The sequence below is a fragment of the Streptomyces gardneri genome, assembly GCF_006539185.1.
In the GTDB taxonomy this organism is placed as follows: domain Bacteria; phylum Actinomycetota; class Actinomycetes; order Streptomycetales; family Streptomycetaceae; genus Streptomyces; species Streptomyces gardneri.
In genome coordinates this window covers 1-57472 of sequence record NZ_BJMN01000020.1, presented here as the reverse complement: position 1 = coordinate 57472, position 57472 = coordinate 1, and the positions used below count along the sequence as shown (strand labels likewise).

Annotated in this window: 47 protein-coding genes (1 of these 47 cut by a window edge); 21 read left to right on the top strand and 26 right to left on the bottom strand. The window is 72.6% G+C overall.

The genetic code is table 11. The annotated features are described in order from the left end of the window. Positions 1-634 carry the 5' portion of a hypothetical protein gene (locus tag SGA01_RS15990; RefSeq protein WP_141297174.1) on the bottom strand. The gene continues 134 nt to the left of window position 1, outside the view, so only the first 634 of its 768 coding nucleotides appear in the window; the start codon lies at positions 632-634; the stop codon falls past the left edge of the window. A 482-nt stretch (positions 635-1116) separates the two neighbouring features. Between SGA01_RS15990 and SGA01_RS15985 the strand changes: the two genes are divergently transcribed. From SGA01_RS15985 to SGA01_RS15975, 3 genes are all read left to right on the top strand, one after another. Continuing rightward, positions 1117-2097: an alpha/beta fold hydrolase gene (locus tag SGA01_RS15985; RefSeq protein WP_141297173.1), complete on the top strand. Its 981-nt coding sequence runs from the start codon at positions 1117-1119 to the stop codon at positions 2095-2097. Between the two features lie 176 nt (positions 2098-2273). Then, positions 2274-3497 (top strand): FG-GAP-like repeat-containing protein, encoded by a 1224-nt coding sequence (locus tag SGA01_RS15980; RefSeq protein WP_141297172.1) that lies wholly within the window; start codon positions 2274-2276, stop codon positions 3495-3497. Between the two features lie 75 nt (positions 3498-3572). Further along, entirely contained in the window at positions 3573-4799 is a 1227-nt protein-coding gene (locus tag SGA01_RS15975; protein ID WP_141297171.1) for an FG-GAP-like repeat-containing protein, read from the top strand. Between the two features lie 170 nt (positions 4800-4969). On the opposite strand, the gene SGA01_RS15970 is transcribed toward SGA01_RS15975, so the two are convergent. After that, positions 4970-6337 (bottom strand): outer membrane protein assembly factor BamB family protein, encoded by a 1368-nt coding sequence (locus tag SGA01_RS15970; protein WP_141297170.1) that lies wholly within the window; start codon positions 6335-6337, stop codon positions 4970-4972. A gap of 107 nt (positions 6338-6444) precedes the next feature. Continuing rightward, positions 6445-6687, bottom strand: a complete 243-nt coding sequence (locus tag SGA01_RS42080; RefSeq protein ID WP_229918061.1) for a hypothetical protein — start codon at positions 6685-6687, stop codon at positions 6445-6447. Between SGA01_RS42080 and SGA01_RS15965 the strand changes: the two genes are divergently transcribed. Then, entirely contained in the window at positions 6649-7524 is an 876-nt protein-coding gene (locus SGA01_RS15965) for an alpha/beta fold hydrolase (RefSeq protein ID WP_308699059.1), read from the top strand. The two genes, SGA01_RS42080 and SGA01_RS15965, sit on opposite strands and share 39 nt — an antisense overlap. Before the next feature lie 11 nt (positions 7525-7535). On the opposite strand, the gene SGA01_RS41075 is transcribed toward SGA01_RS15965, so the two are convergent. The 7 genes from SGA01_RS41075 to SGA01_RS15930 all read right to left on the bottom strand — a co-directional run bounded on the left by SGA01_RS41075 (position 7536) and on the right by SGA01_RS15930 (position 15278). Next, positions 7536-7922: a VOC family protein gene (locus SGA01_RS41075; protein ID WP_055641997.1), complete on the bottom strand. Its 387-nt coding sequence runs from the start codon at positions 7920-7922 to the stop codon at positions 7536-7538. A 134-nt stretch (positions 7923-8056) separates the two neighbouring features. Next, complete coding sequence (locus tag SGA01_RS15955) at positions 8057-9118, bottom strand: serine hydrolase domain-containing protein (protein ID WP_141297168.1); 1062 nt, start codon at positions 9116-9118, stop codon at positions 8057-8059. Between the two features lie 233 nt (positions 9119-9351). Continuing rightward, positions 9352-11067: an FG-GAP repeat domain-containing protein gene (locus tag SGA01_RS15950; protein WP_141297167.1), complete on the bottom strand. Its 1716-nt coding sequence runs from the start codon at positions 11065-11067 to the stop codon at positions 9352-9354. Between the two features lie 135 nt (positions 11068-11202). After that, entirely contained in the window at positions 11203-11889 is a 687-nt protein-coding gene (locus SGA01_RS15945) for a hypothetical protein (protein ID WP_141297166.1), read from the bottom strand. A gap of 124 nt (positions 11890-12013) precedes the next feature. Beyond that, positions 12014-13666 carry a transporter gene (locus SGA01_RS15940; RefSeq protein ID WP_141297165.1) on the bottom strand — a complete coding sequence of 551 codons (1653 nt, stop codon included), beginning with the start codon at positions 13664-13666 and terminating at the stop codon, positions 12014-12016. Then, complete coding sequence (locus SGA01_RS15935) at positions 13663-14520, bottom strand: ABC transporter ATP-binding protein (RefSeq protein WP_141297164.1); 858 nt, start codon at positions 14518-14520, stop codon at positions 13663-13665. The genes SGA01_RS15940 and SGA01_RS15935 overlap by 4 nt, the downstream gene beginning before the upstream one ends. A gap of 74 nt (positions 14521-14594) precedes the next feature. Continuing rightward, a complete protein-coding gene (locus SGA01_RS15930) occupies positions 14595-15278 on the bottom strand; it encodes a bifunctional DNA primase/polymerase (RefSeq protein ID WP_141297163.1) in 684 nt (227 codons plus the stop codon). Between the two features lie 313 nt (positions 15279-15591). On the opposite strand from SGA01_RS15930, the gene SGA01_RS15925 reads away from it, so the two are divergent. Together SGA01_RS15925 and SGA01_RS15920 are read left to right on the top strand one after the other, a co-directional pair. Then, positions 15592-16974: an NsdA family TPR-like regulatory protein gene (locus SGA01_RS15925; RefSeq protein ID WP_141297162.1), complete on the top strand. Its 1383-nt coding sequence runs from the start codon at positions 15592-15594 to the stop codon at positions 16972-16974. A gap of 122 nt (positions 16975-17096) precedes the next feature. Further along, entirely contained in the window at positions 17097-18593 is a 1497-nt protein-coding gene (locus SGA01_RS15920; RefSeq protein WP_141297161.1) for a hypothetical protein, read from the top strand. 18 nt (positions 18594-18611) lie between these two features. On the opposite strand, the gene SGA01_RS15915 is transcribed toward SGA01_RS15920, so the two are convergent. After that, positions 18612-19889 (bottom strand): ABC transporter substrate-binding protein, encoded by a 1278-nt coding sequence (locus SGA01_RS15915; RefSeq protein ID WP_141297160.1) that lies wholly within the window; start codon positions 19887-19889, stop codon positions 18612-18614. Positions 19890-20092: 203 nt separating this feature from the next. Here SGA01_RS15915 and SGA01_RS15910 point away from each other — a divergent pair, with 203 nt between their 5' ends. Then, positions 20093-20536 carry an SCO4402 family protein gene (locus SGA01_RS15910; protein ID WP_055641987.1) on the top strand — a complete coding sequence of 148 codons (444 nt, stop codon included), beginning with the start codon at positions 20093-20095 and terminating at the stop codon, positions 20534-20536. Between the two features lie 60 nt (positions 20537-20596). After that, positions 20597-21448 (top strand): formyltetrahydrofolate deformylase, encoded by an 852-nt coding sequence (purU, locus tag SGA01_RS15905; protein WP_141297159.1) that lies wholly within the window; start codon positions 20597-20599, stop codon positions 21446-21448. Positions 21449-21491: 43 nt separating this feature from the next. Here purU and SGA01_RS15900 read toward each other — a convergent pair whose 3' ends face one another. Further along, entirely contained in the window at positions 21492-22793 is a 1302-nt protein-coding gene (locus SGA01_RS15900; protein ID WP_141297158.1) for a maleylpyruvate isomerase N-terminal domain-containing protein, read from the bottom strand. Beyond that, a complete protein-coding gene (locus tag SGA01_RS15895) occupies positions 22790-23374 on the bottom strand; it encodes a sigma-70 family RNA polymerase sigma factor (protein ID WP_055641984.1) in 585 nt (194 codons plus the stop codon). The genes SGA01_RS15900 and SGA01_RS15895 overlap by 4 nt, the downstream gene beginning before the upstream one ends. Positions 23375-23575: 201 nt before the next feature. On the opposite strand from SGA01_RS15895, the gene SGA01_RS15890 reads away from it, so the two are divergent. Then, positions 23576-23944, top strand: a complete 369-nt coding sequence (locus SGA01_RS15890) for an STAS domain-containing protein (RefSeq protein ID WP_141297157.1) — start codon at positions 23576-23578, stop codon at positions 23942-23944. Here SGA01_RS15890 and SGA01_RS15885 read toward each other — a convergent pair. Together SGA01_RS15885 and SGA01_RS15880 are read right to left on the bottom strand one after the other, a co-directional pair. After that, entirely contained in the window at positions 23937-25778 is a 1842-nt protein-coding gene (locus tag SGA01_RS15885) for an FG-GAP-like repeat-containing protein (protein WP_167534111.1), read from the bottom strand. The genes SGA01_RS15890 and SGA01_RS15885 overlap by 8 nt on opposite strands. 65 nt (positions 25779-25843) lie before the next feature. Beyond that, positions 25844-27367 carry a class I adenylate-forming enzyme family protein gene (locus tag SGA01_RS15880; RefSeq protein ID WP_141297276.1) on the bottom strand — a complete coding sequence of 508 codons (1524 nt, stop codon included), beginning with the start codon at positions 27365-27367 and terminating at the stop codon, positions 25844-25846. Positions 27368-27525: 158 nt separating this feature from the next. Here SGA01_RS15880 and SGA01_RS15875 point away from each other — a divergent pair, with 158 nt between their 5' ends. The 4 genes from SGA01_RS15875 to SGA01_RS15860 all read left to right on the top strand — a co-directional run bounded on the left by SGA01_RS15875 (position 27526) and on the right by SGA01_RS15860 (position 31556). Beyond that, the gene (locus SGA01_RS15875; RefSeq protein WP_141297156.1) at positions 27526-28737 is read left to right on the top strand and encodes an amidohydrolase family protein; all 1212 of its coding nucleotides are present in this window, start codon (positions 27526-27528) and stop codon (positions 28735-28737) included. After that, the gene (locus tag SGA01_RS15870; protein ID WP_141297155.1) at positions 28737-29870 is read left to right on the top strand and encodes an acyl-CoA dehydrogenase; all 1134 of its coding nucleotides are present in this window, start codon (positions 28737-28739) and stop codon (positions 29868-29870) included. The genes SGA01_RS15875 and SGA01_RS15870 overlap by 1 nt, the downstream gene beginning before the upstream one ends. Before the next feature lie 8 nt (positions 29871-29878). Further along, a complete protein-coding gene (locus SGA01_RS15865; RefSeq protein WP_141297154.1) occupies positions 29879-30760 on the top strand; it encodes an acyl-CoA dehydrogenase family protein in 882 nt (293 codons plus the stop codon). Between the two features lie 352 nt (positions 30761-31112). After that, complete coding sequence (locus tag SGA01_RS15860) at positions 31113-31556, top strand: ATP-binding protein (RefSeq protein WP_141297153.1); 444 nt, start codon at positions 31113-31115, stop codon at positions 31554-31556. A 197-nt stretch (positions 31557-31753) separates the two neighbouring features. On the opposite strand, the gene SGA01_RS15855 is transcribed toward SGA01_RS15860, so the two are convergent. Beyond that, on the bottom strand, positions 31754-32680 hold the full coding sequence (locus SGA01_RS15855; protein ID WP_141297152.1) for a cyclase family protein: 927 nt from the start codon (positions 32678-32680) through the stop codon (positions 31754-31756). 100 nt (positions 32681-32780) lie between these two features. Between SGA01_RS15855 and SGA01_RS15850 the strand changes: the two genes are divergently transcribed. From SGA01_RS15850 to SGA01_RS15840, 3 genes are all read left to right on the top strand, one after another. Continuing rightward, a complete protein-coding gene (locus SGA01_RS15850) occupies positions 32781-33713 on the top strand; it encodes an SDR family oxidoreductase (protein WP_055641979.1) in 933 nt (310 codons plus the stop codon). Then, the gene (locus SGA01_RS15845; RefSeq protein ID WP_141297151.1) at positions 33710-34765 is read left to right on the top strand and encodes a Zn-dependent alcohol dehydrogenase; all 1056 of its coding nucleotides are present in this window, start codon (positions 33710-33712) and stop codon (positions 34763-34765) included. Before SGA01_RS15850 ends, SGA01_RS15845 begins: the two co-directional genes overlap by 4 nt. A gap of 90 nt (positions 34766-34855) precedes the next feature. Next, the gene (locus SGA01_RS15840) at positions 34856-36115 is read left to right on the top strand and encodes an MFS transporter (RefSeq protein ID WP_229918059.1); all 1260 of its coding nucleotides are present in this window, start codon (positions 34856-34858) and stop codon (positions 36113-36115) included. Here SGA01_RS15840 and SGA01_RS15835 read toward each other — a convergent pair. After that, positions 36031-37056 (bottom strand): GlxA family transcriptional regulator, encoded by a 1026-nt coding sequence (locus tag SGA01_RS15835; RefSeq protein ID WP_141297150.1) that lies wholly within the window; start codon positions 37054-37056, stop codon positions 36031-36033. The genes SGA01_RS15840 and SGA01_RS15835 overlap by 85 nt on opposite strands. Before the next feature lie 72 nt (positions 37057-37128). Here SGA01_RS15835 and SGA01_RS15830 point away from each other — a divergent pair, with 72 nt between their 5' ends. Further along, on the top strand, positions 37129-38394 hold the full coding sequence (locus SGA01_RS15830; protein WP_141297149.1) for an MFS transporter: 1266 nt from the start codon (positions 37129-37131) through the stop codon (positions 38392-38394). 3 nt (positions 38395-38397) lie between these two features. Here SGA01_RS15830 and SGA01_RS15825 read toward each other — a convergent pair whose 3' ends face one another. Continuing rightward, complete coding sequence (locus SGA01_RS15825; RefSeq protein WP_141297148.1) at positions 38398-39054, bottom strand: hypothetical protein; 657 nt, start codon at positions 39052-39054, stop codon at positions 38398-38400. Between the two features lie 218 nt (positions 39055-39272). On the opposite strand from SGA01_RS15825, the gene SGA01_RS15820 reads away from it, so the two are divergent. Then, positions 39273-40583, top strand: coding sequence for an MFS transporter (locus SGA01_RS15820; protein WP_141297147.1), 1311 nt, complete (start codon positions 39273-39275; stop codon positions 40581-40583). Positions 40584-40621: 38 nt separating this feature from the next. After that, positions 40622-41107 (top strand): hypothetical protein, encoded by a 486-nt coding sequence (locus tag SGA01_RS15815; protein ID WP_141297146.1) that lies wholly within the window; start codon positions 40622-40624, stop codon positions 41105-41107. Positions 41108-41114: 7 nt separating this feature from the next. Here SGA01_RS15815 and SGA01_RS15810 read toward each other — a convergent pair whose 3' ends face one another. From SGA01_RS15810 to SGA01_RS15785, 6 genes are all read right to left on the bottom strand, one after another. Then, positions 41115-41717, bottom strand: coding sequence for a flavin reductase family protein (locus SGA01_RS15810; protein WP_229918057.1), 603 nt, complete (start codon positions 41715-41717; stop codon positions 41115-41117). Between the two features lie 102 nt (positions 41718-41819). Next, on the bottom strand, positions 41820-45155 hold the full coding sequence (locus tag SGA01_RS41515) for a hypothetical protein (RefSeq protein ID WP_176602603.1): 3336 nt from the start codon (positions 45153-45155) through the stop codon (positions 41820-41822). Positions 45156-45320: 165 nt separating this feature from the next. After that, positions 45321-46109, bottom strand: a complete 789-nt coding sequence (locus SGA01_RS15800) for an enoyl-CoA hydratase/isomerase family protein (protein WP_141297145.1) — start codon at positions 46107-46109, stop codon at positions 45321-45323. A 12-nt stretch (positions 46110-46121) separates the two neighbouring features. After that, positions 46122-48344: an acetate--CoA ligase family protein gene (locus SGA01_RS15795; RefSeq protein ID WP_141297144.1), complete on the bottom strand. Its 2223-nt coding sequence runs from the start codon at positions 48342-48344 to the stop codon at positions 46122-46124. Positions 48345-48451: 107 nt separating this feature from the next. Further along, the gene (locus SGA01_RS15790) at positions 48452-49849 is read right to left on the bottom strand and encodes an MFS transporter (RefSeq protein ID WP_255325204.1); all 1398 of its coding nucleotides are present in this window, start codon (positions 49847-49849) and stop codon (positions 48452-48454) included. Positions 49850-50120: 271 nt separating this feature from the next. Continuing rightward, positions 50121-51284 (bottom strand): flavin-containing monooxygenase, encoded by a 1164-nt coding sequence (locus tag SGA01_RS15785; RefSeq protein ID WP_141297142.1) that lies wholly within the window; start codon positions 51282-51284, stop codon positions 50121-50123. Between the two features lie 169 nt (positions 51285-51453). Between SGA01_RS15785 and SGA01_RS15780 the strand changes: the two genes are divergently transcribed. Both SGA01_RS15780 and SGA01_RS15775 read left to right on the top strand, forming a co-directional pair. After that, positions 51454-51903: a DoxX family membrane protein gene (locus SGA01_RS15780; RefSeq protein ID WP_055641966.1), complete on the top strand. Its 450-nt coding sequence runs from the start codon at positions 51454-51456 to the stop codon at positions 51901-51903. After that, on the top strand, positions 51903-52310 hold the full coding sequence (locus SGA01_RS15775) for a Zn-ribbon domain-containing OB-fold protein (protein ID WP_141297141.1): 408 nt from the start codon (positions 51903-51905) through the stop codon (positions 52308-52310). Before SGA01_RS15780 ends, SGA01_RS15775 begins: the two co-directional genes overlap by 1 nt. Positions 52311-52314: 4 nt before the next feature. Here the strand turns inward: SGA01_RS15775 and SGA01_RS15770 are convergent, their stop codons facing one another. Continuing rightward, positions 52315-55209, bottom strand: coding sequence for a protein kinase domain-containing protein (locus SGA01_RS15770; RefSeq protein ID WP_141297140.1), 2895 nt, complete (start codon positions 55207-55209; stop codon positions 52315-52317). 38 nt (positions 55210-55247) lie between these two features. Continuing rightward, positions 55248-57230 carry a serine/threonine-protein kinase gene (locus SGA01_RS15765; RefSeq protein ID WP_141297139.1) on the bottom strand — a complete coding sequence of 661 codons (1983 nt, stop codon included), beginning with the start codon at positions 57228-57230 and terminating at the stop codon, positions 55248-55250. Positions 57231-57472 lie beyond the last annotated feature (242 nt).

Genomic DNA, 57472 nt, shown 5'->3' with positions numbered 1-57472 from the left:
CGTAGACGACCTGGATGTGCGGCGTCGAGTTGCTGGAGCCCTCCTGGAGGTACTCGTTGCCGTTGGTGTCGGTGAACTTGTAGAACTTCGACCGCTTGCCGTTCGGGTAGTAGTCCGCGGTGGCCTGGACGGTGACGCCGCGCCGGGAGAGTATCCACCGGTCCTGGAGGTTGCTCGCGGTGGCGAGGACGCAGAGCAGGCCGAGGAGCGTCCCGAACCCGGCGAAGAAGGCGACGCCGCCCATCGCGCCGCCGTGGGCGACGGAGGTCCACCAGACGTAGCCGGTGTAGGCGGCCAGGAAGGCCACGCTCCAACCGAGCACCGACCACCAGGGGATCGCTCCCGGCTCGTCCGTGACGGTGACCAGTGAGCTGCCGGCCGGGTCCCGCTCCTCGGGGAGGGCGGCGGTCAGGGCGGTCTGGAACATGGTGGTGGCGGTCGGGTTGCCGCCCGTGATCCAGTGCGGGACGCCGTCGGTCAGGACGACCTTGAGGGACGTCTCGGTGTCCCGCCGGACGTCCTGGATGGCGGCGAGGGGGATCTCCTTGCGCGTGTCGGTCGTCGTGATGACGAGCCGGTCGGCTTCGAGGGCGGCCGAGTCGGCGCCCTTGGTGAGGATCTGGGGTGACAGCACGCCTCGTGGACCGGCGAGGGCCCGATCCGGTTGTACGGATCCGGGTCACGAAGGCGCATCGACTCGGCCCCGCCGGCCCTGATCCATCGCCCAACAACCCCCGCGCGCCCCGGTTTACGCCGGAATGGCCACGCCCGCCCCCTCGGCGTGCCACGCTGGTACGAGCTGGGTGTGGAAGGGGTGTGAGGCCATGAGGGCCACGGACGGCAGGGGTCCCCGAACAGCAGAGGGCCCCGGCGCCTTGTGGCGCCGGGGCCTGTCCTCCCCTGTGCTGACCTGGAGCCCCGAGCTCCCAAGGTCAGTCCCGTCGGACCGTTTTTCCCCGAGCGGTCCGCCTCCCGTTCAAGATCTCCCCTCGGCAGCGGGAGTCAATCCTTGAGCCCTGTCACTCGAACGAGGGGTGTTGGGTGGCAGAAGCGCATTTTCGAATGCGAGTTCGATAGTCTGATGCGGTTCGACGGGAAAGAGGGGGTGCCAGGGACATGGCGCGACGACTCGACGTCACCGGGGCCGGCGGCGTACGCCTGGCCGCCTGGGACTACACGAAGCCGACCGGCGAAGGCGAGGGCCCGAAGGCCGCCCCGAGGCCACCCGCACCCCGGCCCGCGCCGGCACCCGTCGCGCGGCACCCGGAAGGCCTCCTCGTCCCCGCCGCCGCCAGGCCGACGCCGGCCACCACCGCCTCCACCCCTTCCACCCAGGGCGTGTTACTCCTCCACGGCCTCATGGGGCACGCCGCCCACTGGGCCCCCGCCGTCCGCCGTCTCACCGGCCGCCACCGTGTCGTCGCCCTCGACCAGCGGGGCCACGGTCACAGTCAGAAGCCGGCCGCCGGCCCCTTCACGCGCGAGGCGTACGTGGCGGACGCGGCAGCCGCCGTCGAGCAGCTGGGCCTCGGTCCCGTCACCCTCGTCGGCCACTCCATGGGCGCCCTCACCGCCTGGCAGCTCGCCGCCGAGCGCCCCGACCTGGTCCGCGCCCTCGTCATCTGCGACATGCGGGCCTCCGCCCTCGGCGCCGCCTCGCAGCGCGCGTGGCAGGACTGGTTCCGGGGCTGGCCCGCCCCCTTCCCCTCCCTCGACGCCGTCCGCCGCTGGTTCGGCGAGGACGACCCGTGGGTCGAGCGCCCGAACCCGGCCCGGGGCGCCTTCTTCGCCGAGGTGATGGCCGAGCACCCGGACGGCTGGCGCCCGGTCTTCGACCCGGCGCAGATGCTGACCTCCCGCGAGACCTGGGTCCACGACGCCCACTGGGAGTCGCTCGCCCAGGTCCGCTGCCCGACGCTCGTCGTCCGCGGCCTCGACGGGGAGTTGGGCCGCGCGGAGGCCCAGGAGATGGTCAGGGTCCTGCCCCACGGGGCGTACGCGGAGATCCCCGACGCGGGCCACCTCCTCCACTACGAGCACCCGCAGGCCTGGAGCGAGGCGGTCGAGCCCTTCCTGAACGGGGTGCTGACGCCCTGACGCCGGTCGCGCCCCAGGCGCACCGCCCCCCGTCCGCCAGGAGAGCCCCGGAGGGACCACCGGAGACAGGCATTCCGTTTAACGCCACCCCTGCGGAGACGCGCCCAACCCGGCGCGATACGGTCCCCCTCCCGGCGCGTCGAGGACTGCTCCGCGCCACCTCACAAGGGGAAGAATTGCGCATGTCACTGCTGAAGCGCCTGGCCACGGCGGCCACGGCACTGGGCCTCACCTCGGCCGCTCTCCTGGGCGCGGGCGCGGCCCCGGCGCAGGCCGCGATCAGCGACTGCCCGTCGGGCTACTTCTGCGCCTGGAAGACCGACAACGGCACCGGCACGATGTACAAGACGCAGGCGAACGCGTCGACGCTCGGGACCTGGGACAACACGTTCCGCTCGGTCGTCAACCGCACGAACAAGTTCGTCTGCCTGTACGACGACCCGAACCACGGCACCGACGGCGACGTCTACTCCGTGTACCCGGACCCCTCGGGCAGCGAGTGGGGCGGCCCCGGCAGCAACTCCGTCAGCTCGCTCAAGTTCGTCGTCGCCGAGCGCGAGTGCGCCATGGACCCGTACCCGGTCTGGCACGCGGCCGAGGCCCCCAAGGCGGCCGGCTTCGGTGACCTCGACGCCAACCGGACGGCGGACGTCCTCGTCCGCGACAAGGTGGGCCGGCTCTGGTTCCTGCCCGGCAACGGCAGCGGCAAGCTCGTCGGCTCCGGCGGCTGGAACGCCTTCAACGCCCTCGTACGCCACGGCGACTTCAGCCGTGACGGCAAGGAGGACGTCATCGCCCGCGAGGCGTCCACCGGCAAGCTGTGGCTGTACCCGGGCGCGGGTACGGGCTCCCTCGGCGCCCGCAAGCTCATCGGCACCGGCGGCTGGAACGTCATGAGCCGCCTCGTCGGCGTCGGCGACCTGAACGGCGACACCCGCTCCGACCTGGTCGCCGTCGAGAAGTCCTCGGGCAAGCTCTGGCTCTACCCGGGCACCACCACCGGCACCCTCGGCGCCCGCGTGCTCCTCGGCAACGGCGGCTGGAACGGCATGAACGCCTTCGCCGGCACCGGCGACCTGAACGGCGACAGCCGCCCCGACCTGGTCGCCCGCGAGGCTTCCACGGGCAAGCTGTGGACGTACCCGGGCAAGGCCGGCGGCACGTTCGGCACCCGCGTGCTCCTGGGCAGCGGCTGGAACGTCATGGACCAGCTCCTTGCCGTCGGCGACTACGACGGCGACGGCCACCACGACCTGGCGGCCATCACCAACAGCAGCTACTCGTCCAACGTGTTCCGCGGCGACGGCGCCCTGATCCTCTACTCGGGCACGGGCACCGGAAAGTTCCAGGCGGGCTTCCCGGAGACCGACAGCTGGTGGCAGCTGAACGGCGCCTTCTGACCGGGCGAGTGAAGTAATGCGAGACCGCGTGCGAGGGGCGTGCCCCCTCGCACGCGCCCAGGGGAGGGAAGAGTTTTGCGTTCGGTAGTGAAGCGCGGTCTGGCGTCGGTGCTGGGCCTGGCGACGCTGGGGGTTCTCGGCGTGACGACGGCGGCCCCCGCACAGGCGGCCGTCAGCGACTGCCCGTCGGGGTACTTCTGCGCCTGGAAGACGGACAACACCACGGGCACGATGTTCAAGACGAGCGAGTCGAAGGCGACGCTCGGCGAGTGGAACAACGCGTTCCGATCGGTGGTGAACCGCACCTCGCAGATCGCGTGCCTGTACGACAAGGAGGACTACGTCCCCGCCGTCGAGGCCGGCACCGACCACGTGGTGGGTCCGGACACCACCGGCGGCTACCTCGGCTTCGGGACCGCGAACACCGGCTCGCTGAAGTTCGTCGGCACGGCCCGCGAGTGCGACGGCAACGCCTACCCCGCGTGGCAGGCGGAGACGGCCCCCGAGGCCGCCGGCTTCGGCGACCTCGACGGCGACCGCAAGGCCGACGTCCTCGTACGCGACGAGGCGGGCCGCCTGTGGTTCCTGCCGGGCGACCGCACCGGCCGGATGGTCGGCACCGGCTGGAACGACGCCGATGCCCTCACCCGGCACGGCGACGTCAGCGGAGACGGCCGCGAGGACGTCATCGCCCGCGAGAAGGCCACGGGCAAGCTGTGGCTGCACCCCGGCACCGGCACGGGCGACTTCGGCGCCCGCGTGCTGATCGGCACCGGCGGCTGGAACGGCATGGACCGGATCACCGCGTTCGGTGACCTGACCGCCGACGGCCGCTCGGACCTCCTCGCCGTCGAGAAGACCACCGGCAAGCTGTGGCTGTACCCCAGCACCCCCACGGGCACCCTGGGGACCCGCGTGCTGCTCGGCACCGGCGGCTGGAACGCCATGAACGCCCTGGTCGGCGCGGGCGACATGAACGGCGACGGCCACCCCGACCTCATCGCCCGCGAAGCGTCGCCCGCGAAGCTCTGGCTGTACCCGAGCACCGCGACGGGCACGCTCGGCGCGCGCGTCCTGATCGGCTCCGGCGGCTGGAACCGCCTGGGCTCGTTCCTCGCCGTCGGCGACTTCAGCGGCGACGGCCGCGCCGACCTCGCGGCGATCAGCGGCGGCAGCTACGTCATCGACGGAGTCCCGGGCAAGCAGGGCTGGCTGGTCACCTACCAGGGCCTCGGCACGGGCGCCCTGGCGGCGGGCCGGAACGTCGACCCCGACTGGGACGACCTGAACGGCGCGTTCTGACGTACTGACGTACTGACGTGAAGGCCTCCGCCCTTGGGGTGGAGGCCTTCGCTGTGCGGTCGTGGTGCTGTTCTTCTTCGTCGGCGATCCCGACATCGGGAACACGTGCGTGATGTCCCGCGAGGCGGCGTCCGGGCCTGAGGCCTCCTGAACCGGGGGCGGGGCGTCCGTCAGACCGGCTGGGTGGCGAAGACGAAGAGGCCCTCGGAGGTGTGGATGGCGGCGTACCCGTTCGTCGTGAACTGCGGCATCTCCGCGATCTCGGAGGCCAGCAGCTTCTTGTCGTCGGCGTCGAGCGCGGCTCCGACGCCGTCCAGGTACGCGTAGAGGACGCCGTTGCCCGGGAGGTCGCCCGGCCCGATGGTCACCTCGTCCTCCGCCTGGCGCCACAGCTCCTTGCCGGTCTCCGTGTTCCAGGCGACCGCGCCCTTGCCGTACTGCACCACGGCGGTCTTGCCGTCGGGGGAGATGGCGAGGCCGTCGTCGTCGACGGTGCCGTTGGTGTCGATGGCCGGCCCCTCGGCGAGCCGGCGGCCGCTCTTGACGTCGATCAGCGTCATGACCGCTTCGGAATCGCCGTACGAGGACCATTCGAGGAGGGCCTTGTCGCCCCGGAAAGGCATCAGCCGCGCACTGGTCGCCTTGTCCGAGGTGACCAGCTTGGCGATGGCGGCCGGCGGCGTGAGGTCCTTGCTGTTCCACGCCTTGTTGCCCGTGCGGACGTCCTTGGCGGTCAGCCAGTCGGCGGAGGGCTGGTAGGAGATGTCCGGCTGCGAGTAGTAGCCGAGACCGGAGCCGACCGTCCCCTTGAGGTCGAAGGCCGAGACCTCGCTGGTCACGGTCTCCCCGTCACCGATCGGGATGAACGTGGCGCCGCCGCCGATGGAGCTGGCATCCACGAGGTAGCCGTTCCGGACGGGCGTGGACATGTGGGTGTCCTCGTCGAAGGAGGAGCTCCCCAGCTTCTCGCCGGACGGCGCGTACATGGTCAGCACGGTCTGGGTCGAGGCCTTCTTCAGGCCGCTCGCCGGGGTGTCGACGCGGCTGCGGATCAGCAGGGCCGGCGAACCGTCCCGCCACTCGCTCACCTGCGCGAGGGTCACCGCCGAGGAGGACGTGGACCCGCTGCTCTCCGCGTGGAGGGGGAAGTCGAACTTCTTGCGCAGCTTGCCGGTCTCGGCGTCGAGGAGCCGGGCGGTGAAGGTGGTCGTGCCCGCCTGCCCGTTGCTGTTGCCGGTGAGGATGACGGCGTCCCCGACCGTGCAGATGTCGTTCTGCGACGAGTCCTTCACGGACGCGTTGCCCGCGCAGTTCCCCGCCTCGTCCCTCGTCAGGCTCCAGGCCGGCTTCGCGGCCAGGCCGGGCACCGGCTTGCCCTGGAAGACCGGGGTCTTCGGCGCCGCGGACGCGGACTCCGTGACCTTCTCCGTCTCCCCGCCACTGGGCTTGGCATCGGGCTCCGCGCCTCCGGAGCATCCGGTCACGAGAGCCGCGGACAGCACCAGACCAAGCGCCACCGTCGTTCGTATGCGATTCAAGTTCCTTGCCCGTCTTTCCTCTTGAGTGATCAACGGACCAGCTTACTTCGATCATGACCCGTCCCTGTCAGGCCTGCCGGGGGCCTCGGGTTCGGGGTCTGTCGCCGTCAGTCGCCGAGGCGGGTGAGGGCGCTCGGGCCGAGGTGCTCGGCGAGAACCCGCAGCGCGGCCTTGACCTCGTCCAGTCGCTCCGGGTCCTCCAGTACGCGCGTGAGGACGCCGTCGATGTCGGCGGAGCGGACCTCGGCGACGCGGGGGGAGGCCGTCCGGGCGGGGCTGATGAGGGTGCGGCGGCGGTCGGCCGGGTCGGTGTGGGTCTCGACCGCGCCGGCCTCGCGCAGGCGGGCCACGCAGGCCGAGACCTTGCTCTGCGGGAGCTGCCCGTCGACGGCGCGACCCTCTACTTCGAGCAGCGCGGCACCGGCCCGCTCCTCCTCATCTCGCAGAGCGGCGAAGGCGACGCGGGCCGCACCACCGACCTGGTCGACGCCCTGGCCGACGACTTCACCGTCCTGACGTACGACCGGCGCGGCCTGTCCCGCAGCACCCTCGACGCTCCCGGCGGGCCCGTCACCATGGCCGATCACGTCGACGACGCGCACCGCCTCCTCGCGCACGTCGCCGACGGCCCCGCGCTCATGCTCGGATGCAGCTTCGGTGCGGTCATCGGCCTGCACCTGGCCGCCGAGCACGGAGAGCAGCTCGACACCCTCATCGCCCACGAGCCGGTCGCGCCCTGGCTGCTCGACGCGCCCTCCGCGTCCGACGCGCACCGCAGCGAACTCGCGCACCTCCAGGACCTGTTCGCGACGGGCGGCCTGCCGGTCGCCCTCCCGGCCATCGCGGCGTCCCTCGGCATCGACCCGGCGCAGCCCGGCGCGGAACCCGGTCTCACCCCGCAGCCGATGGACGACCGGCGCCTGGCCAACTTCGCCCAATTCATCACCGCCGAGTTCACCGCCCTGCGCACCGACCCCGGCTGCCGCGACCTCCTCCGCGCCACCCCGACCCGCATCGTGCCGGCCACCGGGCGGACCACGCCGGCGACGGTCTTCGACCACCAGGCCGCCCACAGCCTGGGGGCGCTGATCGGCCAGGAGGTCATCCCCTTCCCCGGCGGCCACAACGGCAACACCACTCACCCCCGCGCCTGGGCGGCCCACCTCCGGACCACCCTCCACCCGTGAGCGGGTGAGCCTCAGGAAGACGACATGGCCGCGCGCTCGGCCGCGCTGCGCAGCACGCAGAACTCGTTGCCTTCCGGGTCGGCGAGGACGGCCCAGCCGGCACCATCGGCTTCCCGGCGATCGGCGACGAGGGTGGCGCCGAGGCCCAGCAGCCGCTCGACCTCCTCTTCCCGCGAGGTCTCGGGACGCAGGCACAGGTGAAGCCGGTTCTTGACCGTCTTCGGCTCGGGCACCTGGTTGAAGTACAGCATCGGGCCCTCCGGCAGGGTCACCTCGGCCTCCGCGTCACCCGGCTTGCTCTCCGGATGCAGCGGACACCCGAGGACCTCGCTCCAGAACCGCGCCAGCTCATAGGCATCCACACAGTCGACCGCCACGTTCTGCATCACCGAAACCATGTGCGAGATCCTGCCCGCAGCCCCCACGGCCGACAACTCGCGCCCGGACCGCGCCGACCCTGATCCGCCGGACGGGCGCTGGTCTCCCGTCGGCGTCCGGGGCGCGGAGACGTGATGCGCTGACTGATCGGTGGTCACCGGTCATTGAGGGCTGCTCCTACCAAGGTCTCGACCCGGTCGCGCTGGGCCTTGGGAGCGGCCTCGGCGTCGGGGCGCAGGGTGTAGGCGACGCGGCGCTGGTGGGGGCCGGTGGTCGCGAACACGCCGCTCGTCCAGCCGCCGCTGGAGCCGGTCTTGCCCCAGACCCGGGTGCCGTTCAGGTCGATGCCCATCAGTCCGCCGGCGCTGAAGCAGGCCGTGCCCTTGGGGCAGCTGGTGTTCTCGGGGGCGCCCGGTACCGCGGGTATCTCGAAGAGGTGCCGCTGCTGGGCCGGAGGGAGCAGCCGCCCGTCCAGCAGGGCGCGGAGGAATCTGTCGAGGTCGGCCGCGGTGGACACCAGCCCGCCCTCCGCCCAGGACCAGGCGATGGCCGGCTCCTCGGAGAGCGCGGTGTCGCGCAGCGCGAGCGGGCGCAGGACGCGCCGGTCGAGCTCGTCGGCGAAGGGGCGGCCGGTGAGCCGCTCCACGAGCAGCCCGGCGACGAAGCTGTTGAGCCCGTTGTACTGCTGGACGGTGCCGGGCGCCGGAAGGCGGCCGGGGCGGCCCGCCGCGTCCGCCTCGAAGGACGCGGCCACCACCCCGCGCGGATCGAGCGGCACCTTCGCGGGGCGGGGGAGGTCGCTGGTGTGGTCGAGGAGCTCGCGCACCGTCACGCCGGACCAGGCGGCCGGGATCAGCTCGGGCAGGTGGGGGCGTACGGGATCGTCGATGCCGATCCGGCGCTCGGCGACGAGCTGGAGGAGCACGGCGTCGGTGAACACCTTGGTCACGCTCCCCACCGGGAACCGCGCGTCGGCCGCCACAGGACCGGCCGTCCCGGTGTACGAGGCGCGCACGCCCCGGCCGGCCACTCGCACCAGGGCCGCGTCCGTCACGTCGTCGGGCAGGGTCGCGAGCAGCGCCCGTACCGCGTCGGGGGAGCGGGGGGAGGCGGGCGCGGCCGTCGCCGCGGGCGCGGCGCCGAGTCCGGCGGTGACCGCGGCCAGCGCGAGGCCGCTGACGACGAGACGGCGGACGGAGGTGGGGAGGGCGGTCATCGACGGCTCCTGGGGACGGTGCGGGCGGCTCGGTTCTCGGCGGTGCTGCGACGGGTTCTTCTGGATCAACCATCGCGCCCGCAGCGCCCGTTGCTCATCGGTGATCACCCGGACCCGACCCTGACCGCACCCCGACTCCCCCTCAGGGCCGTACACGCGCGACGGCCCCCGCCCTTCAGGGGCGGAGGCCGTCGTGTGCGGCTGTCCGGGAGCGCCTGCCCCGGGAAGTGCGTCTAGAACAGCAGGTTGTACCGCTGCCAGCCGGAGCCGATCCGCGCGCGCGTGGCGTACGGCTTCGTCGCGACGCCCGTGCCCGCGTAGTACCAGAGCGTGCCCGAGGAGTCCCGGGCCACCAGGTCCGCCTTGCCGTCGGAGTTCAGGTCGCCCGGCGCCACCATGGAGTTGTAGCTCTGCCAGCCGTAGCCGATCTGCTTGCGGTCGCCGAAGGGCTTCGCCGCCGCGCCCGTACCGGCGTACAGCCACTGCTTGCCGGCCGTGTCACGGGCCACCAGGTCGGCCTTGCCGTCGCCGGTCACGTCGGTGCCGCCGACCAGGGAGTTGTACGCGCCCCAGCCCGCGCCGATCCGCACGCGCGTGCCGAACGGCGCCGTGGCGGTGCCGGTGCCCGGGTACAGCCACAGCACACCCGCGGTGTCCCGCGCGAGCAGGTCCGCCTTCTTGTCGCCGGTCAGGTCCGAGGCCCCGGCCAGCAGGTTGAAGGCGTTCCAGCCGCCGCCGACCTTCAGCCGGCTCTCCGTGTAGATGCCGCCGTCACCGGACATCCGGTAGAACCACAGCACCCCGCCCTTGTCGCGGGCGACCGCACCGGGCCCGGTGCTCTGCACGGTGACCGGGCCGAGCCGGGTCAGGGCCGAGTACGTATTCCAGTTGAACTGCCCGCCCACCGGGTTGGTCCAGCTGAACGGAGCGGAGGCCTTGCCCGTGCCGGTGTAGTCCCACAGCCAGCCTTCGGCGTCGCGGCCCACGATCCGGTAGCGCTGGATCACCGGGACCGGGCTGCTGACGCCGAAGTCCGACACCTTCTCGGGGTTGCCCGTGCCGAAGGTGAAGACCTCGTACGTCGCCAGGGTCCGCACCCGCCAGGCGGGCGCGGTCGCCGCGGCCTTGAGCCCGTAGGTGATCGTGTAGTCGCCGGGCTTCGTGACGTCGCACCGGAAGCTGCCGACCTCACCGAGCGAGTGGTCGCACGCGGCACCGGCGGCGCCGCCCGCGCTGATGCCGTCGGCGGTGACCTTCAGCTCGCCCTCGTCCCAGTTCCGGAAACCGGGCGCCGCGGACAGGTTCAGCGTCAAGTGGCCCTTGTCGACCGCGTGCAGCTTGAGCGTGTGCTTCACCGTGCCGCCCGCGGGCAGCGTCGGCGTCGACAGCGTCATGGTGTTCTGCGCGACGTGCGCCCGCGTCCGCACCGTGATCGTGGCGTGCGAGCGGCGCGTGCCGATGGGCTTCGAGGCGGCGGTCTGCGCCTCCTTGATGCCCGCGTCGATGCTCGACCCGCGCGGCACGTAGACGAGGCCGAAGTAGGCCGTCGTGCCGTTCGCCGCGGTGCTTGTCGCCGAGACCTCGGGTCCCGGGTTGCCCCACCCCGGCAGGTCGCACAGGTATACACCGACCTTCCCGGCCTTCGGTGCGCAGCCGTCCGCCCGCTCCACCTTCAGTCCGGCCGGCAGTCCGCCGCCGGCCCAGGTGGCGTCGGTGAGCGGCTTCTTGCTCAGGGCGTAGACGTACGTGCCGTCCGGCTGCCCGGAGGTCTGCCCGCCCCAGCCGTCGGGCGACAGCTCGACCCGGCCCTCGCCGGGCATGAGGACGCCACCCACGACCGGGTCGAAGTAGAACGTCGGGTCTCCCGCCGCCACGGCGGTCCCCGTCCCCACGACCCCACCGGTCACGAGCAGCGCGGCCGCGATACCGGCTCCCAGAATCCTTCGCAAATTTCCCCCCACATTCGAACAATCGGCGGACGGTAACACGCCCGCCGTCGGCCGTCGCGGCCGCCTACGCGAAGGGCGCCCCGGACCGTGAGGCCCGGGGCGCCCTTCGCGTGCCCATATCCGAATCCGACCTGGTCAGGCCTTCGAGGCCGGAGCGTCGGGGCCGCAGGACAGGCGGGCGGCCGCGAGGGACGGGTCCCCCTTCTTCGCCGCCGGCTTGATCGGGGTGAAGCACTCCACGATGCCTCCGCCGTCGATGGTCCAGCTGGTCGCCCGGCCCGTCACCGGGCCGCCGGTTCCGCAGGTGTACTGGAAGTCGGCGGTGACCTGTCGTACCAAGGCGTACTCCACGTAGGTTCCCGGGCCGAGCATCCGGGTGCTGCCGTCGTTGATGTCCGGAGCGGGCCTGCGGACGTTGGTGAACTCGTGGGTGGAACCGTCGGCGGCGTCCACTTGTTCGATTTCTCCGACGTGGATGCCCAGCGAGCGAAGGACGTCCTTCGCGTCGCCGACCCGCGATCCCTTCTCGAAGGTGACGGCGACACGCGGTGCGTGGAGCGGCCTCAGCTTGTTCGTGAGTTCACCGCCCCCCTTGGCGGTGATCTTCTGCTTCTCGGCGATACCCGTCAGGACGTCCCGCTCGTCGACGTTGAACCACGCGTACGTGCCGTTCTTGCAGGCGGCGGCCGTGGGTGTGGCCTTTGCCTTGGCGGGCGGCCCGTCGCCGTCCGACGTGCAGGCCGCGGCGCCCGCGAGCACCACGGCGACGGCGCACGCGGAGAGGAAGGTTCCTCTGATGCCTCTGATCTCGCTGATCCTCATGCTCTTGTCCCCCCGAGACGAACCATTGGTCAGATGGTGCGGTCAGTCGACCTTGCCCGGCAAAGTGTCTGCCGGGCAAGGGACTTGAGTCACTTCTGAGCTCGGTGACGGTGGGTCGGCCGGGTCAGCCCTTGCTGACCGCCGCCAGGATCTCCGGCAGCCGCCTCGCCGTGCGGGGGGCCGCCAGCTTCAGGCCCGCCTGGACGAGCAGCGCGCCGTAGAGCACGCCGGCCGGGAGGACGATCCACAGCAGGGAGTGCTGGTCCGAGACGTGGAGGTAGACCGCCGCGCCGATCAGCGGGGCGCACAGCAGCACGGACCCGAGCATGCCGCCGAGGATCGACATCCAGGCCAGACCGCCCTGTCCCGGCACCACGTTCTTGTAGCCGCTGTCCTGCGGGATCGAGTACGGGAAGACCGCCGAGGCCACCGCGCCCGAACCCAGCAGCGCGCCCAGCAGGCCGAACGACAGACCGAGGGCCTCGGGGAGGTCCGACCAGTCGCCGAGGACGGCGGCCGTCGCCACCGTCACCAGCGCGGTGAACGGCAGCGTCACGGACAGCAGGGCCAGCGCCCGCGCCCGGAGTTCGGCGTACGCGTCGGCCGTCGTCGAGATGGTCTGCGCGACCATCCAGAACGCCGAGGTGTCCTGGCCGTACTGGTTGTACATCTGGACGCCGAGCATGCCCGAGGCGAAGCACGCCCAGTAGATCGAGCCCGTGCCCTGGAAGGCGTTGAAGACCGGCACGATCACGCCCATGGCCAGCGAAGTCACCCACGCGGCCTTCGTCTTCGGGTCGCGCCAGATGTACCGCAGGGTCCGTTCCATGGTCGCGCCCGTGCGCCCGCCCGGCAGGATCCGGCCGAGCAGCCCCGTACCGCCGGACTTCTCGCGGACACCCTTGTCGGACGACGCGCCGATCGTGGAGCCGTCCGGCTCGACCATCAGCTTCACCAGGCTCCGCTGCCACCAGTGCACGAGCGCCACGAGCGTCGCCGCCGTGAGCAGCAGCCGGGCCGCCGCCACGGCGTAGTCGCCGGTGCTCGCCGCGTCCACCGCGCCGATCGCGGCGGCGGGCGGCAGCCAGCCGACGACGGCGGCCGCCGGTTCGAGCGGGCCCAGACCGCCGGCCTGGCCGAGGCGCTGGGCGCCGAAGTTGACCAGCTGCATGCCGACCGCGATCACCAGACCGCTGAGCAGCGCCAGGTCCCGGCCCTTGCGGGAGGTCAGGAGCCGGATGTTGGCGGCGACCACCGCCCGGGACAGCGCCACGCACACGACCGTCACGAGCGGGACGGCGAGGACGGCGACGACCGTGCCGGCCGTGCCCCGCGCGACCGACAGGGCCGCGCCGAACGCCAGGCACAGCGTGAGGAACGGCCCGACGCCCACCAGGGACGCCACGAGCAGGGCGCGGACCAGCGGCCGGGGCTGCAGCGGCAGCATCACGAGCCGCGACGGGTCGAGCGTCTCGTCCCCGGTCGGCACGAACAGCGGCATGACCGCCCACGAGAGCGCCACGACGCCCGTGAGGAGGACGGCGACCGTGTCGGCGTCCGCGCTGCCCCGCAGCAGGAAGGAGGACAGCACCATGGCCGCGGCGAAGAGGACACCGCAGACGATCGAGACGATGTACGCGGCGGTCCGCCCGCCCGACTGCCGCAGCCCGTTCTTCAGGAGCGCCAGCTTGAGCTGGACGAAGACCGAGGTGAGGGACGGTGCGGGGGCGGAGGAGGTGACGGCGGACGTGGCGCTCGCGGTGGCGTTCGTGCTCATCGCTGCGCCCCGCCGCCCAGCCAGTCCAGGGACTCCCCGGCCGTCTCGCGCCCGCTCGCCCCGACCAGCTCCAGGAACGCCGCCTGGAGCGAGGGCCGGTCGCCGCGGACCTCCGCGAGCGTGCCCTGCGCGCGGATCCGGCCCGCCGCCATCACGGCGACCCAGTCGCAGAGCGACTCGACCAGCTCCATGACGTGGCTGGAGAAGACGACGGTCGCGCCGGACTGGGTGTACCGCTCCAGGACCCCGCGGATGGTCTGCGCCGACACCGGGTCGACACCCTCGAACGGCTCGTCGAGGAACAGCACTTCGGGGTTGTGGAGCAGGGCGGCCGCGAGGCCGATCTTCTTCCGCATGCCGGTCGAGTAGTCGACGACCAGCTTGTTCTGCGAGCCGGTCAGGTCGAGGACGTCGAGGAGCTGCGCGGCCCGCTTGTCGACCTCGGCGCCCGGCAGCCCCCGCAGTCGGCCGCTGTAGGCGAGGAGTTCACGGCCGGAGAGCCGCTCGAAGAGCCGCAGGCCCTCCGGCAGGATGCCGATCCTGGCCTTGACCTCGGCGACCGACTCGGGGTCCGCCCAGACGTCGTGCCCGGCGACCAGGATCCGCCCCTGGTCGGGCCGGAGCAGGCCGGTGATCATGGAGAGGGTGGTGGTCTTGCCTGCTCCGTTGGGCCCGACGAGCCCGATGAACTTCCCCGCGGGCAGGACGAGATCGATCCCGTTCACCGCGATCTGCTGGCCGAAACGCTTCCACAGCCCCTCGACACGCACAGCGGGCACCGCACCGGAACCCGGTGCGATGCCCGCTGTGGCGCCCGCCTTGTCGAACACTCCGTCAAATGCCTGGTCAGGCATGGTCCGTCAACCCCTCGGTCGTCCCCGTGAATACGGGCACCACCATACGGGTGAGGCCTGACCCGGCCCAGGGATCACTGCGCCCGGCCGCGCGCCTCCGCCGCTTCCCGGCCACACGCGTACGCGAGGGCGCTGATCAGCTCCTCCGCGTCGGGGAGCCAGCGGTTCGCCGGGGTGGGGCGCCGCGCCCACTGCACCGCGCCGACGCCGCCGATCCGGGTGGGCGGGGCCGCCACGTAGTGGCCCTCGCCGCGCGTCACGAGGTCGATCGAGGCGGGGACCCAGCCCAGCTTGCGGACGAGGTCGGGCACCTTGGCGGCGGCGCCCGGCAGGACGAAGAAGAACATCCGGCGGTCCGGCGTGCAGGTGACGGGGCCGAGCGTCAGGTCCATGCGCTCCATGCGGGCGAGCGCCAGGACCCCGGCCGATTCCGACACCTCGATCGCGTCGAACGTCCGGCCCGTCGGCAGCAGGATCGACGCCTTCGGCGTCTTCGACCACATGCGCCGTGCCCCGACGCCGCTCCCGGTGGCCTGGGTCGACCAGTCGGGCTTGACCGCGTGCGCGCCGGGGACGGCGCACTCCGCGCCGCAGGAGCAGCGCTCCCTGCCCTCGACGGCCTCAAGCCAGGTCCCGGGGAACACGTCCCAGTGCCGCTCTTCCGCGTACCGCACGGCGCTGTCCAGCAGTTGCTCGCCGCGCTGCTGGGGGATCTGTGCGGCTTCCGTGACTCCGATGGTCTCTTCCACGGTGAACACAACTGCGCACGTCACCTGGGGTTACGGGCGCGGGGGAGAGCGGTGTGACGCATCGATCCTGCATACGGGGCGCACAGGTGCACCGACGGGGGCGCGCGGGGGCCGGGAGAGCGGGGGCGGGGTACGCACCAGTGGGGGCGCCGGCGGCAGCGTCGCGGCCGGCGTGTCCGGTGTCGACCGTGCGACACGTGTGGCACCGGACTGTCCGGTTTCGCGTGTTCACATCGGCATTGACCGGATATCCACCGGGCATTGATCACTTCTCGTGATCACTGCACCTGTGATCACCGTTCGGCCTCAGGGGGTAACACTCATGGCAGCCAGGCCACTCGTCGCACGTCAACCGAACGAACGGCTCCAGGCGCTCATCCAGGAGGCGGCCTGCTCGCACGCCGGCCTCGCCCGCAGGGTCAACATGGTCGGCGCGGAGCGCGGCCTCGACCTGCGGTACGACAAGACGTCGGTGGCGCGGTGGCTGCGCGGGCAGCAGCCGCGCGGCCGGGCGCCGGGCATCATCGCGGAGGCGCTGGGCCGCAAGCTGGGCCGGACGGTCACGATCGACGAGGTCGGGATGGCGAACGGCCGGAACCTCGCCGCAGGCGTGGGGCTCCAGTTCGCGCCGACCGTCCTCGGGGCGATCGAGCAGGTCTGCGAGCTGTGGCGCAGCGACGTGGGCAGGCGGGACTTCCTCACGGGCTCCACGGTCGCGGCCTCCGCGCTCGTCGAGCCGAGCAGGGACTGGCTGATCACCGGTCCTGACACGCACGTGGCGCGGCTCGCGGGCGCGCGCGTCGGGGTCGCGGACGTGGCGGCGGTACGGGAGATGACGAGCGCGCTGGTCGACCTCGACCGGCGGTTCGGCAGCGGCCACGTACGGCCGGTGGTGGTGCACTACCTCAACAGCGTGGTGTCGGGGATGCTTTCGGGCTCGTACCGGGAGGCCGTGGGGCGCCAGCTGTTCGCGGCGGCCGCGCGGCTGACCGAACTCGCTGGATACATGGCGGTGGACACGGGCGAGCCGGGGCTCGCGCAGCGCTACTACATCCAGGCGCTGCGGCTCGCGCAGGCGGCGGGGGACCGGGGGTACGGCGGCTACGTCCTGGCCGCGTCGATGAGCCACCTCGCCGCGCAGCTCGGGAACCCCCGGGAGATCGCCCAGTTGGCGCGGGCGGCGCAGGAGGGGGCGCGGGGCAAGGTGCCGCCGAGGGCGGAGGCGATGTTCCTCGCGGCCGAGGCGCGCGGGCACGCGCTGATGGGGGACGCCAGCTCCTTCGAGACGGCGGCGGGCCGAGCCGTACGGGCGCTGGAGCGGGCCGATCCGGAGGCCGGCGACGACCCGGTGTGGATCGCGCACTTCGACCAGGCCTATCTCGCGGACGAACTGGCGCACTGCTACCGGGACCTGGGGCAGGCGGAGGCGGCGGCGCGGGCGGCGCGGGAGTCGATCGCGGGGCACCCGGAGACGCGGGCGCGGCGGCGGGCGATCGGGCTCGCCCTGCTGGCCTCGGCGCAGGTGCAGCAGCGGGAGGTGGAGCAGGCCTGCCGGACGGGGACGCGGGCGCTCGAACTCCTGGGCACGCTGCGGTCGTCGCGGGGCGCCGAGTACCTGGACGACCTGAGGGAGAGTTTGGAGCCGTACGCGGGGGAGGCGGTGGTGCGGGAGTTCAGTGCGCGGATGGACCTGTCGGCGGCGTAGGGGGTCTTGGGGCGCCTTCGCGCAAGGAGGTTGTGTAACCGGGCTCACACGTGTGTGCGGAGCCCCACGGGTACCCGGTAGCGTGAGCCGACGATTCCGTAGGTCCATCAGTAGGAGTCCCGGTGACGCAGAACGGACAGGGTCCGGAGCCGCAGTACCCGGCGGCGCCCCCCGCGCACGACGGTGCCCGTGGGGGAGCCCAGCCGTGGGACGGCGCCTGGGGTCCCGCCGCCGGTCAGCCGGGCGGGCAGCCGCTGCCGCCCGCGCAGCCGCTGCCCCCCGAGGCGATGCCGGGCGCCGCCGACATGCAGTCCACGCAGTACCTGCCGCCGGTCCCGCAGCAGCAGCTCCCGCCGCAGGCGCCGCCGATACCGCCGCAGCCCGGGTACGGCTACCCGCCGCCGGCCGCCCAGGCCGCCGCGGACATGCAGGCCACCCAGCACATCGCGCCGGTCCCCGGCGCGATGCCGCCGGTGCAGGCCCAGCAGCCCGGCTACGGCTACCCGCCGCCGGCCGCCCAGGCCGCCGCCGACATGCAGGCGACGCAGCACATGGCAGCCCTGCCGCCGCACCCGGGCGCGGGCTCCGACACCCAGTTCCTGGGGACGGGCCCGCTCCCCGGGCAGCCCGCGGGCGCCGCCGACGCGACCCAGTACATCGCGCCCGTACCGCCGCAGGCCCAGGCCCAGCAGCCCGGTGAGCGGCAGCCGCCGGCCGAGTTCGACAACCTTTTCCGTACGGAGGCGCCGCGCGCCCCGCAGCAGCCGCAGGCCTATCAGCCGCAGCAGCAGCCCGCCCCGCCGGCGTACCAGCAGCACCAGCAGCACCAGCAGCACCAGGGCCCGCCGCAGCACGGCTACCAGGCGCAGCAGCCCCCGCAGCCGCCCCTGGGGGCACCTCCCGGGCCGCAAGGCCCAGGGGGACAGTACGCGTACCAGGACGCCTACTACGACGACGAGCCCGAGCCGCCGCGCCGGAAGTCGCCGGTCGCGCTGATCTCCGCCGTCGTCGCCGGCTGCGCGGTCGTCGGCCTCGGCGCCGGGATGCTGCTGAGCGGCGAGGACGAGAAGGACCCCAAGACGCCTGGGCAGAACGTCGCGGCGAGCTCCGCCGCGCCGCCCTCCGCCACCACCGCCGCGCCGCCCGCGGAGAAGCCGGTCGACCCGGCGGAGCCGCAGGCCAAGGAGCTGGACAAGCTCCTCGCGACCAGCAACAGCAGCCGTGACACGGTGATCAGCTCGGTCGCGCTGATCAACCAGTGCAAGGACCTGGACAAGGCGGCGAGGGACCTGCGGGGCGCCGCCGACCAGCGCCGGGGCCTGGTGACCAAGCTCCGGACGCTGTCGGTCGACAAGATCCCGAACAACCCGGCTCTGACGGGGGCGCTGACCAGGGCCTGGCAGGCCTCGGCCGCCGCCGACGACCACTACGCGGCCTGGGCCGTCCAGATGAAGGCCAAGAAGGCCTGCAAGGACGGCAAGGCCAAGCGGACCAACCGGCTGGCCGAGGCGGAGAAGAAGAGCGGCGAGGCCACCGCGGCCAAGAAGCAGGCGGCCGGGCTGTGGAACCCGACCGCCGTGAAGTACGGACTGGACAAGCGGACGCCCACGCAGCTGTAGGGCGGCCCGTGAGGGCGGCTACGGGGCGCTGAGGACGGTCTCGCCGACGTCGACGAAGCCGGGCTTCTCCGCCACGAGCCGCCCCTGGCGGACCACCTGGAACGTCACCTTGTGGTTGACGACCCGGGTGAGGCCGGGGGCGCCGAGGAGGTCCTCGTACTTCCAGCGCAGGCTGGGGGTCAGGCCGCCGGTGTCGATGCGCGCGCCCCGGTCGAGGGCGTGGGTGATCCCCTCGGCGGTGATCCGGTCCTTGTCGAGGGCCTCGACGACGGACTTGAGGACCGTGTAGGCGATCCACGTGGTCTGGACGCCCGCGTCGGCGGGGTCGACGCGGTTGTCGGCGAAGGCGTGCTCCTGGATGACCTTGCGCATCGGCGCCCAGCTCTTGTCGGACGCCTCCGGGTACCAGCCGGTGACGTACGCGCCCTCGAAGGGGCTGTGGGCGCCGCCGGTGCGGTCGATGACGGGCTGGGCGACGCTGCCGAGCACCGAGGAGATCCGGACGGGGTCGCTCTTCTTGCCGGAGCCGCCGTTCTTCCCTTCCGACGGGAGGCGGCGGAAGGAGTCGAAGAAGGTCTGGGTGCGCTCGCCGAGCACGGCGGTGACGCAGCCGTTCTCGTTGCCGGCCTTGTCCCGGGCCCGGCCGGCCTGCTCGGTATACTCGCCGGCGTCCTCGACGGCCGGGATGTCGATGGCGCTGCGGTGACTGGCCTTGCGGAGGCCGGAGTTGAGGAGGTCGGGGAGCCGGTCGCCGGCGACGGTGTCGGGCCGGACGAGGGAGACCTTGCGGCAGGACTCGGCGAGCTGGATGCCGTGGCCCGCGATGAGGGAGGCCTGGCCGCCGTTGACGGGGTAGGAGAGCGAGCTGGTGAACTCGTCCTCCGAGATGCCGTAGCCGCCGATGTACGGGATGCCGGCGGCCTCCAGCGGGGCGAGGAACGCGCTGCCGTTCTGGCTGTACGAGCCGACGACCGCGACCGCGTCCTCGCGGACGGCCCGGCGGGCGCAGGCGGCGGCGCCGGCGCCGGTGTTCTGTTCGTTGCAGGTGAGGACGCGGAGTTCGTGGCCGTCGATGCCGCCCTGGGAGTTGATCCAGCGGGCGTAGGCCTGCGCCATTGCAGGCATTCCGGGCATGTTGGTCGCTTGGGTCTGGTCGGGAGCCCAGGTCATCACGGTGACGGGCTCCCTGGAGCCCCCCGTGGCCCCAGGGAGCACGCCACACCCGGTGAGCAGCGACGCTCCGGTCGCCGCGGTGGTGACGTACGCGAGGAGTGAGGTCAGTCGCCTACCGGTCATGGGCATGCACATTTCCGCCTCACGGGTAACGCGGGAGTGAGCACGGTTCAACGATGGGTGACGTAAAGGTGAATTACGGGGGCCGGCCGGCGATGAGGAGGGGGCGAGTCCGCTTACGGGGCAAGGGAACGTACGATCGAAACGTGTCCAGTCCAGTCTCCGGTTCGGTTAACTCTTCCCGTCGCGGCCGTCGCTCCTCCACCATGGGCGGCATGCCGCTCAACGACATGCCGTGGTGGCGCTGGCGCATCAACGTGCGTTCCGCGCTGCACATGCTTTCCGACCCCGGGTTCCACGAGACGACCTGGCTGGCCGGCCAGGAGGGATACGGCGACGTCACCGACGCCGTCTACCGACTCGTCGAGGACACCTGGCTCGACAACTGGTCCGCCGAGAAGTACGTGGGCGCCGTCTTCCGCGACAGCGGCGAGGCCGCCCTCGTCGACGTCGCCGTGCTCCGCGTGCTGCGGATCATGCACCAGGTGGGCCCGGACGCGCCCGTCTCCGCCTACCTGGAGCACCAGGGCTGGCCCGACGCCGTACGGGCCGCCCGCGAGGCACACGTACGGATGGCGCAGGCCGACGGGGAGGACCCCGACGCGCCCCCGCGCTCCCTCGACGTGCTCCGTATCATGACCCGGTCCTGAGCCGTTCCGCCTGGCGGACGGTGGCTCTTGCGGGCCTCCCGTGTATGGCAGGCTGACGGGATGACCGACCAGTACGTCCTCACCCTTTCGTGCCCGGACAAAAAGGGCATCGTGCACGCCGTGTCGAGCTACCTGTTCATCACCGGGTGCAACATCGAGGACAGTCAGCAGTTCGGAGACCACGACACGGGTCTCTTCTTCATGCGGGTCCACTTCTCGGCCGAGGCGCCGGTGAACGTGGAGAAGCTGCGCGCGAGCTTCACGGCGGTCGGGGACTCCTACGCGATGGACTGGCAGATCAACCGCGCCGACGACCGCATGCGGATCGTGCTCATGGTCTCCAAGTTCGGGCACTGCCTGAACGACCTGCTGTTCCGCTCGCGGCTCGGCGCGCTGCCGGTGGAGATCGTCGCCGTCGTCTCCAACCACACGGACTTCGCGGAGCTCGTCGGCTCGTACGGCATCCCCTTCCGGCACATTCCGGTCACCAAGGACACCAAGGCCGAGGCCGAGGCGGAGCTCCTCGACCTGGTCCGCGAGGAGAACGTCGAGCTGGTCGTCCTCGCCCGCTACATGCAGGTGCTCTCCGACGACCTGTGCAAGCAGCTCTCCGGTCGCATCATCAACATCCACCACTCCTTCCTGCCGAGCTTCAAGGGCGCCAAGCCCTACCACCAGGCGCACGCGCGCGGTGTGAAGCTCATCGGCGCGACCGCGCACTACGTGACGGCCGACCTCGACGAGGGCCCGATCATCGAGCAGGAGGTCGAGCGGGTGGGCCACGAGGTGACCCCGGACCAGCTGGTCGCCGTGGGCCGCGACGTGGAGTGCCAGGCGCTCGCCCGCGCGGTCAAGTGGCACGCGGAACGCCGCATCCTCCTCAACGGCCGCCGCACGGTCGTCTTCGCCTGAGCCGCCCGGACCAGGGCCTGTCAGGCCCTAGACCTGTCAGGCCCTAGAGCCGGCTGAGCGAGGCCGCCGCCGACAGGACGTCGCGGATGGCCTCCCGGTCGCCGTCCTGGCCGGCCGCGGCCTCCTCCGGCGAGATGTGGCCGGCCACCAGCTGGCAGAACTCCACCCCGTCCATCGCGACCTGCGCCACCGCCCGGTCCGGCGAGCCGACCGCCGCCGGGGAGTCCAGCGCGATGTACCAGTGGCCGCCGCCCGCCCCCTCGACCTCCAGATGGAGCGAGCGGCCGGGCGCGCCCGCCGCGACGAGGTGCCGGGCCGGGGCGGCGAGGCCGCTGCGACGGCGACCGGCGAGGGCCGCCGGGAGCAGCCGGGCCGCCAGGTCGATCATGCCGTGCAGATGGGCGCCGCTCGGCGGGGCGTACGGGTACGCCACCGCGTTGGCGATGTCGTCCGCGTGCAGCCAGCACTCGAAGGCCCGCTCCAGGAGCGAGTCCCGCAGGGGCAGCGCGAAGTCCTTGTAGGTGACCGTGAGGTCGCCGACGCCACGGCCCGCGAAGGACACCGTGCGGATCAGCGTGTGCGTCTGGTCACGCCAGGGCCCGCGCAGCGCGCGGTTCGGCGGCCGGTCGAGCGCCGACCAGAACGCCTCGGTCCGCTCCGTCGGCGAGAGCTCGGGCACGCCCGCGCCCAGCGGGTCCTTGATGCCGAGCGCGGAGCTCACCAGGCCGTCCACGGCCAGGAGGTGGCCGATGACCCCGGCGACGGTGGTCTTGCGGCGCACCAGGTGGTCGTCCTCGTACCACTTGAGCCGCACCGGGGCGTGCCACTCCGACTCGCCGATGTCCCGGAGCAGAGCGTCGAGCCGGGCGGTCTCCGCGTCGTACGGGGTGACCCACTCGGGTACCGGTACGCGGGCGGGGCGGCGGCCCAGGCAGTTCTCCAGGACCCGGGACCGCAGCAGCGGGTCGAGGTCCAGGTCCCGGTCCTCGTGGAGCAGCGCGACGGCGTCCCGCAGCCGCAGGGCCTCCTCGGCGCAGGGCGCGCACTCGGTGAGGTGGTCCTCGACGGCCTTCGTCTCCCCGGCGGAGCACGCCGAGAGCGCCCAGGCCCCGAGGAGGGACTTGAGCACGCGGTGCGTCAGCTGGGGCACGTCCGGCGGTTCGTCGGCTTCCGCCCCGGTCTCCGGGACCTCCGGAGGCATCGGGGGCGCAGGGGCGGTCGGGGCCGGCGGGGTCACAGGGGTCGGGTCCGCCGTCAGGTCCGCGTGGTCGTCCGCCGACCGGCGCGGGCCCGGTATCCACGGGGCGCGTGCGACGTCGTCCGCGTCGCCGTTCGCCCCCGTCACAGCGTCCGCCCGTAGCCGCCGGGCGGTGAGGAGCCCTCCAGGGGGCGGGTGTTCGCCGAGGAGAGCAGCTGGAGCCCGAGCCGGAGGCGCCGTCGCGCCTCGTCCTCCGTGACCCCGAGGTCGGCCGCGGTCTGGCGGTAGTCCCGCCGCTGGAAGTAGGCCAGTTCGAGCGCGGCCCGCAGCGGCGCCGGCATGGAGGTCACGATGTGCTCCGCGCGGGCCGCGACATGGGCCCGCCGCACCTTCTGCTCCAGCTCCTCGGCGGAGCCCTGCCCGGTCTCCGCGTAGGCCGTCGCCTCGGCCTGCCGCAGCCGGTGGACGGCCTGCCGCTGGGTCAGCCTGGCGACCCACGACCGCATGTTCCCCTGCTTGGGGTCGTAGTCGTCGGGGTTCTCCCAGATGTAGCCGAAGACCTCGCGGGTGACCTGGTCGGCCGCGGCGTCGTCGTCGAGCACCCGGTGGGCGAGGCTGTGCACGAGCGAGGCGAACCGGTCGTAGAACTCGCCGAGCGCGGCGGCCTCTCCGGCGGCGAGCCGCTGCTGCATCTTGCGGTCCCAGCGCGGTGGTGTCTCCATCGCCATGCGAATCCTCCGTCCCCTGCCGGTCCTTGAGCCTCGAGTCCTCGTTCTCGTTCTTCTCTCCGAACTCCAAAGTAATGCGCCGTGCCGACAACGCACGTCCGTTTGCCGCAAGTGCGCCCTTGACGAGGGTCTGGATGGTAAGGAAAGCGCCATACCTCGGAGAAGGGGTTTCGGCCGGTCGTGCCGGGGCAGGCGGCGACCGTGACGACGATCGAGGTCGACGAGGACGAACACGGCCCCTGGACGGTGCTGAGCATCCGGGGGGAACTGGACCTGGTCACCTCCCCCCGGATACGCCGCCGCGTCCACGACGCCGTCGCGGGCGGCCGCCACGACCTGGTCATAGACCTGTCCGCCGTGCGGTTCTGCGACTCCAGCGGTGTCGGCGTCCTCATCGCCGCCCGCCGCCTGCTGCGCTCCTGCGGCGGCCGCCTCCGCCTGATCCTGCCCGAGGCGGTGGTCGAGGGAGGCGGCGACGGCCACGTCGACCGGGTGCTGTCCGCCCTCGGCGTCCGCCGCCTCTTCGAGGTCTACGGGGACGTCCCGGCGGCGGTGGAGGAGGTCAGCTGATCGACCGGATCGTGCTCCAGGAGCCGGTGCCGACCGTGGTGCGGGGGCCGTCCACCGGGGTCCCCGAGGCGCCGGTGCCGCCCGCGTAGAAGAGCAGGGTGCCGGTGCCCTCGTCGGTCGTCGCCCACAGGTCGGCGACCCCGTTCAGGTCGGCGTCGGCGCCTCCCGCGAGCAGCGGGCGCGCGGTGACGCCGTAGCCGTGGCCGTACGCCACGCGGTGGTCGAAGGTCCCGTCGTCGTACCCCCGGTAGAGCCAGAGGTCGCCGTTCCCGGTGTGCCGGGCGAGCAGGTCCACGCGCCCGTCCCGGTCGGCGTCGCCGGGGGAGGTCAGCGTCATGACGTCCCAGCCGCCGGCGCCGATCAGGACGGGCGCCGCCACGGCCGGAGCGGAGCCGCGGACCCCGGCGCGCAGCCAGAGACTGTCGTCGTACTGGAGGACCGCGTCGGGGTGTCCGTCGTGGGTGACGTCGCCGACGCCCACGACCTTGGTGTCGGTGGGCAGTCCGGTCGCGACCGTCACGGGCGCGGTGATCGAGCCGTCGCCGCGGTTGGCGTAGACGCGCAGTTCACCGCCGACGCGGGCGAGCACGTCCTCCGTGCCGTCGCCGGTCCAGTCCCCGCGGTGCGCCACGGAGGCCGTGGACCAGCCGCCGGTGCCGATGACGTCGTGGGCGCCGGGCAGGCCGCCGGTGCCCTGGCCGTGGTAGAGCCGCAGCTTGCCGGCGTCGTCGACGGCGACGAGGTCGGGCGAGCCGTCGCCGGTCTGGTCGCCGGGGACGGGGGCCGGGCGGCGGTAGCCGATGACCGGGGCGTGATCGGAATAGCCGTTCGAGGGCTCGGCGTCGACCAGGCGGTTGTGCGTGGTGTCCAGGAGGGAGTGGTCGACGGTGCAGGACACGAACCGCTGTCCACCGGGCCGCTCGGTTCCGAAGAGGTGGTCGATGCGGCTCCAGTGCGGCTGGGCGGCGGCGTTCTCCCAGTGGACGGAGGTGTCGTCGTCGTTCCGGCAGCGGCCGAGGGCGGTGGCGATCGGCTCCAGGGCTGCCGTGGTCTCGCGGTAGTTGAAGTCGCCGCCGAGGACGACACCGGTGGCGAGCGCCGACGTGAGGTGGTCGCGGACGGTTTTGCTCTGCCGCTCTGCCACGGTGCTGTCGCTGTCGATGAGGTGCGTGGTGCAGAGCTTGTCCGTGAGGCCGGTGACCCGTGCGCAGAGCAGGGGAAGCCGGCGCTCGGAGACCCCGGCGGGGACGGTCTCGACGCGCTCGACGGGGCCGTCGAAGGTTCCCTTGACGGCGAGCAGGACGCCGACCGTGCCGCCCAGAGCGGTGCCGCGGCACGCCGATTCGGGCTTGAGCGAGGTGTGGGTTTCGTCGACGTAGTCCGTGGCCCTGTTCCCGGCGGCGTGCGCGAGGGACCAGCCGGGGCCGAGGCGGGCGGCGAGCAGGGCCATGTGGCTCTTCTCGGCACCCGGCGGCGGCGTCGTGCCCTGGTAGCCGCAGGCCTCCTGGAGCATCACGACGTTCGCCTGGTGGGCGTCGACGAGCTTCTTGACCTCGTCCATCTTGAGACCGGGCTCGTTGCGGTACGGGCAGTAGCCGATCTTCCCGCGGTCGCTGCCGGCCTCGCCGCAGATGTTCCAGCTGATGACACGTACTTCATCGGCGTAGGGAGCGGTCGCCGTCGGCGCGGATGCCGTGGCCGTCGCCGCTGCCGACGTGGTCGTGACCGCCGTCGCTGTGGTCGCCGCCGTCGCCGGGCCCGCCGCCGGTATGCCGAGCAGCAGGCCCGCGACGGCCGCGAGGCCCGCCGCGAGCGCGATGGGTCGTCTTCTCATGTGGTCCCCCTCCGGTTCCGCGGGTGGGAACCCGCGGACGATTCCCGGGGATCATAGAGCGAAGATCACCGAGCGCCGAAGCGCTCCCTGAGCTGGTACTTGAGCACCTTGCGCAGGGTCTCGTTGCGGGGGAGGGCGGCCACGACCTCCAGTTGTTCCGGGAGTTTGTGGACGGAGAGGCCGGCCTCGCGGAGGAAGGCCGTGACCGCCGGCAGGGTCAGCGGGGCGGCGCCCGGCGGCTGCTCGACGACCGCGCAGACGCGTTCGCCGCGCTCGGGGTCCGGGAGGCCTATGACGGCCGCGTCGCCGACGTCCGGATGGCCGTGGAGGAGGTCCTCGATCTCCTTGGCCGAGATGTTCTCTCCCTTCCGGATGATGATGTCCTTGATCCGGCCCGTGAGGACCAGATGGCCGCTCGGGGTCAGGTGGCCGACGTCCCCGGTGATGAGGAAGCCGTCCTCGTCGAAGGCGGCCGCGGTCTGCGCCGGGTCCAGGTAGCCCTGGCAGACGGCCTCGCCGCGGAGCCGGACCTCGCCGTCGCCGGTGCCGTCGCCGGTGATCCGGATCTCCATGCCGGCGGGCGGGCGGCCTTCGGTGGTCGCGAGGTTCTCGGCGGTGTCGTCGGGGTCGCCCATCGTGATCATCGGGACCTCGGTCATGCCGTACCCGTGGGTGAGCTGGCAGCCCAGCTCCTTGCGTACCGCGTGGTAGATCTCCGGCGGCTTCGGCGCCCCGCCGCCCGCGAGCAGCCGCAGGGTGGGGATGACCGGCTCGCCGGGCCGTGCGCGCTGTTCGGCGAGGAACATCGCGTAGAAGGCGGTCGAGCCCCCGGCGACGGTCACGCCGTGCGCGCGGTACTCGTCGAGCGCCTCGGGCAGCGCGAACTGTTCGAACATGACGGCGGGGAATCCGTACAGCAGGAGCATCACCGTGTAGTCGGGCCCGGCGATGTGCGCGTACGGGAAGGCCATCGAGCCGACGTCCTCGGCGGTCAGCCGCAGGGCGTGGGCGAGGCAGGAGCCGCCCGCGAGGAGCGAGCGGTCGGTGTGCAGGACGCCCTTGGGATCCGAGGTCGTGCCGGAGGTCCAGTAGATCCAGCGGACGTCGGTGCCGGAGGAGGGCGGCGGGGGAAGCACCGCCGGGTCGCCGTCGGGCAGCGACTCGGGGTCGTACGCCTCGAAGATCCCGTGCGCGCCGAGCCGCCGGGCCATCTCCGTGTGATCGAAGCCGCGCCACACGCCGGGGACGGCGAAGTACTCGGCCCGGGACTCGCGCAGCGCGAAGCCGACCTCCTTGTCCCGGTAGAAGGGGATCACCGGCGTCTGTACGGCGCCGAGGCGGGCGAGCGCGAAGGTGAGCACCGCGGTCTCGATGCGGGTGGGCAGCTGCCAGGCGACGACCGTGCCCGGCCGCACCCCCATCCCGTACAGCCCGGCGGCGCAGCGCTCGGCGCGCTCGCGCAGTCCGCCGAAGGTGAGGACGCGGTCGCCCTGGAGCAGGACGGGCCGGTCGGGGGTGAGGGCGGCGCGGCGTTCGACGAGCTCCCAGAGGGTGCGGGACTCCCCGAGGGCGTGCGCGGTCTGGTCCAGGGCCGTATCCATGACCGTACTCCTCTTGGCTGACGTTCCGTCAGATAGTGCGGTGAGCGTAGAGGCCGGGCGCTTGTCGGTCCAGGGGTGCGGGGCTAGCCTGATCCCGTCAGATCTGACGGTCCATCAGAAAGCGCCATGAGAGACATGGAGGGGTCATGACGGAACTGCCCCGCATCATCAGCGTCGACGACCACGTGATCGAGCCGGCCCACCTCTTCGAGACCTGGCTGCCGAAGAAGTACCGCGACCGCGGCCCCAGGCCCCTCACGGCCGGCATCGGCGAGCTCGCCTACGTCGCCGGCAAGTACCAGATCACGATGGACCCCGAAGGGCCGCCCACCGACTGGTGGATCTACGAGGACCTCAAGTTCCCGTACAAGCGCAACATCGCCGCCGTCGGCTTCGACCGCGACGACATGACCCTCGAAGGCATCACGAGGGAGGAGATGCGCCGCGGCTGCTGGGACCCGGCCGCCCGCCTGAAGGACATGGACCTCAACCACGTCGAGGCCTCCCTCTGCTTCCCCACCTTCCCCCGCTTCTGCGGCCAGACCTTCGCCGAGGCCCAGGACAAGGAGGTCGCCCTCGCCTGCGTCCGCGCCTACAACGACTGGATGGTCGAGGAGTGGTGCGGCGACAGCGGCGGCCGGCTCATCCCGCTCTGCATCATCCCGCTCTGGGACATCGACCTGGCCGTGGCCGAGATCCGGCGCAACGCCGCCCGGGGAGTCAAGGCCGTCACCTTCTCCGAGATCCCCACCCACCTCGGACTCCCCTCCATCCACTCCGGCTACTGGGACCCCTTCTTCGCCGTCTGCCAGGAGACCGGCACGGTCGTCAACATGCACATCGGCTCCAGCAGCCAGATGCCCGCCGCCTCCCCCGACGCCCCGCCCGCCGTCCAGGCCTCCCTCAGCTTCAACAACGCCATGGCCTCGATGATGGACTTCCTCTTCTCCGGCGTCCTCGTGAAGTTCCCCCGGCTCAAGCTCGCCTACAGCGAGGGCCAGATGGGCTGGATCCCGTACGCCCTCGAACGCGCCGACGACGTGTGGGAGGAGCACCGCGCCTGGGGCGGCGTCCGCGACCTCATCCCCGAGCCGCCGTCCACGTACTACTACCGGCAGATCTTCTGCTGCTTCTTCCGCGACAAGCACGGCATCGCGTCCCTCGACGTGGTGGGGAGGGACAACGCCACCTTCGAGACCGACTACCCGCACGTCGACTCGACCTTCCCGCACACCAAGGAGGTCGCCCTCGACCACGTCCAGGGCCTCGACGACGAGACGATCTACAAGCTCATGCGCGGCAACGCCATCCGCATGCTCGACCTGGACTTCGACCGGGGCATCCGGGGCGTCGGCTGATGGACCTCGCGTACAGCGCGGAGGAGGAGGAGTTCCGGGCGCGGCTGCGGGCCTGGCTCGCGGCCGTCCTGCCCACCTTGCCGCCGAGGCCCGACCCGCTCGACTGGCCGGCCCGGCGCGCGTACGACTGCGGCTGGCAGCGCAGGCTGCACGACGCCGGATACGCCGACGTCCACTGGGACGCGTCCCCCACCCAGCGGCTGATCTTCCTGGAGGAGACCGAGCTCGCCGGAGCGCCCTACGTCGGCGCCAACTTCGTCGGACTGCTCCACGCGGGCCCGACGATCGCCGCCGAGGGCACGGCCGCCCAGCGGGAGCGCTGGCTGCCGCCGGTCCTGCGCGGCGACGAGGTCTGGTGCCAGGGCTTCAGCGAGCCCGAGGCGGGCTCCGACCTCGCCTCCCTGCGGACGAAGGCCGTCCGGGACGGCGACGAGTACGTCGTCAGCGGGCAGAAGATCTGGACCTCGCACGCCGAGGTCGCCGACTGGTGCGAACTCCTCGTCCGTACGGACCCCACCGCCCCCAAGCACCGGGGCATCAGCTGGCTCGCCATGCCCATGGACGCCCCCGGCGTCACCGTACGGCCGCTGCGCACCCTCGCCGGCTCCACCGAGTTCGCCGAGATGTTCCTCGACGAGGTCCGGATACCCGTCGGGAACCGGGTGGGGGACGAGAACGACGGCTGGCGCGTCACCATGGTGACCCTCTCCTTCGAGCGCGGCACCGCGTTCGTCGGCGAGGTCGTCGCCTGCCGCCGCCTCCTCGGCGAACTCGCCCGTGCGGCACGGGAGAACGGCACCTGGGACGACCCCGTCCTGCGGCGCCGGCTCGGCAGGCTCTCCGCCGAGTTCCAGGCCCTGTGGAGGCTCACCCAGGCGAACGTCAGCGAGGCCCAGGCGACCGGCGGGGTGCCGGGCGCCGGCGGGTCCGTCTTCAAGCTGCACTACTCGCACGCCCGCCAGGAGCTGTACGAGGCCGCCGCGACGGTCCTCGGCCCCGACGCGCTCGATCTCGGCCGCGACTGGACCCTCGACCGGCTGTCCTCGCTCTCGTACACGATCGCGGCCGGCACCTCCCAGATCCAGCGCAACATCGTCGCCGAGCGCATCCTCGGCCTCCCGAAGGGGCGGTGACCCCCGCCATGGACTTCCGACTCACCGAGGACCAGCGGGCGCTGCGGAAGGGGGTGCGCGAGCTGCTCGCGCGGCTCTTCGACCGGGAGGCGCTGCGGGCGGCCGTCGATTCCGGGGGCCTGGACCGGGAGCTGTGGCGGGAGCTCGGCGCGGCCGGGTTCTTCGCGCTGCGACTGCCGGAGGAGGAGGGCGGGGTGGGGCTCGGCCTCCCGGAGGCGGTGCTCCTCTTCGAGGAGGCGGGGCGGGTGCTGCTGCCGGGGCCGCTGGTCGCGACGCATATGGCGGCGGGGTCCCTGCGGGGCGCTGCGGAGGGGGAGGTGGTGGTGACCTCCGCCTCGGAAGGGCTGGTTCCTTGGCTGGACGAGGCGGATGTGGTGCTGGGGGACGTGTCGGGCGCCGTACCGATGCGATCGGTGGATCCGCTGACGCCGCTGCATCGGGTGCCGGGGCTCGTGGGCCCGGCGGAGGTCCCGGCGGCGGGCGACGGCCTCGTCGCGGCTCTGCTCACCGCCGCCGAGCAGGTCGGGAGTGCCGGGCGGACCACTGACATGGCTGTCGCCTACGCGCGGGAGCGGACGCAGTTCGGGCAGGTCATCGGGGGGTTTCAGGCGGTCAAGCATCTGTGCGCCGGGATGCTCGTGCGGGCCGAGCTCGCGCGGGCCGCCGTGCGGGCCGCCGCCGTGACCGCCGACCCCGTCGAGATCGCCGGGACCAAGCTCCTCGCCGACGAGGCCGCCACCGCGAACGCCCGTGACTGCCTCCAGGTGCACGGCGGCATGGGCTTCACCTGGGAGGCGGACGTGCACCTGCACCTCAAGCGGGCCTGGGTGCGGGCGGAGCTGTGGCTGCCCGCCGCGCGGGCCGAGGAGGTGGTGGCGGCCCGCCTGTAGCGCTCCGCATCCGCCGCGTCACGGAATGTCGATATCGGGTTGTGTCCTTCGGTGGGGCCGTCACGGCCCGGAGTCGGTCTCCGGCTCCGGTACTCTCCGTGGGATGCGAGTGCTCGTTGGCCCGGATCGTCCCGGTGTCGCCCCCGAGGTGACCCCGGGCCCGGGGATGCCCGCCGCTCGCACCCGGCGTTCGACTACCCGCAGAGTGCGTCGCACAGTATGGACCACTCGTACTCCTTCGCGCTGGAATATGCCCGAAGCGCTTGTTGCGGTGACTGTACGTCAACCATGCTGTCCCACAAGGAAATCACGTTCCGTGAAGGTGTGTCCGCCGGTTCGGATGGTGTGAGCGGTGCAGGTGCTTCAGGTTCAGTTGGAGGTCGGGCCCGACCCGGCGGAAGTGGGGCGAGCCCGGAGGTGGGCGCGTTCGCGGCTCGCCGGTTCGGGCATACAGGACGACGAGCCGCTGGCGGAGACGCTGGTGCTGCTCATCTCCGAGCTCGTGACCAACGCCGTCGTGCACACGGGCTGTCCCGCCGTGCTGCGGATGCTGTTCGCGGCGGAGGGCGGGGTGCGCGTCGAGGTCGCGGACACGAGCGACCGCCCGCCGCAGCCCCGGCACGCGGAGGGCGAGGACACCAACGGACGCGGTCTGGAGCTGGTCGACGGCCTCGCGGACCGGTGGGGCTGGCAGCGCGAGGGTGCCGGCAAGAGCATCTGGTGCGAGGTGGACCGGGCCCCGGTGACCCCTTCGGGCGGGCAGGGTGCGGTGTCACCCGGCCGGGTGCGCTGTTGACGGTTCGTTCCGTTTTGCCCACTCTGGTGTGAGCGATTCGTGGCGAGGGGAGCCGAGGGCCGTGTGCCCTCGGCGTGTGCGGGTCGTGGCCGGGTGGCGGCTCCCCCGGAGCGCTTCGCGCGCGGGGGGACCCCCATTCGCTCCGCTCGCCGTGCTCGGGGCGCGTGCGAACGCGCCGCCACCGGCAAGGATGTGTCTCAGAGGATCGCGACCGGGGCCACCGGTGTGCCCGTGCCGCCGACGAAGGGCTCCGGCATCGCGGAGAGCAGGAAGGCGTAGCGCCGCTCCTGTGCACAGGCTGTGGACAGTTCCTCCAGATTCCAGTTCTGCCCCTGGAGCATCCCCATCTCGACGAGGTCGAGGGCGTGGACGGGCAGCCAGAGGTCGTCGATCTCCGGCGGGAAGATCTCGAAGGTGAGCGTGTCGTTGGCGACGGCCGCGACGTCCCGGGCGTGGAACCACTCCGGCGTACGGACCGAGAGCCCGGGGGACGGGAAGGCGTACCCGTGCTTGTCCCCGGCCAGGTACACCTGCATCTGACCCGTCCGTACGAGGACGATGTCGCCGGACCGGACGGTGACCCCGCCGAACTCGGCCGCCTCGTCGAGGTCTTCGGGGGTGACGGCGTGCCCGCCGGGCAGCCGGTCGAGGCCCTTGGCGGCAGCCACGTCGAGCAGGACGCCCCGTGAGACGACCTGGCGGGCGGTGTGGATGCCGCTGAACTCGGCGCGGCCGTGCGCGGTGATCGTGTTGGCGGGCCGGCCGTTGTAGATCCGCCCGGAGTGCGAGGCGTGCGTCAGGGCGTCCCAGTGGGTGCCGGCCTGGAGGCCGAGGGTCACGGCGTCGTCGCTGGTGGCGACCGTGCCGGGGCCGAACAGCTCCTGGTTGACCTGGACCATGACGTGGAGCGGGTTGACGCGGCCGGGGATCATGCCGGTCTGGACGCCGTCCTGCTTGAGGTCGACGGCGAGGGGGACGCGCCGGCCCGTGCGGACGGTCGCGACGGCCTCCCGCACGACCTCGTCGGTGACGAGGTTGAGCGTGCCGATCTCGTCGTCCTGGCCCCAACGGCCCCAGTTGTTGACGCGTTTGGCGATCTCGTGAAATGCGGCGGGCAGAGACATCGGGGCCTCCGGGGTCTTGTTATCGGGTATCTGACGGACCGTAGAATCCTGACGACGAATGAATCTAACGGACCGTCAGAAACTGCGGGAGGGGCCGGGCATGGGGAACTTCTTGGCTGGCAAGGTCGTCGCCGTGACGGGCGCGGGGCGGGGCATCGGCCGCGCGGTCGCCCTCGCGTGCGCGGCGGAGGGCGCGAAGGTCGTCGTGAACGACTACGGGGTGTCGATCGAGGGTGGTGAACCGACCTCGGAGATCGCCCTCGCCGTCGTGAAGGAGATCGAGGCGGCCGGCGGCGCGGCCGTCGCCGTCGCCGACGACATCTCGACGATGGAGGGCGGCCAACGGATCGTGGACGTCGCGCTCGCGGAGTACGGGCGGATCGACGGTGTCGTGTGCGTGGCGGGCATCCTGCGCGAGCGGATGCTCTTCAACATGTCCGAGGAGGAGTGGGACCCGGTCGTCGCCACCCACCTCAAGGGCACCTTCACGGTCTTCCGCGCGGCCTCGGCGGTCATGCGCAAGCAGGGCACGGGGACCCTGATCGGCTTCACCAGCGGCAACCACCAGGGCTCGGTCGCCCAGGCCAACTACTCGGCGGCGAAGGGCGGGATCATCTCGCTCGTCCGGAGCGCCGCCCTCGGACTCCACAAGTACGGGGTCACCGCGAACGCGGTCGCGCCCGTGGCCAGGACCCGGATGTCCGCGAACGTCCCCATGGAGCTGAAGGAGATCGGGGAGCCGGAGGATGTGGCCGCGCTCGTCGTCTACCTGCTCTCGGAGCGGGCCAGGGCGGAGAGGATCACCGGCCAGGTGTACACGATCGCCGGCCCGAAGATCGCGGTCTGGGCGCAGCCGAGGGAGCTGCGCGCCGGATACGCGGAGGGCGGCGCGTGGACGCCCGAGCGGATCGCGGACTTCCTGCCCGGCACGGTGGGGACGGATCCCATGCCGATGCTGGAGCGCCTCGAGGAGATGGCCCGGGCGGCGGCGGCCGGCGAGCGCCCGAACACGGACAAGAGGAGCGGGTCATGAGGGGTGTCGTGTTCGACGGGAAGTCCGTCCAGGTCGTCGACGACCTGGAGGTGCGGGACCCCGGTCCCGGGGAGGTGCTCGTCGGGATCGCCGCCGCCGGGCTGTGCCACAGCGATCTGTCCGTCGTCGACGGGACCATCCCGTTCCCGCCGCCCGTCGTCCTCGGCCACGAGGGCGCCGGTGTCGTCGAGGCCGTCGGGCCCGGCGTCACCCATGTCGTCCCCGGCGACCACGTCGCCCTCTCCACCCTCGCGAACTGCGGCGCCTGCGCCGACTGCGACCGCGGCCGGCCCACGATGTGCCGCAAGGCGATCGGGATGCCGGGGCAGCCGTTCTCGCGCGCCTCGACCGGGCAGGCGCTGTTCCAGTTCGCGTCCAACTCCTCCTTCGCCGAGCGGACCGTCGTCAAGGCCGTCCAGGCCGTGAGGATCCCGAAGGACATCCCGCTGACCTCGGCCGCCCTCATGGGCTGCGGTGTCCTCACCGGCGTCGGGGCCGTACTCAACCGCGCGAAGGTCGACCGCGGCGAGACCGTCGTCGTCATCGGCACCGGCGGCATCGGCCTCAACGTCATCCAGGGCGCCCGGATCGCCGGTGCCCCGACGATCGTCGCGGTCGACACCAACCCGGACAAGGAGGCGGTGGCCCGGCGGTTCGGCGCCACGCACTTCCTCACCTCCACCGACGGCGTACGGGAGATCCTGCCCACCGGCGCCGACCACGTCTTCGAGTGCGTCGGTCACACCGGCCTCGTCCGCACCGCGATCGAACTCCTCGACCGGCACGGCCAGGCGATCCTCCTCGGGATGACCGCCCCCAGGGCGGAGGCGAGCTTCCCGCCCGCCGCGATGTTCCTGGACAAGTCGATCCTGGGCTGCCGCTACGGCTCCTCCCGCCCCCAGAAGGACATCGCCCTCTATGCGGAGCTGTACCGCTCGGGAGGTCTCCTCCTCGACGAGCTGGTGACGCGGACGTACCCCGTGGAGGAGTTCGCGCGGGCCGTCGAGGACGCCGAGCAGGGGAAGGTGGCGCGGGGCGTGCTCACCTTCTGAGCGGTACGGGCGTGGCGGGTTCGCGCGGGCGTGGCGGGCCCGCACGGAATTCTCTGGTGACAGGACCACCTCGGGGTTACGGTCATGGCCATGTCCTACCGCGAGCTCGCCACCCGACCCGTCCTCGCCTGGTGCGTCGTCACCGCCGCCGGGCGGCTGCCCGTCGCCATGGCGCCGCTCGCGCTCGTCTTCCTCGTGCGCGAGCGGCCCGGCGGCTACTCCCTCGGGGCCGTGCTCGCCGCCGCGTACGTCATCGGGGAGATCGTCGCCGCGCCCGTCCTCGGCCTGCGCATGAACGCCGAGCGGGCCCGGCCGCAGCTCGTCGCCGGACTCGCCGTCGGCGCCGCCGGGTTCGCCGGGCTCGGGCTCGCGCCCGACGCCCATCCCGTCGTCCTCGCCGCCTTCGCGCTCCTTGCGGGCGCGGGACCCGCCGCCGTACCCGGCGGGCTGCGCGCGCTCCTGACGAGCCTGGTCCCGGAGCGGGCCGTGACGCAGGCGATGAGCATGGAGTCGGTGCTGACCTTCGGGATCTGGGCGGCGGCGCCCGCGCTCGCCACCGGTCTCGCGCTCGGCGTCGATCCCGCCGTACCGCTGCTCCTCCAGGCCGTCCTGATGGGGTTCTCCGTGGCGGGGCTGTGGCTGCTGCCGGCCGGCTGGTCGGCCGAGCCGCAGGGCGAGGGCGCCTCGGTGCGGCGGGCGCTCCTGCGGGCCTGGCCCGTGTACGTCCTCGGGGCCGGGGCCCTGACCCTGCTCGCGCTCGCCGAACTGATCCTGCCCGCCCTGCTCGAACAGCGCGGGATCGCCATCGGCTGGGCGGGTCCGCTCCTTGCCGGGTTCTCGATCGGCTCGGCCGTCGGCGCGTTCGTGTACGGCCTGCGGGGCGGCCGCTGGCCCGGCCCGCTGCCCGTCCAGTCCGTCGTCCTGGTCCTCGCGGTGTCCGCCGGCGTCGCGCTCGTCGCGCTCCTGCCCTGGACGGCGGGGATCGCGATCACCCTGGCCGCCTCCGGCCTGCTCATGGCCCCCGCGATGCTCACCCGGAACCTCGCGCTGCGGGAGATCCTCCCGCCGTCCGCGCTCGCCGCCGGGTACTCGGTCATGTACGCGGCCGTCGGCGCCGGTTACGCGGCGAGCGGCACCCTCGCGGGCGGCCTCCTCAAGGTGGTGGCCCCCTCGACGGCGATCCTTTGCGGGGTCGGACTGACCGTGCTGCTCACGGTGGTCGGCGCGGTGGGGGAGCGGCGGTCGGCCCGCCGGGCCCCGGAGCTTCAGGAGGAGGCCGCCTCCGAGGTCCCCGATGCCTCCGACGGCTCCGGCGGCGCCGAAGAAGTGGAACGGAAGGTGCGCCGGTAGGACGTCGGGGTCACCCCGATCGCGCTCATCAGGTGCACGCGGAGCGACTGGGCCGTGCCGAAGCCCGCGTCCTGCGCGACCCGGTCGACGGGCAGCCCGGTGGACTCCAGGAGGTGCCGGGCGCGCTCGACGCGCTGCTGTGTGAGCCACTGCCCGGGGCTGACCCCGACCTCGTCGCGGAAGCGGCGGGTGAACGTCCGTACGCTCATCGCCTCCTTCCCGGCCAGGTCCCGCAGCTGGATCGGCTCGTGCAGGTGGGCGAGCGCCCACGCCCGGGCCGTGGTCGTGGTGTGTGTGCCGGCCTCGGGGAGGGGCCGCTCGATGTACTGGGCCTGCCCGCCGTCCCGGTGCGGCGGTACGACGGTCCTGCGGGCGACGTCGTTGGCGACGGCCGCGCCGTGGTCGCGGCGCACGATGTGCAGGCAGAGGTCGATCCCGGCGGCCACGCCCGCCGAGGTGAGGACGTCGCCGTCGTCGACGAAGAGGACGTCGGCGTCGACCCGCACGCGCGGGAAGATCCGCTGGAAGTGCGCGGCGGAGGACCAGTGGGTGGTGGCCGGGCGGCCGTCGAGGAAGCCGGCGGCGGCGAGCACGTACCCGCCGGTGCAGATGGAGACGAGCCGGGTGCCGGGCCGGATGTGCGCGAGGGCGGCGGCGAGCTCCTCGGTGAGCCTGCCCTCCTCGTAGACGGGGCCGAGCTCGTACGAGGCGGGGACGACGACCGTGTCGGCGGTGGCGAGGATCTCGGGGCCGTGCTCCACGTGCACGGAGAAGTCGGCGTCGGTGGGGACGGGGCCCGCGACCGGGGCGCAGGTGACGATCTCGTACAGGAGCGTGCCCTCGGGGTCCCGGGCGCGGCCGAAGATGCGGTGCGGGATGCCCAGCTCGAAGGGGAGGAGGCCGGGCAGGGCGAGGACGGCGACGCGGTGGGGCGTGGGCACGGTGGGGGCTCCTTCCGAAGCGCGGGCGGGGGAAATTCGGTGGTGGTCCAGACCTGTTGCTGATACCTCTTCGTGTCCGTGACGGACAACACGTACAAGTCTGAGGCCGCCGAACGGATTCCCGTCCCGGGTTCTGCACCGGCCGAGCCGCCCGCATTGTGGAACCGTAACTTCCGGCTCTTCTTCGTCGCCCGCGCGGTCGCCGTCTTCGGCGAGGGCATGGTCCCGGTCGCCTACGCCGCCGGACTCCTCGGCGCCGGTCACCCCGGCTCCACCGTCGGCTTCGCGCTCGGCGGCTGGACCGCCGCCTTCGCGCTCTTCGTGCTCTTCGGCGGCGTCCTCGCCGACCGGTTCACCGCCCGCCGCATGATGATCCTCGCGGACCTGCTCCGGCTCCCCGGCGCCGCCGTCCTCGCCGTCTCCTTCACCCTCGGCAGCCCGCCCCTGTGGGCCGTCTACACCCTGTCCGTCCTCAGCGGCGTGGGCGCCGCCCTCTTCCAGCCGGGGGTCGCCTCCACGATCCCGCGCATCGCCCCCGACGTGCAGCGCGCCAACGCCGTCCTGCGGGTCGTCGAGGCCCTCATGATCATGGCGGGACCGGCCGCGGCGGGCCTGCTCGTCGCCGTGTGGAACGCCGGCGCGGCCTTCGCCGTCAACGGCCTGACCTTCGCCGTCAGCGCCCTCTGTCTCGCCCTCATGCGGCTCGTCCCCATCCCGTCCGACACGGCCCGCCGCGACTCCCTCGGCGCCGAACTCGCCGGCGGCTGGCGCGAGTTCCGCTCACGCAGCTGGCTGTGGGGGGTCATCTGCATCTGGACCGTGTACGGGCTGACCGTCGCGGGCCCGATGGTGCCGCTCACCGCGAGCCTGGTCACCGGAGAGCACGGCTCAGCCACGTACGGCGTGCTCATGGCGATCAACGGCGCGGGCAGCGCCGTCGGCGGCCTCCTCGCCCTCCGGCTGCGGCCCCGCCGCCCCCTCGCGGCGGGCGCGGTGGCCCTCCTCGGCCTCCCCGTGAACCTCCTCCTGCTCGGGACGGGCGCCCCGGTGGGGCTGCTCGGCGCGGGTCAGTTCATCGGAGGCGCGGCCTTCGCCTTCTGGCTGGTCATGTGGTCCACCGCCGTCCAGACCCACGTCCCGCAGGAGGCCCTCAACCGGATGCACGCGTACGACGTGGCCGGCTCGCTCCTGATGATGGGCGTCGGCCGGACCCTCTCGGGCCCGGTGGCGGCGGCGGTCGGCACGGAGGAGGTGCTGCTCACGGGCGCGGGCATCGCCGTACTCGTCGTCACGGCGCTGCTCGCCGTACGCCCGGTCAGGAGGCTGCCGCGGGTGTAGCGCTCAGGCCTTGGAGGCCGGAGCGTCGGGGCCGCAGGACAGGAGGGCCGCCTGCCGGACCGGATCGCGCTCGCTCGCCTCCGCGATCGACTCGGAGCACTCCAGGACGCCCGATCCGTCGATGGTCCAGCTGGTCGCCCGGCCCGCCACCGGCCTGTCGGTGCCGCAGGTGTACCGGAAGTCGGCGGTGACCTGCTCCACCCAGGAGTAGTCCACGAAGGTCCCCGCGCCGAGGACCTCGGTGCGGTTCTTGTCGGGCACCGGCGAGGGCCGGTTGACGTCGGCGAACGCGAACTCGATGCCTTCGGTCTGCTCCGTCTTCCCGATGCGGGCGCCCAGGGAGATCAGGGCGGCCTTCGACTGGGCGGCGCCGGCCCGCGTCCCCTTGTCGAAGGTGACGGTGACCTGCGGCGTGTGGAGCACCATCGGCCGGCGCGTGAGCGCGCCGCCTCCCTTGCCGAGCGTCTCCTTCTCGGCGACGCTCGTCAGGACGTCCCGCTTGTCGACGTTGAACCACTCGTACCTGCCGTTCTTGCAGGCGGCGTTGAGCGCTGCCGTGGCCGCGGCGGAGCGCTCGTCGGTGCCGGACGTGCAGGCCGCGGTGCCCGCGAGCAGCGCGGCGACGGCACAGGCGGAGAGGAAACCCTCTTTGATCTTCATGCTCGTGTCCCCCAAAACCACTGGTCAGATGGTGGGTCCGACTGTGCCTTCCAAGGGTGAGGCGGGGCAAGGGACTTGAGGTGATTCTGAGCTGGGCCGGGCGGCTCGACCCTTCCTTCGCCCCCGCTGCGCCCTCCGTGCCCGCTGACCCGATCCTTTGGAAACATGTCATTCAGGCCAATGGTGGGAGGTGGGGGAGGGACGCGAAGCTCAGTGGCATGGCCCAGACAACCGAGAGCCCCGCTCCCGCGCCCCCCGCTCGCCGTACGCCCCGCGATCCCCGCGTCCACCGCGCCTGGTTCGTCGCGGCGGTCACCTTCGTCACGATCATCGGCGCGGCGGCCTTCGCCTCCCTGCCGGGCCTGCTGATCGAGCCGCTGCACCGGGAGTTCGACTGGTCGCGCGGCACGATCGGCTTCGCCGTCTCGGTGAACCTCGCCCTCTACGGGCTCACGGCTCCCTTCGCCGCCGCGCTCATGGACCGCTTCGGCATCCGCCGGGTCGTCGCCCTCGCGCTGACGGTCATCGCCGTCGGCTCCGTCCTCACCGTGTGGATGACGGCCGCCTGGCAGCTCGTCCTCTACTGGGGCGTGCTCGTCGGCCTCGGCAGCGGCTCGATGGCGCTCGCCTTCGCCGCGACCGTCACCAACCGCTGGTTCGTCGCCCGCCGCGGCCTCGTCACCGGCATCCTCACCGCCGCCGGCGCCTCCGGGCAGCTCGTCTTCCTGCCGCTGCTCTCCTGGCTGGTCGAGCACCACGGCTGGCGCCCCGCCGCCGTCACCGTCGCCCTGGCGGCGCTCGCGGTCGTCCCCTTCGTGTGGCTCCTGCTCCGCGACCACCCGGCGGACACGGGCCTCGCCCCGTACGGCGGGGAGTACACCGAGAAGCCCGCCCCCGTCACGGGCGCCGCGCGCCGGGCCGTCACCGTCCTGTTCAAGGCGGCCCGCACCGGCCCCTTCTGGCTGCTCGCCGGCACCTTCGCGATCTGCGGCGCGTCCACGAACGGCCTGGTGAAGACCCACTTCGTACCGGCGGCCCACGACCACGGGATGCCGGTGACGGCGGCGGCCGGACTGCTCGCGGTCATCGGAGTCTTCGATGTCGTCGGCACGATCGCCTCCGGCTGGTTCACCGACCGCTTCGAGGCCCGCCGGCTCCTCGCGGTCTACTACGCGCTGCGCGGTGTCTCGCTCCTCTTCCTGCCGATGCTGCTCGCGCCCAGCGTGCACCCGCCGATGCTGTTCTTCATCGTCTTCTACGGCCTGGACTGGGTGGCCACGGTCCCGCCGACGATCGCCCTCTGCCGCGAGCACTACGGCGAGGACTCGGCGATCGTCTTCGGCTGGGTCCTCGCCTCCCACCAGGTCGGCGCGGCCCTCGTCGCCTTCGGAGGCGGTGTCGCCCGGGACGTCTTCGGCTCGTACGACGTCGTCTGGTACGCCTCCGGCGCGCTGTGCGCGGCGGCGGCGCTGATGGCCCTGGTCATCCGCCGGCCCCGGACGGAGGCGCTGACCCTGGCGGGAGCATGATGATCGCCAGGGGGTGATCGCCGATGAGCGGTCCTGACATGGGGCGCACGCACGCCCGGATGCTGCGGGTCTCGACGCTGGCCCTGTGCCTGGAGGCCGGGGTGGCCCTGGCGGCGCTGATGACGGTGGGCCTGTCCACGGAGCCGGAGCCGGGGGAGGACACCGGCGGAGGTGGCCTGTTCCTGCTGCTGCTCCCGTTCTTCGCGGTGTTCGGCGTACTGGCAGCGTTCGCGGTCTCGGCCGTACTGGTCCTGCCGGTGATCCTGCTGGGCGAGGACCTCGGGCGGAAGTCAGGCCGCGACCCGCTCTGGTGGCAGCTCTCCCTGGCGGGCCTCGCCGGCGCCCTCCTCGCACCGCTCGCGGGCGTGCGGGGATGGATCGCGGGCTGGACGGTCCTGGCGGTGGCGGCGCTGCTCACCCGGCGGGCGAGGCAGGGCTACTTCGTCTCCCTGCTGCTGTGGGGCACGCTCGCGGTGGTGAGCGTCTTCATGGTGGGCGGGATGGTCCTGTACGCGCAGGGCTAGGAGCCGGCTAGGAGCTGAACCGCCCGAACCGCCCCCGATGGAACAGCAGCGGCGCCCCGTCCCCGTCCTCCGCCGCGCCGAGCGACTCGACCCGTCCGACCACGATCAGATGGTCGCCGCCGGTGTGGACGGCGGTGATCGTGCAGTCGATCCAGGCGGGCGAGTGGGCCAGGCGCGGTGAGCCGGTGGCCGGGGCGGGGTCCCACTCCACCCCCGCGAACTTGTCGGCCCCGCTCACCGCGAACGACCGGCACAGCTCGCCCTGCCCGGCCCCCAGGATGTTGACGCAGAAGGTGCCGGCGTCGGCGATCCGGGGCCAGGTCGTCGACGTACGGGCGACCATGAAGGCGACCAGGGGCGGGTCGAGGGAGAGCGAGGCGAAGGACTGGCAGGCGAACCCGGCCGGCCCTTCCGCGTCGAGGGCGGTCACGATCGTGACCCCGCTCGCGAAGTGACCGAGGACGCGGCGGAATTCGGCCGGGTCGACGGGCGGTCGCTCGTCCTCCCGTACCGCGCGCAGTACCGGCCGTGGCAGTGGATCGACGGCCGTCGGCGAACCGGCCGCTCTCAGGTGTCGGACGGCGGTGGCCGCCATCCCGGCGTGTCCCATCACACCGTCCATTGAAGCTGACGGTTCGTCAGATAGGAAGCCCCTCGGGGCGACGGTCGTCCGCCGCCCCGAGGGGCTTCCTTCACTCGTGCCTCGCGAGGATCAGCCGACGACCGCCGCGGTCGCCCGGGTCCAGGCGACACCGGAGACGTGACCGGTCCGGTAGGCCGTCACCCGCACGGTGATCTTCGTCCCGAGCTGCGCCCTGGTCAGCGTGAACCAGGCCTTCGTCGCACCGCTGATCGCCCGCCCGTTGGCGTACCACTGATACGCGTACGAGCTCGGCGCCGGCGTCCACGTCCCCCGGTTCAGGGTCAGCGTCCGGCCGACCTTGACGGTGCCGGTGAGGGTGGGGGCCTTGGTCGCCTTCGGGGCGACGCCCTTGACGATGGTGGCCGCGCTGGCGGCGGTCACGGCCGGGTGGCCCGCCTTGCGAGCGGTCACGGAGACGGACAGCTGCTTGCCCTGGAGCGTCGACGGAAGCGTGTACGAGGAGGCCGTGGCCCCCGCGATGATCACGCCGTTGGCCCGCCACTGGTACGCGTACGTGTCGGCCGTCGGCGTCCACGAGCCGCTCGTCGCCGTCACCTTGCCGCCGACGACGACCGTGCCGGTGACCTTGGGGGCGGCGGTGACGCGGAGCGGGGCGATGACGGTGATCTGGCCGCGCGCGAACCTCTCGGCGTCGTGCGTGACCACGGTCGCGTAGAGCTTCGTGCGCGGGGCGCTCGTCAGGTCGAGGGCGACCACCATGCTCCGGCGGTCGGTCGCGACGGAGACCGTCGTCGAGCGGGCGCGGTAGGAGCCGGAGGTGAGCTCGACGACGTCCTTCTCGTGCAGGGCGGTGCCGGTGACCTTCATGGTGATCTTCCCGGCGCCGACGGTGCCGGGGGTGACGGTGCCGATGGTCCGGGCGTCGCTGCCGCAGGGCGAGTGCATGCAGGAGAACTTCGCCGATACCGGCACGGAGGACGTGGTAGGCCTCGACGGCATGCCGATCAGGAGGACGGTCGGCCGGGACACCGGGTACCACTCGTCCTCCGTCGGCGGAACCTCGCACTCGTAGCGCCCGTAGTAGTACCGCTCCGTACAGCCGTCCTGGCGGTCCGCCAGTGTGTACAGCCTGGGGGTCGGCGTGCCCGAAAGGGTGGCACCGGACGTCTGCGGCATGACGAAGCGGTCGCCCGACATCGTCGGGAGCACGGCACAGATCGCGGTCTTCTGCTCGGACAGGGTGGCGACGAGCGGCCCGAAGCCGTAGCTCACGTTGGGGACCTTGGCGCACTCGGGCGCGGGCCCGGCGGCGGTGCCGATCCGGAGTGCGTCGAGGCGGTAGGCGGGGGTGGCGGTCGCGTCCCTCTCGACCTCCACGATCACCTGGTAGCCGGTGGACCCGGTGACGGCACAGCCGTTGAACGGGTCGGCACAGGCATCCGCACCGCCCGGCCGGTACACGCCGAGGGCAAAGGCGGAGGGGTACGGCGTGGCGCGGGCGTTCAGGTGCAGGGTGTCCCGGGCGTCGGCGGTGGTCACCCGGTGGCAGACGAGCCGGCCGGACACGGCGGAGAGGCCGGCGGCCGACGGACGGCCGACCGCTGTGGCGGGGGTCGTGACGCAGCCGCGCGCGGTGGCGGTGACGTCCCGGCGGGTGAGCGTGTGCTCGGAGGGGGAGCCGGCGCTACGGAGGAGCACCGTGTGCGAGAGCCCGGGCGTCAGGGAGCAGCTCACCAAGGTGAAGTCGCCCTCGTCCGCGTCACAGACCCGACGGCCCTTCTCGTCGACGACGGCCACGTCGAGGGAGCTGTAGCCGGTCGCGTTCGTGATCTCCAGGAGTTCGCGGCTCGTGTGGGTGTCCGCCGGAATCTTCAGGCAGTCGGCGAAAGCGTCGGCCTCGACGGTCGCCTTCACCTGGGCCGAGTCGGCGCCGAAGCCGCCCGCGGGGAAGGTCCGGCAGGCGCTCGACACGTCCGTGCGGTGCACGACGAGCCCGTACGAACCGGTGAACGAGGTGCTTCTGCCCGTCACCAGCGCGCGGTACGGGGCGGTGCCGCTGAGGGCGCAGGTGCCCACGGCGGGAAGGCTCCAGCAGATCGACGCGCCGGTCGCGTCCCGCACCGTGACGTCCATCCGCGCGCCGGCGTATGCGGACGAACTCGTCATGAGGGCCAGCTGGGCGCCCTGGGGGGCCGCCAGGTTCACGCAGTCGATCTCGCCAGGCTCAGCGAGGGTGTACCGCTGCGGCTGGGCGAACACCGAGTCCGAGCAGCCCTGCGAGGACCGCGGGTCGGTGATGCGCAGAGGGTCGCCGCCGATGAGGGTGTAGGTGACGCCCGCGGTGAGCCGGCACTCGTAGTCGCAGACCTGTCCGGTCGCTCCGTACATCTCGACGCGCTGGGAGATGCCGTCCGCGTCGTAGGCCCAGATCTCGTACGCGCCGGAGGTGGTCGGCGTGAACGTCCTGCACGGGACAGGAGACACGGCGTCGGCGGGACCGGAGCCGTACGGCGTCACGGACGCCACCGCGCACCCGGCGGGATCGGAGAGGCGTCGGATCTGCACGCTGTACGTGAGGGGGCCGGAGGAGCCGCCGACGCTGACGTCCGAAAGGACGCGGTAGCCGCCGGTCCCGGCGGGCAGCACGCAGGCGTAGCCGACGCTGCAGAGGCGCTTGCCCGTGTCGTCGGTGATCCACCCGGTGAACGTGGCGTACCCGGAGACGCCTTGGAGCTGTGCCTTGACCAAGGCGCCCTGCTCGGCTGTGAAGGAGTGGCAGATGAGGCCAAGGGGGTCGGAGAGGGTGCCGGTCGTCGGTGGTGCGCCGATGTCGGTGCTGACGGGGCCGGTACAGCCCGGGCCCGGCATCAACGGGAAGACCGCGATCCGCGTCTCACCCGTGTAGCCCCCCGCGTGGTTGCCGATGTCGAGCCGGTACGTGCCGACGGCCAGGTGGCAGGGATTGAAGTCGATCCCGGCCGTGGGGCACACGGGCGTTCCGCCGGAGGAGAACGTGGCGGTCAGGCTTCCGGTGCCCCGCACCTTGTGCGGTCCCGGCCGCTCCACCGTCACCGTGAAACAGACGGAGCCGGGGGCGGGCACGGACACCGTCCTGGCCGCGTCGCCCGAGTCGCCGAAGGGGGCGAGCGGCAGGGCGGGGCAGTTGTCGATGGTGGGGGCCGTGGTGGGGGTGGGCGCCGGGTCGACCGTCGGGGTCGGGGTCGGGGTCGGTTCCGGGGTCGGGTCCGGGGTCGGGTCCGGTGTCGGAGTCGGGTCCGGGGTCGGTGTCGGGTCCGGGGTCGGTTCCGTCGACGTCGACGAAGGTTCCGGTTCCGGTTCCGTCGACGTGGACGAAGGTTCCGTAGCCGGTTCCGTTTCCGGCGCGGGAGCCGTGCTCGCGGTGGCAGCCGGCGTGGCGGCCACCGCCACCCCCGCCGGCAGCATCGGGCTCAGCAGAGCAGTGAGAAGCGCGGGAACGAGAAGAAGGGATCTTCGAGACCTGCGGGATCTTTGGCGCGAGCGCGCGGAGTTGGGCATTCCGTTCCCCCCGGAGCGGCAGTGTGTGGCATATGCGCGACACACCATATGGCTCCGGTACGACAGCCTCCGCTACCGCCCCTCGTACCGCGCCTCCCGCCGCTCCACGAAGCTCGCCACCCCCTCCTGCGCGTCCCGCGTCCCCATGTTCAGCTCCTGGGCCGTCGCCTCCGTCGCGAAGGCCGTCGTGCGGTCCACGTCCAGGGAGGCGTTGACCAGCTGCTTCGTCAGGGCGAGGGCTCGCGTCGGGCCCTGGGCCAGGCGTTCGGCCCATTCGCGGGCCGTCTTCTCCAGGGTCTCCGCCGGGACGACCCGGTTCACCAGGCCCAACCGTTCCGCCTCCGCCGCCGGCACCGCGTCGCCGAAGAACATCAGCTCCTTCGCCCGCTGCGGCCCGATCAGCCGGGGGAGGAGGTACGCGCCCCCGCCGTCCGGGACGAGTCCCCGCCGTACGAACACCTCGATGAAACGCGCCGAGTCCGCCGCAAGCACCAGGTCGCACGCGAAGGCGAGGTGCGCCCCGATGCCCGCCGCCGTGCCGTTCACCGCCGCGATCACCGGCTTCTCGCAGCCCAGTACGGCCCCGATGAACCGCTGCGCCCCGAGCCGGATCATCCGGGCCACGTCCCCGGCCACCCGGTCACCCGACGAGGACGGCGACCCCCGCAGGTCCGCGCCCGCGCAGAAGCCCCGGCCCGTCGCCGTGACGACCACCGCCCGGATCTCCGGGGCGGCGGAGGCCGACGCCAGCAGGTCGATGATCCGTTCCCGCTGGTCCCAGGTGACCGCGTTCATCGCCTCAGGGCGGTTGAGCGTGATCCAGGAGACGCCGTTCTCCACGGCGTGCAGCACGTCCGGCACGGAAGAGGCTCCTTATCGGCAGACCGCGAGCGCGTCCAGGGCCACCGCCCCCTGCCCGCGCGGCAGCACCATCAGCGGGTTGATGTCCAGTTCGGCGAGGTCGCCGTCGAGTTCGAGGGCCATCCGCTGTACCCGCAGCACGACCTCGACGAGCGCGTCGATGTCGGCCGGCGGAGCGCCCCGTACGCCCTCCAGGAGCGCCCGGCCGCGCAGCTCCGCGAGCATGGAGCGGGCCTCCCGCTCGCCGAAGGGCGGCACGCGGACGGCGGTGTCGTTGAGGACCTCCACCAGGACCCCGCCCAGACCCACCGTCACCGTCGGCCCGAAGAGTTCGTCGCGGGTCACGCCCACCACCATCTCGACGCCCCGCCCGACCATCTGGCAGACGAGGACGCCGTCGAGGTCGATCGACTCGTACCGCGCGATGTCGGTGAGCTCGCGGTACGCGTCCCGGACCTGGCTCGCGGAGGTCAGCCCGACCTTCACCAGGCCCAGCTCCGTCTTGTGCGCGAGCTGCGCGCCCGACGCCTTCATCACCACCGGGTAGCCGACGAGCCCCGCCGCCCGGACCGCCGCCGCCGCGCTCGTCACGAGCTGCTCGCGCGGCACCCGTATCCCGTACGCCCGCAGAAGCTGCTTCGCCGCGTGCTCGCTGAGCCGCCGGCCCGGCCGCACGAGGGCCTGCGCCTTGCGGAAGGAGGGGGAGGGGGTGCGGGGGGCCTCGTCGAAGGGGGAGCGGTAGCCGATGGTGAAGCGGTGGTGGTCGAGATAGGCCTTCACGGCCCCGATGCAGTTCCCGAACGTCCGGAAGGTGGCGACACGCGAGGAGCCGAGGAGGGTCGTGCGGTACGCCTCCTCCGTCCCGACCGGGGAGCCCCACACCACGCACACCAGCTTGTCCGTCGCCTCGGCGGCGTCGACCAGGTCCTGCGCGAGCTTGTCGCTCATGGGCGGGAAGGGGCCGGTGATCGGACAGATGAGGACGCCGACGGAGGGGTCCGCGAGGATCGCGTCGATGATCTTCCGGCCGCGCCAGTCGCCCACCGGGTGACCGCCGTTGTCGACGGGGTTGGAGACGCTCAGGTACTCCGGGATCCACTGGTGCAGTTCGTCCTGCTTGGCCTGCGGCAGGGTGGGGAGTTCGAGCCCGGCCGCCGTCGCCAGGTCGGCGAAGTGGGCGCCCGTACCGCCGGAGATCGAGTAGACGACGACTCCGTCCGCCTGCGGCCTGCGGGCGCGGGCGAGCAGGGTCGCGGTGTCCTGGAGCTGGTCGAGCCCGTCGACCCGGATCACCCCGTACTGGCGCATGGCCGCGTCGACGACCTGGTCGGCGCCGGTGAGCTTGCCGGTGTGGGAGGCGGCGGTGCGGGCCCCGGTCTCGGTGCGGCCGACCTTCACGGCGACGACGGGGACGCCCTGGCGTGCGGCCCGGTCGGCGGCGAGGAGGAAGGAGCGGCCGTCCTTGAGTCCCTCGACGTAGCAGGCGATGGCCCCGACCTCGGGCAGTCCGGCGAAGTACGAGATGAAGTCGGAGGTCTCCAGGTCGGCTTCGTTGCCGGTGGGCGCCCAGTGGGAGAGCCGGACGCCCAGCTCCTGGAGGGTGAAGACGGGCCGCCCCTGGTGACCGGACTGGGTGATGAGGGCGACGGCCGGGCCTTCGAGGTCGTCGCGGAAGCGCTCGAAGGCGTTGAGGTTGGTGTTGGGGCCGAGGAGCCGGAGCCCCGAGCGGCGTACGGCGGCGGCGAGCCGTTCCTGCGCGGCGGCGCCCGCCTCGCCGGTCTCGGCGAAGCCGGAGGCGAAGGCGACGGCGAACCGCACCTTCGTGTCGGCGAGTTCCTCGATGACGGGGAGCGGGTCGGCGACGAGGAGGACGGCGAGGTCGACGGGTTCGGTGAGCGCGGCGACGGAGGGCACGCAGTCGATCCCGAAGACGCTCGTACGGGTCGGATGCACGGGCACGAGCCGGGCGCCGACCCGCTCGGCCCAGGCGAGCAGCTGCCGGGTGATGCCGGTGTTGGGGCGGCCCTCGGTGTCGGAGGCGCCGACGACGGCGACGGACCCGGGCCGGAAGAACCGGTCGAGGTCGGGTACGGGGGCGTGCAGCGGCCGGCCGCTGACGTCCTGGTCGCCGGGGGCGGCGGTGACGCCGTGCACGACGCCGGTGGGCTCCTCCCCGCAGGCGACCACGCGTGCGCGGAGATCGGTGGTGAAGGTGCCGTGAGTCGATCCAAGCATCGTTCCGCTCCACCTTCCGCCCATGACCATTGACCTGACGCATAGTCAGATTACAGAACTGACGCTCAGTCAGGAATGGTTGTGCGGGGTGGATGTTCGGGAAGTCCTCAGGACCCCGAGTTCCCGCGTCCCCAAGCCCCCAAAAGTCCCCAAGACCGTTGGTCCGAAACTGCCTTGGTCTTCGTCGGTTGTGACGCCCGTGCGACGGCGAGGAGCAGGACGCCGCAGACCGCGACCAGGATCCAGCCCGGACGTGACGCCTCCGCGAGCTCCGCCGGGCCGGCGGCCGCGACCAGGCCGCCGGCGAGCGCGATGCCGAGGGCGGAGCCGAGCTGCCGTGCCGTGGAGGTGATCGCCCCGGCCACGCCGGCGCGGGCGAGCGGCAGTCCGTTGACCGCGGTGTTGGTGATCGGGGCGTTGGCGAAGCCGAACCCGATGCCGATGAGCGAGAGCGCGCCGAGGAGCAGGAACACGCTGGTGTGCGGGGTGAGGCGGACCAGGCACAGCCCGCCGGCCGTCAGGAAACCGCCGGCGAGGAGCAGCGGCAGCCGCGGTCCGGTGCGTCCGACCATGCGGCCTGACCAGGGCGCGCAGACGGTCGCACCGACGGCCAGGGGCAGGCTTGCCGCGCCGGCGGCCAGCGGCGTCCATCCCCGGGTGTGCTGGAGGTAGAGGGTGTTCAGGAGCAGCGTCATGTTCAGGGCGACGAAGACCGCCACCGCGCCGACGACGGCACCGCTGAAGGCGGGGCGCCCGAAGAGCCGTAGATCCATCAGCGGTTCACGTCGGCGGGACTCGACCCACACGAAACCGGCCGTCGCCGCGGCGGCGCCCGCGTATCCCGCGAGCGCCGCGGGCGACGACCAGCCGATGCGCGGCCCCTCGATGAGGACGCCGACCGCGACCGCGAGGGCGACGGCCAGCAGGAGCTGGCCGGGCAGGTCGAGCCGCCGGGCCCGCTCGGCCCGGGACTCCGGCACGAACACCGCGCTGAGCAGCAGGGCGGCCACGATGACGGGTGCGTTGATCCAGAAGAGCGCCCGCCAGTCGAGCCCCGCGAGGAGCGCGCCGCCCGTGAGGGGGCCTGCGGCCATGCTCAGTCCGAACACCGACGCCCAGACGCCGATCGCCCGCGCCCGTTCCTTCGGGTCCGGCATCGCGTTCACCACGATCGCGAGCGCCACGGGGCTGAGCATCGAGGCGCCGACCCCCTGCAGGGCGCGGCCCGCGACGAGCGCGCCCGCCGACGGGGCGAGCGCGCAGAGCAGCGAGGCCATGCCGAAGACGGCCAGCCCGCACTGGAACACCCGGCGGCGCCCGAAGCGGTCCGCCAGCGCGCCGGAGGAGATCAGGAGACCGGCCAGGACGAGGGTGTAGGCGTCCACGACCCATTCGAGACCGCGCGTGTCGACGTCCAGGCCGCGCCCGATGGCCGGCAGACCCACATTGACGATGGTGGTGTCCAGGCCCACCAGGAACATGCTCAGACAGCAGACGGCCAGCACCGTCCAGCGTCTGCGCGCGCTCAGTACAGGTTGGGCCGGCCGAACGGGCTGATCGGGTGGAGAGAGCTGATCGGGTGGAGAGAGCTGATCGGGTTGAGAGAGCTGATGGGGCTGATCTGGCTGAGCGGCGTGTGCCGACGTCGCCTTCGGCGCGGTCATGGTCCACCCCTGAGGTCCGGGAACAGTGCCCGGCAAGGCTCCGCCCGCGTGACGACCGCAGGCCAGCGATGTTGCCGACACCGCAAATCCGGGACGGACCGCGACCTCGGAGCTAGCGGCCCCGGGAGATCCCCCGCGCGATCCTGCGCGCGATCTTCTCCGCGTCGATCGCCAGCTCGCGCAGCATCCCGCTGATCGGGTTGGTGAAGCCCTGGAAGTACAGTCCCGGCGCCTCGCGCGGGCAGCGTGCCCCGTGCACCACCGGCCGTCCGTTTCCGTCGAGCACGCCGTCCAGGTGTCCGAGCAGCGGCTCCAGGGCGCGCCGGTAGCCGGTCGCCGCGATCACCGCGTCCGGGGCGATCCGGGTGCCGTCCGCGAGGAGCACCTCGCCGTCCTCGAAGGCCTCGACGGCGGCGACGACCTCGACCTTCCCGGCCCGTACGGCCTCGATGAGGCCCACGTCCTGCACCGGGACCGCGCCTTCCCGCTGGCGGGTGGCGAGACCCTTCTCGGGGCGGGGCAGCCCGTGTGCCGACAGGTCCGGCAGGAAGCAGCGGCCGATCACCTCGCCCAGCCGGTCGACCACGGCCGTCGGCAGGCGCCGCACCAGGATGCCGCTGCGCTGGGCGGGCCAGCCGAGGGTCGTGCGCCGCACGATGTGCGGGACGGTCCGCACCGCGAGCCGTACGCGCCCGGCGCCGCCCTCGGCGAGGTCGGCGGCGATCTCGGCCCCGGTGTTCCCGGCGCCCACGACGAGGACGTCCTTCCCCGCGTACGGCTTCGGGTTGCGGTACTCGCGGGCGTGGCTCAGCCCGCCCTTGTACGCGTCGAGCCCGGGCCACTCCGGCAGGCGCGGGGTGTGGTTGTAGCCGGTGGCCACGACCACCGCGCTCCCGGTGAGCCGACGCCCGCCGGTCGCGTGCAGGACCCACTCCGCGCCCGCCCGGTCGACACGGAAGACCTCGACGCCCGTCACGATCTCCAGCTCGTGCTTCTCCGCGTACTTCTCCAGGTACCGCACGACGTCGGCGCGGGCGACCCAGCGCCCGAAGGAGCGGGGTATCCGCAGGCCGGGGAGGCCGGAGAGGCGCCGGGTGGTGTGGAGCCGCAGCCGGTCGTAGTGGGTGCGCCAGGAGGCCCCGACGGCGTCGGACTTCTCCAGGACGACGGCCCGTACTCCGCGCTCGCGCAGGGAGGCGGCGACGGCGAGTCCGCCGGGGCCGCCGCCGATGACGTACACGGGGTGAGCGGGAGTCTGCTGGGAAGTGGTGGCCATGAATGCTGAGCGTAATGACGTGTACACGCAGTGGGTCTCGACCAAGAGGGATTTCGGTTGCGAATCGGTCACGCCCGCCGAGCGCCCGCCGACCTCTTGCGCGACCGGCCCGCCCTGCGCTGAACTGACGTACCGTCAGATTTCCGTGATTCAGCTCGTGGGGGCGCGCATGCAGACCGTCTGGCTCACCGGCGCCGAATGGCTCGCCGTCCTCCGCATCGGCCTCGGCCTGTGGTGGCTGGAGAGCTGGCGGCACAAGGACAGGAAGGGCTGGTTCGAGCGCGGCACCGGCATCGCCTGGGCCGCCGACGTCGCCGCCAAGCACAAGTGGCCGCAGGTGAAGAAGGGCTTCGACACCGTCGTCGCCCCCCGCCCCAAGGTCATGGCGTACGTCGTCGTCTACGCCGAACTCGCCCTCGGCCTCGGCCTGGTCGTCGGCTTCCTCACCCCGGTCGCCCTCGTCGGCGGCCTCCTCCTCAACCTCCTCTACCTCGTCCTGATGATCCACGACTGGGCCGAGCAGGGGCAGAACGCGATGATGGCGCTGATCTCCCTGGTCGCGCTCCTCGCGATGTCCTGGCAGACCTGGTCCCTCGACCACGCGATCGGACTCTTCTGATGACGGCAGCCGACCCCGACATCGACACCTTCACCCGCCCGTACTGGGACGCCGCCGCCCAGGGCCGGCTCCTGCTGCGCCACTGCGCGGCCTGCGACCGGACCCACCACTACCCGCGCGAGTTCTGCCCCCACTGCTGGAGCGAGGACGTCCGCTGGGAGCCGGCGAGCGGCCGCGCCACGCTCTACACGTGGTCGGTCGTCCACCGGAACGACCTCCCGCCCTTCGGCGAGCGCGTCCCGTACGTCGCCGCCGTCGTCGACCTCGCGGAGGGCCCGCGCATGATGACGGAGGTCGTGGACGTGCCGGAGGCGGAGCTCCGGATCGGCATGGAGCTGCGGGTCGCCTTCCGGGCGGAGGGCGAGACGACGGTGCCGGTCTTCACGGCGGGTCACGCCCGGTCGTGACCGGTCACGACTTCACGTAGGCCGCGGCCAGTGAGGGCCCCCGCCCGTCGAGGGTGAGTCCCTCCAGGTCCCGGTGGAACGGCAGCAGGTTCTCGTACCGGCAGATCGGCACCACCACCGCGAGGCTCACGAGCAGTTCGTCCACCTTGGCCCACGCCGCCGCCTGCGCACCGTCGCCCGTCGCCGCCGTCGCGCGGTCGATCGCCCGGTGCAGGGCGGGGTCGTCGAACGCGCCGAGCCCCTGGCCGTCCGGCACCCGCGTGTCGAAGTGGGAACGGAAGAACAGCGAAGGATCGGGCGAGTACGTGGAGAGGGTCACCACGTGCAGGTCGTAGTCGTAGGCGCCCGGACGGATCCCGGATCCGGTGGGCGGTACCCCCACGTCGGCCGCCCGCGCCCGGAACCCGGCCCTCAGCAGGGCGTCGACGAAGGCCGCCGCCCGCTCGCGGCCGTTCGGCTCGCCCTGCGTGTGCGCGACGACGAGTTCGCGCGGCGGCGCTCGTGTCCCGAGTGTCTTCCGGGCGCGCTCCGGGTCACCGTTCTCCGCCGCCCCGAGCGGCCCGGCGCCGGAGTCCAGGTGGCCTCGTACGCCGGGCGGAAGGATGCGGGTGGTGGGCACGGCCTGGCCCTCCGCGAGGATCCGGTGCACATCCTGCCGGGGGAAGGCCAGCGCCAGCGCCAGCCGCACGTCTCGGTCCCACACCCGCCGCGTGTTGACCACGTAGAGGCTCACCGTGGTGCTCGGCGCCTCCGCGAACCGCAGAACCGACATGACGTCGGGAGCGAGGGGAGTGTCGGGGTCGGTGCTGCCGTCGCCTCCGAGAGACACCACCGGGCGTCGGGCGGGCGACGAGCGGATTCGCTCGGCCAGCGATCGCCCGGCCGCCTCCCATACCTCGAAGCGGTACGTGTCGGGGAAGGCCGTCCGCAGCGGATCGGTGGCGGGGTCCCAGTGCGGGTTCCGCCGCAGCGTGGGACGCATTTCCCCGTTCTCGGTCTGGTTCCACGCGATCCTGTAGGGCCCGCAGGCAGCCCGTGTGGACTCGTCGCGCGCACGGTTGGTGGCGACCGGGGCCGGTGCCCCCGCCGGTCCGGCGAGGAGGAAGGGGAAACCCGTGTCCGGCGTCCTCAACCGGTAGACGACGGTCCGGCGGTCCGGCGCCTCGACCCGCAGGACGGTCGCCGAGAGCAGGACCCCGAGCGGGTCCGGTTCGGGGTCCTCGTCCAGGAGGGTGCGGGCACGGGTGAAGTCCGCACTCGTGACGGCGGTGCCGTCCTCGTACCGGACGTCCTCCTTCAGAGTGAACGTCCACGTCCGGCCGCCGTCCGTCATCCGCCCCGGGGCGGTGGCGAGGTCGCCGACGAGCATGAGGCGTCCGTCCGCAGTTCTCTTGTAGCCGGTGAGAGTGCGGGAGACGAGCTGACGGAGCAGGGCGATGCCCTCCGTGGGCGCGAGCCGGCCCGGACCCGATGCGTCGGGCAGCGGCGTGCTCAGGATCGTCACCTCCCTGCCCCGACGGGCACCGTCGGGTGTGGGGGCCGGGCCCCGGGAGTCGGCGGCGGTACCGACGAGCGTGTCGTACGGGAGGGAGGAGTCCGTACTCCCCGCCGCCCCGCCCTTCCCGTCACCCCCGGGCTCGTCGAGCATGCCCAGGGCCATGCCGCCACCGCCGAGGACCACGGCCCCGACGACGGACAGGAAGTTACGGCGGGAGGGGGGTGGTTCGACTGTGCTCTCGGGCTCGGGTTCCGGCTCGGGTTCCGGCTCGGGTTCGGGTTCGGGCTCTGGCTCCGGCTCCGGTTCGGGCTCTGGCTCTGGCTCCGGCTCCGGTTCGGGCTCTGGCTCCGGCTCCGGTTCGGGCTCTGGCGCGGCTTCCGCCCGCACCTCCGCCTGCGCCGCTTCCGCTTCCCCTGCCGGTTCGGGCGGGGCGATCCGGTAGGAGGTCTCCGGTGTGAGTACGGGATCGGGCTCGTCCTCGGGTAACGGCCCGGGCTCGTCCTCGGGTACGGACACGGGGGCGGCCCTCTCGGCGGACACGACCGACTTCCCCGCGCCGGCCAGCGCTTCGAGCCGCTCGATCGCCGTCTCCGCGTCCGGCCGTTCCGCCGGGTCCTTCGCCAGCAGGTCGGCGATCAGCTCCGCCCACCCGTCCGGCAGCCCGGGCCGTTCGCCGTCGATCGGCGGAGGCGGTTCGTGGAGATGGTGGTGGATCAGGGCCGCCGCCGATCCCGACATGAACGGCGGGTTCCCGGCGAGGAGTTCGTGCAGGACGCAGCCCAGCGAGTAGAGGTCGCCGCGCGGTTCGTCGGGCCCGTCCTTGAACCGCTCCGGTGCCATGTAGAGCACGGTGCCGTTCGGCCCGTCGCCCGTGCGCGTCAGCCGCTGCGTCGCGGCGTCGACGAAGGTGGCGACCCCGAAGTCGAGCACCTTGACCAGGTCCTCGTCCGTGAGGAAGACGTTCGCGGGCTTGATGTCCCGGTGCACGACCCCCGCCCGGTGCGCGACGGCGAGCGCCCGGCAGATCTGGGCGCCGATCCGCGCCACCTCGCCTGCTGCGAGCGGCCCCTCTTCGCGCAGCCACGCCGCGAGCGTCCGCCCGGTGAGCATCGGCATCACGAGGTACGGAAGGTCGGGCCCGTCCTCGCGGACCGCTGTCCCGTGGTCGTGGATGCCGACGATGTACGAGCTCTCCAGGACCGCCGCCGCTCGCGCCTCCCGGTGGAAGAGCGCGATCAGCCGCTCCCTGTCCGCCTCGGGCATGTCCTCGGGGGCGGCGAGCAGCTTCACGGCCACGTGGCGACCGAGGCGCGTGTCCTCGGCGCGCCACACGACGCCCATGGCTCCGGCGCCGACCCGCTCGACGAGCCGGTACCGGCCGTCCAACATCCTTCCCCGCATGGGGATCAATCTAGCGGCGGGGAAAGTGGGTTGACGGGTCAGACGGGGGAGACGTTCCGCCAGAGGTGGCTCCTGTCGCTCGGATTGCAGGTGTACTGCATCAGGAACGGCGGGCCGGGGATCATGCAGTCGCCGGTGTTCACGTTCTTGATCGTGTGGCCGCTGGACGTCTTGGTGCCGATCGTCCACGACTGGAGGCTGGAGCCGTCGCAGTCCTTGGAGGTGAAGCCGGGCGTCCCGCCCGGCTGGAGGCATTTGCCGGACGCCTTGTTGACCAGCCGGAAGGTGCCGCCCCCTGTGGACGAGTAGGTCCAGGCGTAGGTGATGGTGCCGCTGTTGGGCTGGGTGCCGCACGGGGCGGTGTTGACCATGGTGCCGCCCCACGCGGGGTTGCTCTCGGACAGGCACTCCCCGCTGGAGACGTTCGCGATGGAGTACGTCCCCGAGGGCCCCGAGCCGCCGCCGGTCGACGGCGGGGGAGCGGGCCGGGTGGTCGTCCGGGTGGGCTGAGGCGCGGGCGGCTGCGTGGTCTTCGTCCCGCCTCCACCGCCGGGGCTGGTCGTGGTCGACCCGCCGCCGCCCGGGGCGGTCGTCGAACCGGTCCCGGCGTCACCGCCGGAGCCGCTGCCCGAGCCGCTCCCGGACCCGCTCCCGGATCCGTTTCCGCCGCCGGGCAGGGTCCCGCCGCCGCCCGCGCCTCCCGTGCCGGGCGGCGGTGCCGCCGTGGACCCGCCCGGAGGTACGGAGGCCGGCCCCGAGGAGGCCGAGGCGGAAGCGGACGCGGAGGCGCCCGGCTTCGCGGAGGAGGACGAGGCCACGGGCGCGGGATTGCCGGGCGCCGGCTGCGAGGCGACGGCGGAAGGCGAGCCCGAGGTGTCGGGGGCGGCGCCGAGGCGGCCGATCTCGTACGGGCCGAGCGCGACGGTCAGAGTGGTGCCGGTCGCCACGACGACGGGCACGGCGAGCATGACGAATCGATTCCGCCTGACCCGCTTGGCACCCGGAGCCGCGGCCCCGGTGACCGCGACGGGGTCGGGCGCGGCGGTGGCCGGCTCCTTCCCGGCCTGCGGGGTGAGCGAGGCGGTCGCGACGTCCTTGGCCGGCTCGATCCGCTCCAGCTCGGCCAGGTGCTCGGCGGTGGGCGCCCCGGCGGCGAAGGTGGCGCGCTCGCCGATGCGGTCGGCGACGGCGGCGGGCCACGTGGCCCCGGTGGCCTTCTCGTCGGCCCGCTCGACGAGCTCGGCGGCGGTCGGCCGGTCCGCCGGGTCCTTGGCGAAGCAGGTCCGGACGAGCGCGGCGAGCTCGGGGTCGGTCTCGGTGAGCTTCCCGAAGTCGGGCTCGCCGTGGACGACGCGGTAGAGGAGGTCGGGTCCGGAGCCGTCACCGAACGGGGGCCGCCCGTTCGCCGCGTACAGGAGCAGGCTGCCCAGGGCGAACACATCGGCCGCACCGGTGAGTTGCCGGTCGGCGACGGCCTGCTCGGGGGCCATGTAGGCGGGGGTTCCGATGACCATGCCGGTCTTGGTGAGCCGGCTCTGGTCGGCGGCGCGTGCCACGCCGAAGTCGATGAGGGAGAGGCCGCCGTCGGTCAGCATGACGTTGGACGGCTTGAGGTCGCGGTGCACCATGTCGGCGCCGTGCACGACCCGCAGTCCGGCCGCCGCGTCCCGCAGGAGCCGCCACAGGGACTCCGGGGGCAGCGGGCCGCCGTGCAGCCGGATGGCCTCGCTGAGCGTGATGCCCGGGATGAACTCGGTGGCGAACCACGGAGGTTTGGCCGTGCGGTCGCTCGCGAGGAGTTTCGTGTTGGCCCCGGCGGGCAGCCGGGCCAGGTTGTCGAGCTCGTGCCCGAAGTGGTTGAGGAAGTCGGCGTCCTCGGCGAGTACGGGAAGGACCCGCTTCACCGCCGCGAACTTCCCTGGTACGGCGCCGAGATAGACCCGCCCCATACCTCCGGAGCCGAGCACGCCGAGGAGCCGGAAGGCCCCGATCCGGCGGGGATCCCCCGCCTCGAGTGGCATGGCTCCGCTGCCGTTCAGACTGCCCGCACCAGAGTGGTCTTCCAGTTCCCCCTGCATGGGCCACACATTAGCTGAGGGTGATTCATCTTCGTACGGAGACCAAGTGCCGGTTTCTGTACGGCGATTGAACGGTCGGTGCGGGGTTCGCGGCGCGTTCATCGTCATGTCATTGCAATGCGCAGGCGAGGTTTGTTGCGTTAGCTCGCATGATGGTTGCAATGAAATCCCGGTACTGACCTGCA

Bases quoted from the DNA above. Each gene is read 5' to 3' on its own strand.
- SGA01_RS15985 (WP_141297173.1), top strand. From the start codon at position 1,117: ATGGCGCGACGACTCGACGTCACCGGGGCCGGCGGCGTACGCCTGGCC.
- SGA01_RS41075 (WP_055641997.1), bottom strand. From the start codon at position 7,922: ATGGTTTCGGTGATGCAGAACGTGGCGGTCGACTGTGTGGATGCCTAT.
- SGA01_RS15955 (WP_141297168.1), bottom strand. From the start codon at position 9,118: ATGACCGCCCTCCCCACCTCCGTCCGCCGTCTCGTCGTCAGCGGCCTC.
- SGA01_RS15945 (WP_141297166.1), bottom strand. From the start codon at position 11,889: ATGAGGATCAGCGAGATCAGAGGCATCAGAGGAACCTTCCTCTCCGCG.
- SGA01_RS15940 (WP_141297165.1), bottom strand. From the start codon at position 13,666: ATGAGCACGAACGCCACCGCGAGCGCCACGTCCGCCGTCACCTCCTCC.
- SGA01_RS15935 (WP_141297164.1), bottom strand. From the start codon at position 14,520: ATGCCTGACCAGGCATTTGACGGAGTGTTCGACAAGGCGGGCGCCACA.
- SGA01_RS15925 (WP_141297162.1), top strand. From the start codon at position 15,592: ATGGCAGCCAGGCCACTCGTCGCACGTCAACCGAACGAACGGCTCCAG.
- SGA01_RS15915 (WP_141297160.1), bottom strand. From the start codon at position 19,889: ATGACCGGTAGGCGACTGACCTCACTCCTCGCGTACGTCACCACCGCG.
- SGA01_RS15910 (WP_055641987.1), top strand. From the start codon at position 20,093: ATGGGCGGCATGCCGCTCAACGACATGCCGTGGTGGCGCTGGCGCATC.
- purU (WP_141297159.1), top strand. From the start codon at position 20,597: ATGACCGACCAGTACGTCCTCACCCTTTCGTGCCCGGACAAAAAGGGC.
- SGA01_RS15895 (WP_055641984.1), bottom strand. From the start codon at position 23,374: ATGGCGATGGAGACACCACCGCGCTGGGACCGCAAGATGCAGCAGCGG.
- SGA01_RS15885 (WP_167534111.1), bottom strand. From the start codon at position 25,778: ATGAGAAGACGACCCATCGCGCTCGCGGCGGGCCTCGCGGCCGTCGCG.
- SGA01_RS15875 (WP_141297156.1), top strand. From the start codon at position 27,526: ATGACGGAACTGCCCCGCATCATCAGCGTCGACGACCACGTGATCGAG.
- SGA01_RS15870 (WP_141297155.1), top strand. From the start codon at position 28,737: ATGGACCTCGCGTACAGCGCGGAGGAGGAGGAGTTCCGGGCGCGGCTG.
- SGA01_RS15865 (WP_141297154.1), top strand. From the start codon at position 29,879: ATGGACTTCCGACTCACCGAGGACCAGCGGGCGCTGCGGAAGGGGGTG.
- SGA01_RS15855 (WP_141297152.1), bottom strand. From the start codon at position 32,680: ATGTCTCTGCCCGCCGCATTTCACGAGATCGCCAAACGCGTCAACAAC.
- SGA01_RS15850 (WP_055641979.1), top strand. From the start codon at position 32,781: ATGGGGAACTTCTTGGCTGGCAAGGTCGTCGCCGTGACGGGCGCGGGG.
- SGA01_RS15845 (WP_141297151.1), top strand. From the start codon at position 33,710: ATGAGGGGTGTCGTGTTCGACGGGAAGTCCGTCCAGGTCGTCGACGAC.
- SGA01_RS15840 (WP_229918059.1), top strand. From the start codon at position 34,856: ATGTCCTACCGCGAGCTCGCCACCCGACCCGTCCTCGCCTGGTGCGTC.
- SGA01_RS15825 (WP_141297148.1), bottom strand. From the start codon at position 39,054: ATGAAGATCAAAGAGGGTTTCCTCTCCGCCTGTGCCGTCGCCGCGCTG.
- SGA01_RS15820 (WP_141297147.1), top strand. From the start codon at position 39,273: ATGGCCCAGACAACCGAGAGCCCCGCTCCCGCGCCCCCCGCTCGCCGT.
- SGA01_RS15815 (WP_141297146.1), top strand. From the start codon at position 40,622: ATGGGGCGCACGCACGCCCGGATGCTGCGGGTCTCGACGCTGGCCCTG.
- SGA01_RS15810 (WP_229918057.1), bottom strand. From the start codon at position 41,717: ATGGGACACGCCGGGATGGCGGCCACCGCCGTCCGACACCTGAGAGCG.
- SGA01_RS41515 (WP_176602603.1), bottom strand. From the start codon at position 45,155: ATGCTGCCGGCGGGGGTGGCGGTGGCCGCCACGCCGGCTGCCACCGCG.
- SGA01_RS15795 (WP_141297144.1), bottom strand. From the start codon at position 48,344: ATGCTTGGATCGACTCACGGCACCTTCACCACCGATCTCCGCGCACGC.
- SGA01_RS15785 (WP_141297142.1), bottom strand. From the start codon at position 51,284: ATGGCCACCACTTCCCAGCAGACTCCCGCTCACCCCGTGTACGTCATC.
- SGA01_RS15780 (WP_055641966.1), top strand. From the start codon at position 51,454: ATGCAGACCGTCTGGCTCACCGGCGCCGAATGGCTCGCCGTCCTCCGC.
- SGA01_RS15775 (WP_141297141.1), top strand. From the start codon at position 51,903: ATGACGGCAGCCGACCCCGACATCGACACCTTCACCCGCCCGTACTGG.
- SGA01_RS15770 (WP_141297140.1), bottom strand. From the start codon at position 55,209: ATGCGGGGAAGGATGTTGGACGGCCGGTACCGGCTCGTCGAGCGGGTC.
- SGA01_RS15765 (WP_141297139.1), bottom strand. From the start codon at position 57,230: ATGCCACTCGAGGCGGGGGATCCCCGCCGGATCGGGGCCTTCCGGCTC.